This window comes from Bacillus sp. FJAT-29790 (assembly GCF_019039215.1).
GTDB lineage: Bacteria > Bacillota > Bacilli > Bacillales > Cytobacillaceae > Cytobacillus.
In genome coordinates this window covers 71,912-114,046 of record NZ_JAHNZZ010000006.1, presented here as the reverse complement: position 1 = coordinate 114,046, position 42,135 = coordinate 71,912, and the positions used below count along the sequence as shown (strand labels likewise).

34 protein-coding genes and 2 riboswitches are annotated in these 42,135 nt (G+C 38.3%); of the genes, 1 reads left to right on the top strand and 33 read right to left on the bottom strand.

What is annotated here, in order from left to right; all coding sequences use genetic code 11:
- Positions 1-359 precede the first annotated feature (359 nt).
- From ptsG to BGM26_RS20870, 8 genes are all read right to left on the bottom strand, one after another.
- Complete coding sequence (ptsG, locus tag BGM26_RS20905) at positions 360-2,423, bottom strand: glucose-specific PTS transporter subunit IIBC (protein WP_217042221.1); 2,064 nt, start codon at positions 2,421-2,423, stop codon at positions 360-362.
- 196 nt (positions 2,424-2,619) lie between these two features.
- Complete coding sequence (gene glcT / locus BGM26_RS20900) at positions 2,620-3,459, bottom strand: glucose PTS transporter transcription antiterminator GlcT (RefSeq protein ID WP_217042220.1); 840 nt, start codon at positions 3,457-3,459, stop codon at positions 2,620-2,622.
- 332 nt (positions 3,460-3,791) lie between these two features.
- A complete protein-coding gene (locus tag BGM26_RS20895; protein ID WP_217042219.1) occupies positions 3,792-5,120 on the bottom strand; it encodes an NCS2 family permease in 1,329 nt (442 codons plus the stop codon).
- A gap of 152 nt (positions 5,121-5,272) precedes the next feature.
- A riboswitch (purine riboswitch) is annotated at positions 5,273-5,374 on the bottom strand.
- 236 nt (positions 5,375-5,610) lie between these two features.
- Positions 5,611-7,131, bottom strand: a complete 1,521-nt coding sequence (gene guaA / locus BGM26_RS20890) for a glutamine-hydrolyzing GMP synthase (RefSeq protein ID WP_217042226.1) — start codon at positions 7,129-7,131, stop codon at positions 5,611-5,613.
- Between the two features lie 503 nt (positions 7,132-7,634).
- Positions 7,635-7,736: riboswitch (purine riboswitch) on the bottom strand.
- A 106-nt stretch (positions 7,737-7,842) separates the two neighbouring features.
- Positions 7,843-10,050 carry a DUF4129 domain-containing transglutaminase family protein gene (locus BGM26_RS20885; RefSeq protein ID WP_217042218.1) on the bottom strand — a complete coding sequence of 736 codons (2,208 nt, stop codon included), beginning with the start codon at positions 10,048-10,050 and terminating at the stop codon, positions 7,843-7,845.
- Positions 10,047-11,264 carry a DUF58 domain-containing protein gene (locus tag BGM26_RS20880; RefSeq protein ID WP_217042217.1) on the bottom strand — a complete coding sequence of 406 codons (1,218 nt, stop codon included), beginning with the start codon at positions 11,262-11,264 and terminating at the stop codon, positions 10,047-10,049. Before BGM26_RS20880 ends, BGM26_RS20885 begins: the two co-directional genes overlap by 4 nt.
- Before the next feature lies 1 nt (position 11,265).
- Positions 11,266-12,222 carry an AAA family ATPase gene (locus BGM26_RS20875; protein ID WP_217042216.1) on the bottom strand — a complete coding sequence of 319 codons (957 nt, stop codon included), beginning with the start codon at positions 12,220-12,222 and terminating at the stop codon, positions 11,266-11,268.
- Between the two features lie 298 nt (positions 12,223-12,520).
- Positions 12,521-14,221, bottom strand: coding sequence for a transglutaminase domain-containing protein (locus BGM26_RS20870; protein WP_217042215.1), 1,701 nt, complete (start codon positions 14,219-14,221; stop codon positions 12,521-12,523).
- A gap of 369 nt (positions 14,222-14,590) precedes the next feature.
- Here BGM26_RS20870 and BGM26_RS20865 point away from each other — a divergent pair, with 369 nt between their 5' ends.
- A complete protein-coding gene (locus tag BGM26_RS20865; protein ID WP_217042214.1) occupies positions 14,591-16,534 on the top strand; it encodes a DUF2207 domain-containing protein in 1,944 nt (647 codons plus the stop codon).
- Positions 16,535-16,881: 347 nt separating this feature from the next.
- On the opposite strand, the gene BGM26_RS21785 is transcribed toward BGM26_RS20865, so the two are convergent.
- From BGM26_RS21785 to BGM26_RS20750, 25 genes are all read right to left on the bottom strand, one after another.
- The gene (locus BGM26_RS21785) at positions 16,882-17,010 is read right to left on the bottom strand and encodes a hypothetical protein (protein WP_302053280.1); all 129 of its coding nucleotides are present in this window, start codon (positions 17,008-17,010) and stop codon (positions 16,882-16,884) included.
- Positions 16,994-17,128 carry a hypothetical protein gene (locus BGM26_RS21780; RefSeq protein WP_302053279.1) on the bottom strand — a complete coding sequence of 45 codons (135 nt, stop codon included), beginning with the start codon at positions 17,126-17,128 and terminating at the stop codon, positions 16,994-16,996. Before BGM26_RS21780 ends, BGM26_RS21785 begins: the two co-directional genes overlap by 17 nt.
- A 365-nt stretch (positions 17,129-17,493) precedes the next feature.
- Entirely contained in the window at positions 17,494-18,855 is a 1,362-nt protein-coding gene (locus tag BGM26_RS20860) for a vWA domain-containing protein (protein WP_217042213.1), read from the bottom strand.
- Between the two features lie 147 nt (positions 18,856-19,002).
- Complete coding sequence (locus BGM26_RS20855; RefSeq protein WP_217042212.1) at positions 19,003-19,569, bottom strand: hypothetical protein; 567 nt, start codon at positions 19,567-19,569, stop codon at positions 19,003-19,005.
- 506 nt (positions 19,570-20,075) lie between these two features.
- Positions 20,076-20,276 (bottom strand): hypothetical protein, encoded by a 201-nt coding sequence (locus BGM26_RS20850; protein WP_217042211.1) that lies wholly within the window; start codon positions 20,274-20,276, stop codon positions 20,076-20,078.
- A gap of 215 nt (positions 20,277-20,491) precedes the next feature.
- Complete coding sequence (locus BGM26_RS20845; protein ID WP_217042210.1) at positions 20,492-20,869, bottom strand: hypothetical protein; 378 nt, start codon at positions 20,867-20,869, stop codon at positions 20,492-20,494.
- 254 nt (positions 20,870-21,123) lie between these two features.
- Positions 21,124-21,681 (bottom strand): SUKH-4 family immunity protein, encoded by a 558-nt coding sequence (locus BGM26_RS20840; protein ID WP_217042209.1) that lies wholly within the window; start codon positions 21,679-21,681, stop codon positions 21,124-21,126.
- A gap of 288 nt (positions 21,682-21,969) precedes the next feature.
- A complete protein-coding gene (locus BGM26_RS20835; protein ID WP_254119837.1) occupies positions 21,970-23,712 on the bottom strand; it encodes a hypothetical protein in 1,743 nt (580 codons plus the stop codon).
- A 148-nt stretch (positions 23,713-23,860) separates the two neighbouring features.
- Positions 23,861-24,574, bottom strand: coding sequence for a pilus assembly protein TadG-related protein (locus BGM26_RS20830; protein ID WP_217042208.1), 714 nt, complete (start codon positions 24,572-24,574; stop codon positions 23,861-23,863).
- A complete protein-coding gene (locus BGM26_RS20825; protein ID WP_217042207.1) occupies positions 24,558-24,947 on the bottom strand; it encodes a TadE/TadG family type IV pilus assembly protein in 390 nt (129 codons plus the stop codon). Before BGM26_RS20825 ends, BGM26_RS20830 begins: the two co-directional genes overlap by 17 nt.
- A 32-nt stretch (positions 24,948-24,979) precedes the next feature.
- The gene (locus BGM26_RS20820; RefSeq protein ID WP_217042206.1) at positions 24,980-25,198 is read right to left on the bottom strand and encodes a hypothetical protein; all 219 of its coding nucleotides are present in this window, start codon (positions 25,196-25,198) and stop codon (positions 24,980-24,982) included.
- 33 nt (positions 25,199-25,231) lie between these two features.
- Positions 25,232-26,173 (bottom strand): type II secretion system F family protein, encoded by a 942-nt coding sequence (locus tag BGM26_RS20815; protein ID WP_217042205.1) that lies wholly within the window; start codon positions 26,171-26,173, stop codon positions 25,232-25,234.
- Between the two features lie 5 nt (positions 26,174-26,178).
- Positions 26,179-27,009, bottom strand: a complete 831-nt coding sequence (locus BGM26_RS20810; RefSeq protein ID WP_217042204.1) for a type II secretion system F family protein — start codon at positions 27,007-27,009, stop codon at positions 26,179-26,181.
- Positions 27,010-27,107: 98 nt separating this feature from the next.
- Positions 27,108-28,448: a TadA family conjugal transfer-associated ATPase gene (locus tag BGM26_RS20805; RefSeq protein ID WP_217042203.1), complete on the bottom strand. Its 1,341-nt coding sequence runs from the start codon at positions 28,446-28,448 to the stop codon at positions 27,108-27,110.
- 16 nt (positions 28,449-28,464) lie between these two features.
- Positions 28,465-29,583: a CpaE/TadZ family protein gene (locus BGM26_RS20800; protein ID WP_217042202.1), complete on the bottom strand. Its 1,119-nt coding sequence runs from the start codon at positions 29,581-29,583 to the stop codon at positions 28,465-28,467.
- Positions 29,584-29,628: 45 nt separating this feature from the next.
- Entirely contained in the window at positions 29,629-30,405 is a 777-nt protein-coding gene (locus BGM26_RS20795; protein WP_217042201.1) for an SAF domain-containing protein, read from the bottom strand.
- 27 nt (positions 30,406-30,432) lie between these two features.
- Positions 30,433-31,056, bottom strand: coding sequence for a hypothetical protein (locus tag BGM26_RS20790; RefSeq protein WP_217042200.1), 624 nt, complete (start codon positions 31,054-31,056; stop codon positions 30,433-30,435).
- 115 nt (positions 31,057-31,171) lie between these two features.
- Positions 31,172-32,506, bottom strand: coding sequence for a VWA domain-containing protein (locus tag BGM26_RS20785; protein ID WP_217042199.1), 1,335 nt, complete (start codon positions 32,504-32,506; stop codon positions 31,172-31,174).
- 652 nt (positions 32,507-33,158) lie between these two features.
- Positions 33,159-34,193, bottom strand: coding sequence for an ABC transporter substrate-binding protein (locus BGM26_RS20780; RefSeq protein ID WP_217042198.1), 1,035 nt, complete (start codon positions 34,191-34,193; stop codon positions 33,159-33,161).
- A 211-nt stretch (positions 34,194-34,404) separates the two neighbouring features.
- Positions 34,405-36,093 carry a HAMP domain-containing methyl-accepting chemotaxis protein gene (locus BGM26_RS20775; protein WP_217042197.1) on the bottom strand — a complete coding sequence of 563 codons (1,689 nt, stop codon included), beginning with the start codon at positions 36,091-36,093 and terminating at the stop codon, positions 34,405-34,407.
- 393 nt (positions 36,094-36,486) lie between these two features.
- On the bottom strand, positions 36,487-36,882 hold the full coding sequence (locus tag BGM26_RS20770) for a VOC family protein (protein ID WP_217042196.1): 396 nt from the start codon (positions 36,880-36,882) through the stop codon (positions 36,487-36,489).
- Between the two features lie 57 nt (positions 36,883-36,939).
- The gene (locus BGM26_RS20765) at positions 36,940-37,881 is read right to left on the bottom strand and encodes a ketopantoate reductase family protein (RefSeq protein WP_217042195.1); all 942 of its coding nucleotides are present in this window, start codon (positions 37,879-37,881) and stop codon (positions 36,940-36,942) included.
- 132 nt (positions 37,882-38,013) lie between these two features.
- On the bottom strand, positions 38,014-38,448 hold the full coding sequence (locus BGM26_RS20760) for a MaoC family dehydratase (RefSeq protein ID WP_217042194.1): 435 nt from the start codon (positions 38,446-38,448) through the stop codon (positions 38,014-38,016).
- Between the two features lie 568 nt (positions 38,449-39,016).
- Positions 39,017-40,618, bottom strand: coding sequence for an acyl CoA:acetate/3-ketoacid CoA transferase (locus BGM26_RS20755; RefSeq protein ID WP_254119835.1), 1,602 nt, complete (start codon positions 40,616-40,618; stop codon positions 39,017-39,019).
- 429 nt (positions 40,619-41,047) lie between these two features.
- On the bottom strand, positions 41,048-42,135 hold a 1,088-nt coding region (locus tag BGM26_RS20750), incomplete at its 5' end, for a LysR family transcriptional regulator (protein WP_217042192.1).

Here is a 42,135-nt window from a genome sequence, read left to right as displayed (position 1 = left end):
AGCTCGAAAATAAAAATTTAAACGTTGACGTTTTTGTTCGTTCAGTTTTCAAAGAGCAAGACTAATGATTTTAATTTTATGATGATATCTATCATCACTTTCGCTTCTTAGAAAAGCACTCTTTCAATCTCTTTTCTCAGAAGCAACTTTATTAATATATCATTTATCAATCACGATGTCAACATTTTTTATTAATCTTTTAAAAACTTGTTAACTCGTTAATGACTGTTTTTATATAATAACACCGTATCTATAGCTCGTCAACAACTTTTAATAACTTTTTCTAGTTATTCGGATAAAAGAAGAAACCAGCTTCTAATTAAAGTAGCTGGTTTCCGTGTTTCTTCCTATTAATATATTTAAATTTTAGATATTGAGATAATATCTTTTTCTATTAATTCAACGCTCCCCGGTTTATTAATAACTATCATTTCACCTTGCTGAAGATTCGTAAATACAATTGGCGTTATTACAGAAGGCGCATTGCCTCTAATGAAATCCAAATCCACCTTCAATAATGGATCACCCGCTTTTACATGTTCATTTTCAACAACAAGCGCTTCAAAACCCTGCCCTTTTAAATTAACCGTGTCAATTCCAACATGAATCAGAATTTCACGACCTGAATCAGATAAAATTCCAATTGCATGTTTTGTTGGGAATAGATTTACGATTTTCCCATCTACAGGAGAGACTATTGTTCCTTCTGATGGAAGGATAGCAAATCCATCGCCCATCATTTTTCCAGAGAAAACAGCATCAGGAACTTCAGTAATCGGTAAAACCTCACCTTTAATAGGAGATACGAAAATATCATCTTTCAATTCATTCTGAAGGAATTCAGGAAGCACTTCTTCTATTTGTTTCGTTACTCCTCCCTTAGGATCTTTTTCGACTGACGATGGCTTTTTCCCACTCATAATATCTTTCATTTGACTTTTAATCGTTTCTGATCGCGGGCCAAAGATCGCTTGAATATTGTTACCGACCTCCAGTACACCCGCTGCACCAAGCTTTTTCAATTCATCCTTGTCAACTTCTTTAATGTCGTTTACAGATACACGAAGTCGGGTAATACAGGCGTCTAAATTAGAAATGTTGCTTTGCCCTCCCATTGCATTAAGGATATTGTATGCAAGGTCGCCCGCCTTTCTCTGTGAATTCCCTTGCTCTTTCACTCCATTTTCTTTTTCACGGCCAGGTGTCGGTAAATTAAATTTAGTAATCGCAAAGCGGAATACGAAATAATAAATGACCGCAAATACAAGTCCTAGTAGAATCGCAATCCACCATGGCTCTCTGCCTGGTAAGATACCAAAAAGAAGGAAATCAATTGCTCCGCCAGAAAAGGTGTAACCAATGTGAACATTAAGAAATGTCATTAATACAAACGATAGACCATCAAGCACTGCATGGACAACGAACAGTGCAGGAGCAATAAATAAAAATAAAAACTCTAATGGTTCAGTAATACCTGTCAAGAAAGATGTTAGCGCTGCTGAACCCAACAAACCAGCTACAAGCTTTTTCTTTTCAGGTCGCGCTGTATGATACATAGCTAACGCTGCTGCCGGTAAACCAAACATCATGATCGGAAATTCTCCCCCCATAAAGTTACCAGCCGTAATCTCTACTCCATCTTTCAATTGCGCAAAGAAAATTGTCATATCTCCACGTACTAATTGCCCAGCCGTTGTTGTATAAGAGCCGAACTCATACCAGAACGGAGCGTGGTAAATATGGTGTAAACCGAAAGGAATTAATAATCGTTTGATGAAGCCAAAGAAAAATACCGCAAAATAGGTTCCTTCTTCAATTAACCATAGTGATGCGCTATTCATTGCATCTTGAACCGGTGGCCAAACCACTAATAGCAAAAGGCCAGCTACTAAAGAAGTTGCCGCTGTAATAATCGGCACAAAGCGTTTTCCAGCAAAGAAACCAAGAAATGAAGGCATTTCAATATCATGGAAACGTTTGTAACAAAAAGCAGCAATCAGACCAACGATAATACCTCCAAACACCCCTGTTTGTAACGTAGGAATCCCTAAAACGCTTGCAAAGCCTGGATTTTCGGCAAGCATCTCCGGAGTAACTCCAATCCATGAACCCATTACTTGATTCAAAACTAAATAGCCTACTAATGCAGCAAGCGCCGCCGCACCATCACCCGCTAAACCAATTGCAACACCAACAGCGAAAATTAGTGCCAAGTTACCAAAAATAATACCACCAGCATCTTCCATCACACTCGCCATAAGCTGAATCCAATTTGCATTTAGAAAAGGAAGGTACTGCAGCATCGTTTCTTGTTGTGCAGCATTTCCAATTCCGAGCAACAAACCTGCCGCTGGCAAGAGAGCTACTGGAAGCATTAATGCTTTCCCAACTTGTTGTAAAACACCAAAAGCCTTCTTAAACATTAGTAATCCCCCTATAAGATTTTTTCGACCCATAAAGCGTTTTCATCTATCACAAACATTAAAAAGAAAAATAAAAAAGGCATGAGGAAAAAGGATTGAAAAGAAGTTAAACGGGGATAGTCTCCCTAAAACTTCGAATCAACAACCTTCTTCACTCATGCCTGATCGTATCAGTAACACGTAAAGATAATCGCGATTAAATTTTCTTCTGAAGCCTTTGCAAATGCATTGTCAAATAGACAGCTTCAGCATTAAAAACTTGCTTTTTTAATGTTTGTTGCATCACTTTTATGAGCTTCCAAGATAAACTATAACACACTGGGTATTCCTCTTTCAAGAGGGAGGTAATTGTTTCTGGTTCTTCGACCTTTTCCCCTTTATTTATGCGTTCAATTGTAAAACGAATATGACGAACAAGCCGCATATAATCAATACTATCTTTATCGATTTTTATTTTCAGCTGGTCTTCAATCATATCGATTAAAAGGGTAACAAGCTGTGAATGCTGATTCACTTCCGAAAGATTCCTATTCATAACCGCACTATGAATATGGATAGCAATAAACCCAACTTCCCCATCAGGTAAATAAATACCCGTTTTTTCACCGATTAAATCGACTACTTCTTTTGCAATTTCGAATTCAAGTGGATATAAAGCCCTTGTCTCGATCAGAAAGGGGTTTTTCATTTCCATTCTTTTTGACATCCTTGTAACAGCAAACATTAAGTGATCAGTTAACGCTACATGGATGTGCTCATTCAAGGCAGACCGGGTTCGTTTTTTAATTAATTCGATTGAGGAAATGATAACTTCATGTAAATCGTTTTCAACGAATGGTAAAAGTTTAATATAATTTTCCTGTTCTTTTTCATTTTTTAAAATAAAAAGCTTTTCTATCGATTCGGCTGCAATGTAATTGCCTTGTTTTTGGTTAAAGCCGATTCCCTTTCCGATTAAAACAACTTCCCCAAATGAATGGTGGCTGCCAAACAATACATTATTATTTAATACTTTTTCAACTTGAAAGTCCCCCATACCCTTCTCCCCACTTCGACATCATTCGACTAGTGCCATCATGCCCATATTATAAGACACTGAAAATGAAGTCAACGGAAATAGAAAAACGGAGATCCGTATGACTGCGAATCTCCGTTCTTTATTATTTTTGCTTTGTTAAACAATATTGTGGTCTAGTCGCGGGTTCGATTTACCTTCCAAGAGGCGGATTTTGCTATCGCAAAAAAGGCTCTCTCCGACGCACAGGACGTGCTAGTGTCGACAATGCCACAGGACGTGGCGTTTTTGTCGACCAGGCAAAATCGACCCCGCTAATATACATTTATCAACATTGTTCATTAACAAAGCCATTATTTTAAGAAAATGAAGTAAAGAACAAAAATCCCAAAGAAAATATACATAATTGGGTGGATTTCTTTAATACGGCCTTTTACGATCATTGTAATTGGATAAAAAATAAATCCAATCGCAATTCCTGTCGCAATACTATATGAGAGAGGCATCGCGATCATCGTTAAAAAGGCAGGTACTGCAACTTCGAATTTAGTCCAATCAATTTTTCCGAGCGATGAAACCATCAACACTCCGACAATAATTAATGCGGGCGCTGTGACCGCTGGTGTGACAATTGCTAATAACGGGAAGAAAAAGATAGAAATAATAAAGAATCCTGCCGTTACTAGTGAAGCAAATCCCGTTCTTGCTCCAGCTGCGACCCCTGCCGATGATTCAATAAAAGAAGTAACTGTTGATGTTCCAAATATAGAACCAGAAATGGAAGCGATTGAATCCGAAATTAACGCTCTTCCCGCACGTGGAAGCTTATTGTCCTTCACAAATCCAGCTTGATTCGCAACAGCAACTAATGTTCCAGCATTATCAAAGAAATCTACGAATAAAAAGGTTAAAATAATACCCAACATCGTTGTTGTATAAAAAGAACTATCTCCAAACGAACTAAATAACGCACCAAATGTCGGCGCAAGGCTTGGCGCTTTATCCACAATTTTTTCAGGTATTTCAATTAATTGAAAGATCATTCCTACAATAACGGTAATAATCATTCCATAAAATACGCCGCCTTTAACTCCGCGTGACATTAATATAACCGTAACAAGAAGTCCGAAAACCGCAAGAAGGGTATTCCCGTTTGTTAAATCCCCTAACCCTACAAGTGTTGCATCATTATTTACAATAATTCCAGAGTTTTGAAAGCCAATAAATGTAATAAATAATCCGATTCCCGCTCCAACAGCATGCTTCAACTCAATCGGGATCGCGTTAATAAGTTTTTCACGAAGTCCAGTGAGTGTTAAAAGTAAAAAGAATACACCTGAAATAAAAACTGCAGCAAGTGCGTGCTGCCATGGACTCCCGTTAACTAATACGACTGTATAAGCAAAAAAGGCGTTTAATCCAAGGCCTGGTGCAAGAGCAAGTGGATACTTTCCAATTAACCCCATGATGATCGAACCAATTGCCGCAGAAAGTGCAGTTGCAACAAATACAGCTCCATAATCCATACGTAAAGCATCAGGTAGGTCCGGCACGTCAGCAAGGGTTAAAATTGCAGGGTTAACTACTAGAATATAGGCCATTGCTAAAAACGTAGTCATACCGCCCATAAATTCCCTGCGATAGTTTGTTCCAAGCTCCTCAAACTGGAAATACTTTTTCATTTTTCTTCCTCCTAATGGGTTACCTAGCTTTTAGTATTCAACCGAATGCCATAAAAATACGCTCCTAGTAAATACCGGAGCGTTGACAACAGGATTAGCGCAAGTAGGCTGGACAGAAAAAATGAAAATAAAAAGACCGATAATAGGTGTCCTCTAATTTGCACTTACCTCGTAGTCAAGCTATTTACGGTAGCTCGGTAGAAACTTCTGGGCCTTATCCCCATGATTATACGACGTAATACGACAATATTTAATTCCTTTTTATTCTATCAGCAGAATTCTCGTTAGTCAATAAAAAAACGAACATTTACATGTCCGTTTTTAAAAAATGTTCGTATTATGACTTATCGCAGATTAACGGGCAGTAAATCCTTTTTCTTAATTTAGATTAATCGATGGTACTTATGGTAAGGATAACTGCCCGTAAAAGCCCGATTAGTTCAACTAACCTTCAGTAGGGATAAACCACCCTACTGAAGGAAGTTGCACTCTATTCCCACTCAATTGTAGCTGGTGGCTTGCTTGTAATATCATAAACAACGCGGTTTACATGCCCCACTTCATTTACAATCCGAGTCGAAATTTTCTCCAATACATCCCATGGAATTCTTGCCCAATCAGATGTCATTCCATCAATTGAAGTAACAGCTCGAATTCCGATCGTATGATCATAAGTCCGGGCATCGCCCATTACACCTACACTTCGGATATTAGGCAACACAGTGAAATACTGCCATATATCGCGATCTAATCCCGCCTTTTGAATCTCATCGCGTAAAATCGCATCCGATTCACGGACGATTTCTAGCTTGTCCTCTGTAATTTCGCCAAGAACCCGAATTCCAAGGCCAGGTCCAGGGAATGGCTGTCTCCACACAATTTCATCAGGTATTCCAAGCTCAGTGCCTAAAGCACGCACCTCATCTTTAAATAATGTGCTTAATGGTTCAATTAGCTTGAATTGCATATCTTCAGGCAAACCGCCTACGTTGTGATGAGACTTGATCGTTTGAGCAGTGGCCGTTCCACTTTCAATGATATCTGTATAAAGAGTACCTTGCGCTAAAAACTCAATGCCTTCAAGCTTTGTTGCCTCATCATCAAATACATAGATGAATTCGTTTCCGATAATTTTGCGCTTTTGTTCCGGATCGCTTACACCTTTAAGCTTGTTTAAAAAACGATCTTGCGCATCTACTTTTATTACATTCATATGAAAACCTTCTGAGAAAGTTTTCATTACACCTTCTGCCTCGCCTTTACGCAATAAACCATGATCAACAAAAATACATGTCAGCTGGTCACCGATTGCTTTATGAATAAGAACAGCAACGACAGATGAGTCTACCCCACCACTTAAAGCACAAAGAACTTTTTTATCGCCAACGGTCTGGCGGATTTTTTCCATTTCCACTTCAATAAAGTTCCCCATTGACCAATCACCCTTACATCCACAAACACCGAATACAAAGTTTTTCAAGATATCGTTCCCATAGACAGAATGAAGAACTTCTGGATGGAATTGTACAGCATATAATCCGCGTTCTTCGTTACTCATGGCTGCAATTGGGCATGACGGGTTCGTTCCATCAACCGTAAATCCTTGCGGCGCTTCTACAACAAGATCACCGTGGCTCATCCAAACCGTCTGTTCGGCAGGAAGTTCAGCAAATAATCTTGATTGGTTCTCAACTGTTAAAACCGCTTTTCCATACTCACGATTCTTTGCGCCCTCTACTTTTCCGCCAAAATGCATCGTCATTAACTGCATTCCATAGCAAATTCCAAAAATAGGCAGTCCAAGTTCAAAAATTTCTTCGTCACAACGAAAAGCATTTTCCCCGTAAACACTGTTAGGGCCGCCAGAAAAAATAATCCCTTTTGGGTTCATCTGCTTAATTTCCTCAGCCGTAATCGTATGTGGATGCAATTCGCTATACACACCAAATTCACGAATTCTACGTGTAATCAATTGGTTATACTGGCTGCCAAAATCCAGTACAACGATCATTTCTTGTTTTTGCTGTTCGGTCTTCCCCGTCACACTGTTCACCTCATTAAGTTATTAGAAATACATTCACTTTTTCTTAGTGTTCTCTTCCGTTTGAAAATTATCTCATAAAATCATACATGCATGTGGTTTAATTAGGCTGTTTTCGCATATATTGTTGCTTTAGCCTACAAATTTTGCCCGTTGATTTCCGCTGCGGGCACTTGCTTCCGCGGGGAGGGGACGGGAGCCTCCTCGGCGTTATCGCCTGCGGGGTCTCCCGCTTCCCTCTATTCCCGCAGGATATTGAATTTACATCCTTGAATCTGCCCACGCACGAAGGAAAAGCGATAGCATTTTCGAGGAGTCAAGTGCCCTCCGCTCCAATCAACTCAGATTATTAAATAAAAATCACATTATAAAAGCAACAAACTTTACGAAAATAGCCTTTAATTAAGAAAAAACCAGACTACTCCTCCACAAAATGGTGAAGGCAGAATTCTGGTCTTGAGGAAAAATTGCATATAGAATTATTCTGCCTTCATAGTCAAATCATTTACGGTGATTTGGTAGAAACTTTCGACCCATATTATCGAGGATATATGAAGAATGCATTAAGTTATTTATTAGCCAACTCGAAAGTCTCTGGAATTGACTAAATCATGCTGATACATATTAATTTAATTACTTTTACTATAACGAACCTATTGTATCAACAGGATAAATTTCTGGTCAAGCGATTGTTTTTATAATTAAATTTTCCCACAATTCCTTTGCTTCTTCCCAGCTGCCTTCTTTAAGATCCCCACGATAAATGAACTGCTCATAAAGTAAGGTTAAACTGCTCATTTCCTTTGATGAGAAGAACTGATCGACATAATTGGCATAATCCCTTAGGGTTTGTCCTTCCTTGCGTTTTAAGCCATATCGGTCCAATTCTCTTAATAAAATCAAATACGTCTTCGGAAAATTTTCGTCTTTTTTCGTCCGTCTGAATCTCCAGGCTAAATAATACGGAAGCCATCGGCCGCGTTTATGATAAACGGCTATAATAAGAACCGCTATAATGAAAGTGGCTAACGATATCCATTTCCAGTTTTTCATTACAGAAGTCTTTATCGTATTCATGATTTTTTTAAAAGAAAAAGAAGAAGAAGCTTGCTTTGGCTTTTCTTTAGATACTTCCGGTTCGATCCGATCTTCTTTTTTCGGTTCCTCGATTTCAGTCTGATTATTATTTCGCGTGTAAACATCATAATTAAATTGAACATTATTCGTAAATCCCTGGGTCGGCTCGAATGGCACCCAGCCAGTATTCGGAAAATATATCTCAACCCATGAATGGGCGTTATTATTTGTTACCTCAAAAATACGCCGGCTTGATTCACCAAGCTTTTTATATTCCCCTTCTGTATACCCCTTGACCCATCTTGCTGGAATACCAATTGATCTCGCCATAATCGCCATCGAGGTCGAAAAATTATCACAATAGCCCCGTTTTGTATCAAATAAAAATTGATCGACATAATCGTCAGCAGCGCCAGGGATAGCCACATTTTCCTGGTCATATACATATCCGTTTTTTCGGAAATAGGCTTCAAGTTCCCTAGCCTTTTCAAACCATGAGTTCTTCCCTTCCGTAATCTGGATGGCTAACTCCCGGACCCTTGAAGGCAATTCTTCAGGAATCTGTGTGTATCTTCTCATAAATTCATTATCTGGCGCTAAATTCACATTAGACTCTGCCGACCTAAGCGCAGTCACACTATACTTCGGAATCTCATAAACAAGGGAATATTCCGCGACAGCTGCAGGTTTATTTCCTTCGAAGGAAATGATTTTTTCAGTTTCTTTCTCCAATTCGTACGTATAAAGAGGTGATGCCTCTATATCTTTAATTCCTAAAGGATACACAATATGAGGATAATTCATATAAGAAAATACCTTACTTGATTCCTCTACCATTTCCACGCCATTCCCATCAATAAATGATGAAATTGGAACACTTTTTGTAAAGAATATCGGTACGTCCTCACCCATTAATTCGGAAGCAATCCAGCCTTTGCCGGTATAGTAATCTTTTGCTTCAACTTTCCAATAATGCCGCGATTCAACCTCTGCTCTAAAAACAAGCTGATTATCACTAATGAATGGTCCGCCAAGTCGAGTATCATCCGTACCATACCCAATTTTCTGGATCCCGCCTCCTTCAGCCCCACCGCCCTTTCCATATGCTTTTAAATACGGCACCGGGTCCGGCCATATCGGTTCAGCTTTCGGAGCTGCAAGTCCAACACACACACTTAGAGCGATCATGCCAGCTAATGGAGCCATCCATTTACGGGATGAGGAGGGCTCTTTTCTAACAGCTTCTTGATCAAGATGGCGATAAAAAGTCAGCATGCCCATAATTGTAAGCCCTAAGATGACTGTCCTGACAATGGCAACGTCAGCTTCATACGGTGTAAACGTATCAAGTACGGTAATATATATGATTGTCATGAAAAAAAAGATAAATATCTGTCTGCGGATAATCAGCCAATATTGAATTAAGTAAGTCATGATCCAGAGAAGAACAAAAAATAAAAAACTCCTGAACAAATTACTTAAGCTCGGCCAATCCCTTTCAGACAAAGGCCCGATATTCTCTTGAAAATCCGATATAAACTGCGTGACCCACGATAGTTGAAAAAAGGCTCCTTCATAAAATAAATAATGCAGGGCATATAAAATAAAAGCACATTTAATCAACCCGCTTAAAATAATGGAAATTCCCAGGTAAGCCGATAAGAGTGAGATACTGATAAACACTAGAAAAACCCAAATATTCGCTGTATCAGTCAGCTCTTCCAAGGGCCTGATCCATTCCCATAGGAGCATAAACCCGAAGGCGTATAATAAAAAATTCGATAGATCTTTTGGTGCTTTTCGGGATGTCATCTACTTGCCACCTCCGAGAATACACTTGCGAAATTGCCGTCATGAACAAATACCACCCGTAAACCTCTCGCCTTAGCTTCTGCCTTAAGCGCAAGATCATCAGGAGAGGGCAATTCCTGTTCATTTTTTAACAGGAAAATCGTAACAGTTCCTTTTCGTGTAGCAAAAAAGCCAACTTTATCAATTAACGCTTTCGTTATCTGTGCTGTTATTAACATGAGATTAACATTCTGTTGCACCAAGAAATTCTCCGCTTCCAGCACCCGGTCAATCGGAACTAAACTGTTATCCCTTACCTTTGCAAGATGGTAGAATAGCTGTTGCTGCTGACTTTCTCCGCTCCTAACCGGAAAAGCAACCCTCTCGGATGCAACGGAAAGAAAGCCGACCTGAGCTCCTTTTAGGAGAATTGCTCTAATAATGGATGCTGTGAATGAAACAACGGCTTCGAAGCGGCTATCAGGCGTACAGTCCATCATTATATAGACATCATGTGACTTCCGCTGTTCGAACTCCTTTGTCATCATCTCATTACGCTTCGCTGTCGCTTTCCAATTAATCCAAGAAAAGCGGTCTCCAGGCTGATACTCCCTAATCCCGATTGCCACAGAGGTATCCCTTTGGACCCGCTCCTTTGAAGCAGCCATCCCCTTGTCAAAATGATTTTCCATCGGCCTGTAGATCAGTTCTTCATAGACCGGGTAGACAATGAATTTATCTTCTAAATGGATTTGTTTTTCTTTTTCAATTAAACCAAGCGAATCTCCAGTTTTCATTCGAATAGCGCGAAGAAAATGCTCTCCCCTCGGCAAATCATCAATCTGATAATCCCAAGTAATTTCCTTTCGAAACCCCGGAAATAGCAGCCTTTTTGCCTTTATTCTTTGCATCGAAAACACTAGCTCCTCACTAGAGCATTCTTCAACTACTAGATACAATAATGGAAAGGCGGATTTCCGCTTTAAAATGATTGTAACTTTCAATGATTCTCCCGCATTAAATTCGTTCTTTTGAAAACTACGCTCAGCCTCCATTTGATTAAGAGGGTAAAAGAATAGGAAAATTGCATAAATTCCAAATGGAAGAAAGCTATAAAAAAGGAACCAGCTAACGAACCCTCCCTGGAACATGGCGTAAGAAAAAGTAATAAGAATGAGCAGGAATAAGAAGAGTAGCTTCCATACTCCTTTTAATATATTAAAAGATTGCTTCATGTTACTTCACTAACCTTTGAACAGGAACTGGAACTCTAGCGAAAACGCGGTCCACCACTTCCTCTGCTGTAATCCCCTCAAATTTCGCCTCTGATTTCAAAATAATCCGATGAGCGAAAACAGCTGGAGCCAAATGCTGAATATCATCTGGGAGGACATAATCCCTTCCAAACATAAATGCATAAGCTTGCGCAGCCTTCATTAGGGCAATTGAACCCCTTGGACTAACTCCAAGATAAACACTAGCATGCGTTCTCGTCTGGCTGGCAAGATCAACGATATACCGTTTAATCGTATCGTCGACATAAACATCTTTTATCTGCTCCTGCAAATCACGCAATTCCGCTAGGCCAATTACAGGCTTCAGTTCGTCAATTGGCTTACCCTTTTGTGCCCGGTTCAGTACTTCCATTTCTTCAGCCATTTCCGGATAGCCCATTTTCATCTTTAATAAGAAACGGTCTAGCTGGGCCTCTGGCAAAGGATATGTTCCTTCATATTCAATCGGGTTTTGCGTCGCCATAACGAAAAACGGTTTTTCAAGGTGATGCGTAATCCCGTCAATTGTGACACTGCTTTCTTCCATTCCCTCAAGTAAGGCAGACTGGGTTTTGGGAGAAGTTCGGTTGATTTCATCAGCCAAAATAATATTTCCCATAATCGGGCCCGGCATGAATTGGAATTCCATTTCCTTTGGGTTATATATGGAGACGCCTGTTACATCAGATGGCAGTAAATCCGGTGTAAATTGAATACGCCTAAAATTAGCGCCAACCGATTTAGCGAGCGCACGTACCATCATCGTTTTTCCAACACCTGGGACATCTTCTAAAAGCACATGCCCTTCAGCCAGAAGAGCAATGATACTTAACTCAGCCACATTGCGCTTGCCGATCATCACTTTTTCAATATTTCTTAGTACTCTCTCAATCGTAGGATGCATATGATCACGTGTCATGATTTCCCTCCTGGTATCTGCAGATCCTGCTAGACTTATATTACGATCATTTATTTCGTTTTTTGTAATCAATAAAGATATTCGATAAACCCCTTGAAATTCCTGTAATATTTCAATAAACGTTATTCTTTATAATTTTAACACACTCTTTTTAGATTGAAATGAACTAGAATGATAAGGAAAAAGGAAGACCGGCTTCGTTTGAAGAGCCAGCCTTCCTTTCTGCTACGTTTGTCTATAGGAGAGATTCAATCAAACGTTTGATTAAGAACTATGTTCGTATTTATTTTTTGAACCATTAATAAGAAACACCTGTACGTGTATGCGTTTTGTTAAATTCATCCATATTCGGATCAAAATAGTCTTCATTGAATTTTGCTACAAACTGATTATCATTCACATATCCGGATCCCCATGTTGGATCCATTGTTAGCCAGCGTCCATCAATTTTCGCTTCAACCCAAGCATGTCTTCCAGGAAACCATCCTCTCCCGGCTCTGCCTTCTACATATTTTGCTTCAATGTCACTAGCCCTAAGGAGTGCAATGGTTAAAAAAGCATAATCCTGACAAACACCGGATTTTAGCTCGAGTGTTTTTAATGCACTGTCATCCCATTCAAATTCATTATTCTCAAATTTTCCAACATCATAGGCAATATTTTGAGCTACATAATCATAGATTGCCTTCGCTTTTTCCAAATCAGCATTCTTACCGCTAGTCAGGTCTTTTGCCAGTCCTTTTATTTTGGGGGCGTCTGATTGAACACCACGAGAAGGAAGAATATCCCGTTGATCCTTGTCTGCGATTGATTCAACTTCAAACTTCGCAAAGCTAAAATAACTGAAGTGATCACTGTTTTCATCTGTAATTTCAGGCACACTGACGATTACCTCGTACGTACCAGGACCAAATCTCAGATAAAAAGAGTCATTAAATATAAAATCTTTAACTGGGATCACATCAAGGGCTTCGTCTTCCCCTTTTTTTGTTGTGATATAGATATGTGTCGTCTCAGAAGCAAACTCTGCCTTCGGATCAATCGTACCTTTAATGTTAAAAGTGCCATTTGAATCTTCACCGCCAAAAATAGGGTACTCTAATGTGACGCCGCGTTCTATATATGCGTTTGTGTACTCAATCGGCAGCATTTTACGATTAGATTCGTTCTCTATTAAAATCGTTGTGGCCGTCTGGTAATATTTTTCCCGCTCCTCATCCGGCACTAATACTTCTAGCTTATGCAGTCCTTTACCGAAAAATAAAGGGATATCATATTCGAATTTTCCATTCTTGATAGGAATAAGGTTACTCCATGTTTCCCCATCCTTATTGAGTTTTATCATAATGGTATCATCGTCTGTTAGATTTCCCACTTTCCCTTTTAACGGAAAAATTCCATCCTTTTTCATGTAGCTTGATTTCATTTTTAAGGATAGGTCAGCACTTTTTCCAAATGTAGTATAGGTGACGTCTCGCTGATACTCAGGATTAACATTCACAACTTCAAAATCAACTATGTCATAATAATAATTTTCCCGATCAGTACTTGGAAGGCGAACCTTGACAGAATACTCCCCCTCTCCATTAAAAAAGTGGATAACCTGCCTAAACTTCCCATCGTTAATCGGTGTATAATATTCAAGTTGATCACCTGCAGGACCTTCCTCATTAGCATGTACCTTTATCCACGCATAATCAGATTTTAACTGTGAATATTCTCCAATTTCTCCTTCCACAATGACTTCCCCATTAACCGCAAACTTCTTATGTTCAGGTTCCTTAAGGATTACACCAATTTTCTCGCTATAAGAAGTCAGTTCAATCGGTTCAAGTTCTAATTCTTTATTTAATTCTTTCACTTGTTTTTCATATTTGTCTTCTTTTATAGATGTTGTAGTCTTTGAATTACCCGAACTAGCATTACTGCATGCGGAAAGGAAAAGAATACTGCTGTATAAACATATTAATATCGTAAACAATGGACTTTTTCGATTCATATTTTCCCCCTAAAAAGATAAATTTCCTTTACCTATTCAATAATTTGGATTTTTTTCATATTTTTACTATTTATGTTCTATCATGTGTTCACATTTCAGTCAAACTTAAGAAGGAAATGATCGAATTTCACCAGTGACTTTATTCCTAACAAACATTTGAATTGGAATATTATTTCGTGACAAAAGAAGGGATAAAAGAACGAGCAGAAACGAATATTCTTTCAATTATCGATATGAATATTACAATAATATTACAATTATGTATTTTTATAGTTATATAGGACTGTTTTTTGTAGAACTTCATACTTATCAACAGATCTCCGCGATATAATAGGTCATATAAAAATGGAAATTGGAGGGAATCATTAGTTGAGAAAGTTGTTCACCTATTGGATTTTTGGCTCATTGATTTTTTTATTTATGTTTCAGCCAATAACAGCCAAAGCGAAATCCTTCTCCATTGAACAAGTCGATATCCATGCCATGATTTTAGACAATGGTGATTTATATGTAGAAGAGCTATTTACTTATCAGTTTGAAGGCCAATTTAATGGAACAACCCGAACGATTGGAGATGATGATCATCGGGGAGTTAAGTTTTTTGAAGGTTATCTTACACCGCCAAATACCACTCTATTAAATTATAATTCAAGTTCATTTAAACCTTTGAAGGTGGAGAGGGAAGACTTAACATTTAAGATTCACACGGCCTCCAAGGATGAGACGAAAAGGTTTTTTTACCGTTATTTAATAGAAGGGGCCGTAACAAAATACGAAGATACTGGACAATTTTACTGGCGCTTTTTTGATGAAATAAATGAAGCAGATTTACATAACGTTACGATTAGACTTTCTCTTTATAACGACTTATCTTCCTCATTAAGAGGCTATGCTTTCTTGCATGACTTAACTGGCGGAACGCTCGAAAAGTCAGCAAAATACGGCTATATCTATGGAAACGAACTTTTACCAGCTGGGAAAACGGCGGAAATTCGTTATTTATTTCCTCAAGACTTCTTAAAAAATGCAAGCATGACAGAAAATACCCTTAAGCTCGAAACCTTTTTAAAGGAAGAAGAGGATTATGAAAAATGGTTTGAAATGAGAAGCAGATTAAATCCATTTGCGGAGGGGATTGGTTATGTATTATTTATAATCGCTCTTCTCTTATTATTAATAACCGTATTTTATCCAAGAAGACTCATTCGCTTATTCCATAAAGGGGGAAGTGTAACAGTGCTTAAGAAGTTCGACTCCTTTATCCTTATAAACCTTTATCGCAAAGGCCACATAGAGCATAGCGATATTATGAGCGCTCTCTTTCGCATGTATCAAAAGGGCGTTATTTCGATGCAGCATGCTCCTGCAAGAGCTGCTTATTTGGAGGATGAGGAGGCGCCAGATCATACTTATTACTTCACACTCCTTAAGGACGAACAGAACTTGGCTCAATATGAGAAGGAGCTCATTAACTGGCTCTTTGTGACAAATGCTTCGGATCAAAAGGTCTTTTCCTTGGATCAGCTCCCCTTCCCAACACAGACGGAAAAACAGAAAAATTGGCGATTGGAAAAAGAGTATAAAAAGGCGGAGAAACAATTCCATCAAACTTTTAAAAAATGGAAAAAAATAGTTTTGGCTGATCCAGAAATAAATACATTTGTTACATTAAATCCAATTAGAAAATGGCTTTTAAAATTAGGCGTACCGTTTTGGATGCTATACTCCCTTTTAAGTGCGTGGATGGGCCGGACAGATGTACTCATAATCATAATCATATTAATGCTTCTATTAGGAAGTGGTGCTGTTATGTATATTAAAAGGAACAAACGCTTTGCTCCCTTCCTTTATTTTCTTATCGGTTCTATTATTACGAGTTTATCAACTTATGAAATTTCGGGTACATATATATTCGTGGCAGGAGCCTTCATTTTGATTGCCTTATTTGTTCCAGTAGTTGATGTTACGTCGAAAGGTACACCTTATTATAAAAGGTTAAAAAAGTTTAGAAAGGCGGTTATGAATGGAGAGTTTACATTTGATGGCATCGAAATGGAAAAATGGTATCAGCATGCACTTTCTTTAGACCTATTTTTATGGCTAAAATACAGGTATGCACACCAATTTTCTGAGAGTGTAGAAGGATTTTCTCCGATTTTAAAAAACCCTACGGAAGATTCAGAAATATTCTATTATCCGTATCAGTATTATCACAATAGATATCATTCTGATAACTCCCATAGTTCCGATGGTTCTTCAGGTAGCGGATCAAGTGGAGGATCTGGAGGCGGAGGGGGTGCCGGGGCTTTTTAACATGGCTACAGCTAATAAGAAAAACCAGACTAAATTTAGTTCAATCGATTGGACAGGATAATGAACCAATTAACTGTGGATCTCGCATAGATTTGTCCGATTGAACGGGCAGCAGACTGCAAGAGCAGGCATCTTTCAGGAAAAAATCGAAAACATACAAAAGCAAGTGGAGAAAAACGAATCGATTTTCTCCACTTGCTTATTTTAGGGAATTATCGGACAGCCCCAAATAATTCAATCGGCTGCATTTTCCTATTAGACTTTTTATAAGCGCTGACTAATCTATAATTCTTGTTAACTTAAATACGGATTAAATAGAATTGAATTATAAGGGAATATTTACCATTTTACCTGTTTTCTTCCCGTAGCCGTTCCATCCGGTCAGCCCAATCATTAATCTTCTTATCAATCCGGTTAACCTCTTCGTCAATTTCTTGATACTTTTTTTCTTTCAGTTGTTCAATTAGCTGTTTCATTGTTAACTGATGCTTCTCGAGTTTCTTCCTTAATTTCTTTCCCCTGATCTTCTGTGATCATTCCTTCTGACTTCATCAACTCAATCGCATCTATCAATCTTCCTTCTTCAACATTCATGGCGTAGCTCATTTTTCTATACGTTCTATCAACTTCCCTCTCTTGCCCAAGGATGGCAAATGTCCCTTTTGGTGATGACCACCGCTTTCCAATTATGTCAATAATCCCAGGCGGTATCCACTTTTTTATTACGGTGTTCTTTAATTCTTCCGTATTTTTTGCCGAAAAATACTCCCCTTTGCCCCTCTTGATCCCGACTTATTTCCATTTTTATATTAATTTCCACTGAAAAACGGAAGCTTTTACACTTTTCTTTCCTCTTTTTTGCGAAGTATTTAAAAAAAGGAAACTAATCAGCATAACTAGTTTATATTTTTCGGGTGGAACAAAGGACCTATCCCACTGTTCCCCATCTAAGGTGAAGATCACTCTTCACTTCGTAATTTCTCTCGTTCCTCTTGTCCTTTACTCCTTACTTTTTCACGATTTTCATATCCATCTTTCCTCAAGGTTTCTCGAAAGTTGTAGGCAGTGTCTCTCGCATACTCTCTGAGACTGAAGCCTCGATCCCTCGCAGCTTCTCTTATAGCAAAACTATCAATTCCAGTCTTTTCTTTAAAGTAGTGAGCCAATTCTAATAAGCGTTCTTGTTCTTTATACGCTTGATTAACCATCTCATTTTGTACATCATATAATTCGTTTACTCGTGTATTCTGTGAATCATAATATTTGTTTACATTTTTATTTTGCCAATCATACCATTCATTAATGAGTCTTTGCTTTTCTTTCCGGAAGAAGTCTTCCATGCTTTTTTGTGATGTCGCAGCTGAATACTTTCCTTTTCCAGCTTCTGCAATTTTCTTTAAAGCTGCCTGACCCTCATTATCTACATCAAATCCGATAATATTTACCACTGCTTTAACATTCGATTCATTCAGCTTTTTCGCTTCCTCTACCGGATTGCCGCCACATGTTTCAACCCCATCACTAACAATATAAATAATATTTTCTGTTTCCTCTCCCGTCTCTTCCTTCAAATCAAAATTTGCAGCAGCAATTGAAGCAGCAAGGGGCGTCCAGCCAGCAGGCGAAAATTTATTTAATGAAGCGCTAAATTGTTCCTGATCGAACGCAGACAAAGGGTAAACAATCTCAGAGCTATTACAAGAAGCTGCCTTGTCTTGATTACTTCCTGTCCCTAGATGACCATAGACCCGAAGTGACACATTTACATTCGATGGCAATTCCGATACGAATGTTTGTATAGCACTCTTTGCATGCTCCATTTTTGATTTTCCACCAATTTGCGCCTTCATACTTCCACTTGAATCAAGTAATATTTCTACATTTACCCTCTTTGTTATTGCAGCACCCGTTTCCATCTCTCCAGGCTCTGCATTCGGATCTTCGTATGACGTATCCACTTGATTAAAAAAGTCATAATAGGAACGATAATCTTCTGCTGTTAATGCCAATAATCGTGTAAAATACTCTTCTTGTGACAGATCTTTGGGAAACTCGCCTATAGCTTGTTTAACTTTTTCTTCATCATAATTTTCTCCATAGTATTTCCCCGGACCCTGTCGCAGGATATCCTCTATTTCTCTTGATTCAAACACTGTAGTTTCCAATTCTTCAATTACAATCTCAATTTCATTTTGTTCATTCTTTATTTCTGTGGATGCAGGATCACTAGTTATCTTCTTTTCTATTTCTGTTTCTTTAGAACAGCCAGCAATAACTAACATACTCATAACAAACCAAAGAAATTTTCTTTTCACATACATAGTAAATCCCCCCAGATACATACTTCTTAAGATCAATTCTATTTAAGGAAAAGTGAAATATTGATACCTTTCAAGGGATCTCGTAAATTTTGGGCCCCTTAACAATATTTGGTCATGTATAATTTACATGCCCCTTAGGCTCACCAGCTATTCCTTATCAAAGGCCACCTGATGAAAGTTGGCATGTACCATAACAACTCCAATAAGGATAAGCATGAAGGATACCGGGGCAGCTATATGTGCACCAATCGTTTTTACCGACCAATAGCCAACTAAAGACCCTATTCCACTCCCGAAAAAGCCTAGAAACAAAATAAATTTTCCGATTCTAGTCTGTGGGGAATTCACTTCTGACAGAATAGGCTTAGCGTATTTATGACCCAAAATAATAGATATTGCTAAAAAAAGAATTAACATGATTGCAGGAGTTGCGTTATTGTACATTCGAGAGATGGTTAAGGCCAAGAACAATGCTGTACAATCCAAAAACAATGCCATTCCCCCTAGTCTTGCTCCTAGGTAATACTGCCATTTCTTGATTTTTATTATTACTGAAACTGCAACCATCATTACAATGAATATACTGCCTATGAAAATAGCAGTACCGTTTGAATCCGGATAAAATATAAAGCATAAAATTGAAATGATTGGAAGTATACATAAAGGAATCACATTGTTTGCCAATGGATCTTCCTTGTATGGACCTAAATTCATAAATAACACCTCGAATTGATACATGACTTCTATGTTTTACGAATTAATTTATTTCTTTCTATATTTTCAAACACCCTAATTTCTATTAAATAGAATTCGACTTTCATAAAATGCGGTTTTTTTTGTAAAATAAATTCGAAATAATACAAAAATAAAAGTAGTACGTATGTTATGAATGACTAGCCAATAAGCGGTACAAATATACTCGAATATCGGTATTCAGTATATTGGATTTCTAATAATGATTAAGGTAATGACGAATTAATTGCTACAAATGTGTGAATCCTTTATTGAAATTCATCTTCCTAATATCCTCCTTTTGGATTTTTATCCATTAATAGGAATAATAAAGATAAAGATACAACATAAAAGCACTAGGGTAAATGATTTTTTTTACCCATGCCTTTTATCACATTTACAAAACTCCCTAAACAGAATTAAGGTTGATCGTACCCTTAGCAGCAACATTCTGTTTACTGGTGGTTGTACTACCAAGAATCTTGCTGCTATTGGTTCCATTTTTCCGGTAAAGAGGTAATGCAGGGCCCATGCAGAAGAGTAAATCCTACGGCTCCCGCTCCACTTAGTCCGCCTAATACAACCCATCGAAGGAGACCTGAGGCCGGAATGAGCCGAAATGCCCCTAATAATCGCCATACCCCTAAACCGCTGAAGAAGGCAAGTGCGGAGGCGAGCCCGCCTGCCACCATCCCCCAAAAGCTTTTTTCTTCTGAGGCGGGTGTAAATACAATTCCATCAATGCTGATAGCTGCTAGAACTTTATTGTAAAAAAACGGAAAGCTAAGTAAAGTATTTACTCGGCTTTCCGTTTTTTCTTAATTTAGATCCCTACATTTACATTTTTATATGCTCTAACCTCATTTTGATAGCTGAGTTGAATTGAGTTGGTATTGCTCAAATCTTATTTTGTTAAGTCGTATTCTAATTTCTCCTGATTCCATACAAAAACGTGATCATCTACATTCACATACCATTCAGCATCTTCGATTACATTACGAATGTCAGCAAGCAAAGAAGTCCAATGATCAACGCCATCAAACATTGCATCTGCACTATTGTCTGGTAATTGAGTTGATCCTTCAAAAATTACATCAGCCTCTGTTGGCTTCTCTGTATCGTATACATCAAAGCTTGCCCAGTTATGCCCTTCACCTGTTTTTAAATATTCTTCAATTTCTTCATTCACGGAATACCTTTCAATCAATTTATTGATGATTTCTAGTTCAGCTTTTGAAAGGTTATATTTGCGTTTTGCGGTATAATAAATAGAAACGCCCATCTTGTAACCCCCTTCTACCCTAAAATTAGAAATAGTCATTTAAAAGAATAAATAGCAATTAATTCACGTTTAAAATCCTCATACATTTCAAAGGCAATCTCCATGATTTCTTTAAGTTCTTCATAGCTCCGAAAGAATATTACAGACACTCTTTCTGTATCATTTGATAATAATCTTACAAACAGATCCCATGGGTCTCTGGTAAAGAAGTAATGTTAAATATTTGGTAGGTCGAGGGGCTGTCCCCAAAGATGCTAATCCTCATTTAATAAATTTACTTCGTCAGACCAGAAGTTTCTTTCCTCTAATGCTTTTGAATCAATAGTTCCTATACTATTTTGAAACCAATAAATTAGTTCTTCGGGAATATCTCCTTCAAAAAAAGCATCTTCTCCATTTTTCTCATCAGTCTTTTCAATTAACTGTGAGTATAACAATAATGACTCCATGAATAATGGTATTGATGAATTAATAAATACTTGGCTATTATCATTTTCACGATCTAAATAAATTACTTCACCTGTAACCTCAATAATACATATTGGATCGCCAGTAGAAGTACTTCCAATAAAAATATAGTTTGATAATAATTTATTTGTAATTCCAAACACTTGTGTAATTTTTTCCATACCCCCTTTAGTTTTGGTATGGAAATTTAAAAATGGTGGGGCACTTTCCGGTAATCCAGCCTCAATAATAAATTTCTTTGAGTCAATTGGAATATTTAGATCTTTAATTTCATCCATTTCATATCTAATTAAACCAAATAATTCTTTATCCCAACTGTTTAAAAATTCATTAGGCGAAATCATTCAATAAACTCCTTTATACTACAAAATTAGGGTGTTTTTGTTTTTTGCAATAGAAAAGATGCAATTTTGTACAACAATCAATGTATAGCATTATAGTCTAACATTAAGCCTCTAATAGACTAATTACTTCAAAGAAACAACCAGTATCGAGTCTACTTTTACCAAATAAGTCAATTGTACTCCCCTCACCGTGTAGGGTTGAGCTATACCAATTCTATGCTATATTGAGAAGCTTTTTGTGAAAAAACAAATATTTTGAGATCCATTAATATTATTCATTTTTTTCGGTTAGTTTACTTCTGGGATTTCGTCAATAATTGTTTGTCCGATATCTGTAAGCGGGTCATTTCCTCTTACATTATTTATTTTCTCATGATTATGGATACCACCAAAGCCTTCATGTAAGGAAGCTGGCACAGCTGTTACTTGTCCACCACCTCCAATATGATGATGAATAAGTTTGTCCCCAATATAGTTTTTATATTGAGGAAATTTCTGAATAAAAGTTTCATCAACAATAGGGGCAACATTTCGCTTAATACGCTTGGTATTTTCTACACTCCAGAACTCTGGATTTTGTTTTAATATTTCCTTAAAATGTTTCCTTGCATTCCTTTCCCATCCGTCTGAATTTACCCCCTTGCTTCCTTTACCTTTAAAGTTCATTTCTGCTGTCAATCTAGGATCAGCCCTATACTCAATTGGTATTTTTTGCACATCGATTCCACGATAAGCTCTAATAATACTGTAATCTATACTTTCTAAAAAATAATTTTCGTTGGGTTTGTTCTGCCCTTGTTCAATTTTGGCTGACGAACCATTCCATTCGTTCCCCTGCTTCGAAACATTCGAAGCAATTCCATCCTCACAAGCGCATCCCATTGTAGTAAACTTCGGAATGGCTGCGGTGCTTAATGCAACGAATAGCGTAGTGACAAAGACAATGCCTGTTCGTTTAGCTGTACTCTTCCAGTCTACCTTGCCGTTTTCTTTCCATTGAATAAGGGTGTCAAGGACCGCGGTAACTCCAGCCGTGATCGCACTGTAAATGGTTGATCCTTTTACTACCTTCCAAGTCCGGTTTAAAAAGTTGGATACTTGGGAAACGGGGCGTTTCGTTATTCGGGAAAGGAGAGTTGCTAATACGTTCCCTTGCTTGCTGATGATTTGTTTAACTCCTAGATTTCCAAAAATTCTTGCTGCTATGGGCCCCATGACCGCTCCTAGCGTGAAGTTGAAGAAGAGGCTTTCAAAGGTAAAGGCCTGTTTCCAGAGGCTGCTGTCTCCGGTAAAGAGGTAATGCAGGGCACCGTGAAGGAGAGTAAATCCTACGGCTCCCGCTCCACTTAGTCCGCCTAATACAACCCATCGAAGGAGACCTGAGGCCGGAATGAGCCGAAATGCCCCTAATAATCGCCATACCCCTAAACCGCTGAAGAAGGCAAGTGCGGAGGCGAGCCCGCCTGCCACCATCCCCCAAAAGCTCGTTTCTCCTGAGAAAAATGTAAAAACGACTCCTGCAATCCCAAAGCCAATGGCAGCTAAAATCGTTCCAAAAGCAATGGCAATTCCGGCAGCTGCTAGAACCCAAACACCAAGTAAAATAACGCCTACTACGACTACTATGGCTCCAATGACTTTTAAAAGCGTTTGAACCCACTCTTGTGAGAAGAAATCCTTTACTCCCTCCCAAAAATCACCAAGCCAATCAGTAAACCGATCCCACTTCGGACTAACCCAATCTTTAAATTCCTTCCATCCATCCTTAATCCATGCTTCTGCATTCTTGAGCTTATCTATAAAAGCTTCTTTCATTTTTTTTAAGTTATCAAATAACTTATCATACCACGAGGCATCTCCCTTAATCGGATCGCTGTTTGTAGCATCATGCACTTCTGTCTTTCTGATTCCATTGCTTTCTGACTCTACCTTACCGACATCCGCTGCCGCTGGATGGATAAATGAAAACAAGAGCCCTATTAAGAAGATGAATGTCAGTACACTTCCCTTTGCCTTAAAAAAATGATTCATGCCTTCTCCCCTCACATGTTTTCTTCAAGAAAGAGTCCGTCACTTTTGAAAAAACATCATGCTGAAGATATGGACTTATGCCTATAACATTCTTAAGATTAAATAATTCTTCTTACGCCGCTGTAATACTAAGAGCCTTATAAAGAAACTAGTAACAAGAAATAGTAAAGGTTTTAGGTTCACCAATTTTAACTGATGCTTCAGATGTGATCGCGGGAATACTTTCATTAGATACGGTTGTAAACTTTGCTTTTAATTCTGTAACTACGTAAATACGAAAATCCTTTTCGATAAATCTTATGGTTTTTACATCATCGTTTTGATTTGCTTTTGCAAACCTCTCTGCCTCTTTTGATGCATTATCGAAGTTTTCTCTGACAAACTTACAGGCAAGTGTATTTACACCCTCATCCCCGAAAAAGAATCTCATTGCGGAATTCGCCTTAACTTCTATAGAATGATTTAGCAGCCAGCTGACGACATCGCCCGGCATCGTCCTTCCCGCATGTCTTGCCTCCTCCATTCTCACAAAATTAGCTAATATTACAGCAATAGGAGGCGGATCCTCGCCTTCTAATACGGATCGAAGATAATTTTCCCATCTGACTCCGAGTGCATCTAATTCAGATTGTGTTTCTTCTTTAAGCCTATCTGACATATACAAATTAGAACTTTTAGCTGCTGCTAATGCTGCCGCGTCAGCACCTGTTTGTGTCACTCTTTTATGAATAAATACATTTGAGAAGTCAAAGAACATCAACGCTATAAAAATAGCAGCCATGAGCATGCCAACCATTACGATTAACATGCCGCTGCCGCGTTCGTTATTTATGATCTCTTTCAAACTATTTATCTTTCTCATACGGATCTTCCTCCATTGGCATAACGGCGTCCGCAGTAAAGTCGAATTTCATATCGGCTATAAAAGGGAGAGCAATTACAGGGGCGTTAATATGAACCATAACTCTCGCTTCCTCCTTACCAGGTCCCCCCGTAACCGTTACATTAAAACCAGAAGCTGATCTTTTAGCGACTTTTTCCCAATTGGGATCATGGATGGCAGCTGCACGAGCACCATCACGCGCAGCTGATTCTGCAACTACAAGTGAAAAAGCGATTAAGGCAATTTGCCATATAATCAAGAATGCTAATATAACAAGGGGAAACATCGCAACAAACTCTATGGCCTGTGAGCCCTTCTCATTTTTTACATAACGTTTAAAAAGCTCTTTCAATTTATTCACTCCGGCTAAACAAGATTTTTTATTTACTCACCGCCACCGCCGATATTTTTAATTAAATCACTTAGCTTTTTCATAACTGCATTCCCTACGGTTTCATCATCCTTAATACCAGCAGCAATTGCCCCCATAACAGCTAATACAACAAGACCTAGAGCAACCCATTCAAGCGCTTGCGCTCCTCTTTCATTTTTCACATAACGAGAATAAATTCCATTAACCTTAATCCAAGTTTTCAATAACATTGTAATTCCTCCTTAAATTTTCTTATAATCCTTCTACTTAAAAAAGAAGGAGTCCAACCCAAAGGCAGCCGGATTGTACATAATGTTTAATACAAGCAGGCCAATAATAAGACCGAATACGGCTGGTGCCACAAAAAATGTAGTGACTAATGTAATTTGCGGGCTTGCCTTTGCGGCTTTCTCCTTTGCAACAAACCCTCTTGTTGCCCGCAGGTCATCAGCTTGAAGCTTAAAAGTTCTAGACACTGGAACTCCAAGAGTTGACCCTTGTATTAAGCCATTTACGAGCGAATGCAACTCCTTAGAAGAATTTCTGTCCATTAAGCTTTGATAGGCCGTAATTCTTGGAACACCTAAATCTATTTCTCTATTAAATCTATCTATTTCTTCGCTCAAAGGTCCTTCAAACTGTTGGGTAACCTGCTGTAAAGCATTATCTAAGCTTACCCCAGCTTGGAGAGTTACACTGACTGTATCTAAGAAGTCAGGCATCATGATTGTGATGAGCTCCTGCCTGTTTTTCGCTTTAAAATACAGCCACGCACTAGGTCCTAAGAATCCTCCTAAAATGGATAATAATAGAACCTGCAATCCCAAAGGCATGCCAAGGAAGCTGTATATACTTCCAAATCCCAATCCAATTAAGCCCAATACAAAGCGAAATCCATAAAAATCCTGCAAACTTAATTCAAGTGGATTTCCAGCCTCCTTTAGCAGTCTTTCATGTTTAGCTTTATCAGCAAAGAACGGATACCTGATTCCAACTGGCCCAGCCTTTTTCCCCCAGAGAACCAATGTGAGTATCATTCTTTCCTGTAAAGACTGCTTTTTCTTGTCCTTTCGATGCTGAAATCCTTGCTGTTTTAAGAGTTTTTCCTTCTTTGCAATATATAAATAGATGTATACAAAGCTGATAAAAAGCAGGATTAATATAAATATAAACATGACGAGTGAAAAAAAGCCTAAAAGTTCCATCTACCCTACACCCTTATACTCGAAAGTCTTTTTATGATGAAAAATGCAATGAAAACAACTGCAGAAAATCCTGCAAAAATTAATAAACCCATTGGAGTGAACAAAACATTTAAAAATCCTTTAATAAATAAATTCATCATTAAAACCATTAAAAAGGGCATGGCAACCAAAATATAAGCAATCGATCGACTTTCTGCTGTAACGGTTTGTATTTCTTTATGAACGCGGCTTCTTTCCTCTAGCGTTTCTGCCATAGAAGACAGGACCTCCGCTAAATTCCCACCCACTTTTTGCTGGATAAGAATAGTGCTAACAAAGATATTAATATCATTGCTTGCTACTCTCTCCCTGAACTGGTTCAAAACCATCTCTAAACTATCACCTAATTTGAATTGGTAATTCATTTTTCGAAACTCTGATTGGCTTGGATCCTTCATATCCCTGCCTACCATTTCAATAGCTTGTGGAATCGTTTGCCCTGCTTTGATTCCATTTGACATCATCCTGCATATTTCAGGAAGCTGCTTATTAAAGCTTTCTGTCCGTTTGTTTTTCCTGGAGTTTAAATATAATCTAGATCCAATGGAGATCACTAGATAGCCTACAAGGACAGCCATTAAAAGATATAGCCCGAATAGAAAATGATTCACAAAAGCCAATAAAGCTAATAAAAATATATAAATTCCCATATATTCGGAAGGCTTTAAAGATATATTTCCTTGTATAAGCTTTTTCTTTAGCTCTGATGCAAGTTCAGAAGAATCATATTTATCACCGATGAGCAGTACAAAGCTTTTTCGGTCCGATTCTTTCTCTATATCGAACCAGTTATCCATCCTCTTATATGAATCTCGCGTTTTCCGGCTCGATGAGAAGAAAAATATTCCGGCTAAAAAGCTAAATATACTTCCTGTTAACAATCCCCACGCCAAGTTCATTTGAGGGCACCAGCCTCTATCACAGATTTAGGAACTTCAATCCCATATGAGATAAAACGCTGATATATTTTAGGAACATAACTTGTGCCTTCAAATTCCCCAAGAATTGTTCCATCAGGGAGTGTTGCCCGTCTATTAAATCGGAATATATCTTTCGCAAATATTTCTCCATTTCCTTCAACAAGCTCAGCAATATTGACAATTCTTCTTCTACCATCAGAAAATCGAGATGTTTGCACAATTAGATCTAGTGCTCCGACAAAATATCCTCGAATAACCTCAACGGTTAATGGCAATCCAGACATAATTACCATGGATTCAAGTCGACCTAAAGCATCTTTTGGACTGTTTGCGTGAATCGTTGTCAATGACCCTTCATGACCGGTATTCATTGCCTGTAGCATATCGATTGCCTCTGAGCCTCGAACCTCACCGACAATAACACGATCTGGACGCATCCGTAGAGCATTCTTAACTAAATGCCTAATCGTCACTTCGCCTTTTCCCTCCATATTCGGAGGACGCCCTTCCAGTCTGACAATGTTATCGTACGTTAACCTCAATTCGGCCATATCTTCAATCGTCACGATTCTTTCCCCTTTTGGAATAGAATCTGAAAGGACATTAAGCAGTGTTGTTTTTCCACTTCCCGTACCACCGGAAACTAAAATATTTGCTTTCGCTTTGACCGCGGCTTTCAAGAATTGAGCCATTTCTTCTGAAAAACTGCCAAATTTCATCAGGTCCTCTAATGAATAAGGGTCTTTCTTAAACTTCCTGATTGAAATGGATGGACCATCAACGCTGATTGGCGGAATAACGGCATTTACACGGCTTCCATCCATTAAACGAGCATCCACCATTGGTGAGCTCTCATCAATTCTTCTTCCAAGTGGGGCGATAATACGATCGATAATATGTCTCACATGTTCATTATCTTTAAAACGTACATTGCTTTTTTCCAATTTCCCTTGTCGCTCTATAAATACTTCATAAGCACCATTCACCATGATCTCTGTAATGGATTCATCCCGCAGTAAGCTTTCAAGAGGACCGTAGCCCACTGATTCATTGATGATTTGTTGTATGATCTGATCCATTTGATCAGTTGTGATAATTACTTTTTCCTCGTCTATCATTTGTTTTACTAAGCGCTCAATCGTTCGCTTGCGATCTATCGGAGTTAATGTCGTAATGTTTTCCAGATTCGCTTCTTTAATTAAACGGGACTTGTAGTGTTTAACCAATTGGTCAACTTGTGATTCTGATATGCTCCAGTCATGCTGTAGCGATGATTGCTTCGTTCCTAATGCAGAAGCTTTTTCAACCCAGGACATTTTTTCACTCCTTACGTTAACGCTTTAGTATTTCATCAATGTATTTCTTCATATCCTTCGTAACTTTAGTCGTACCTTTATCCTTCTTTTTCTTAAAGAAGCTCTCCCCCATATTCAAGAAAGGCTGAATGGCAAAATAATCGCCACTTACTGTTCCTTGAACGTCTCTTCCGATAATCTTCACGATATCCTTAACCGTTAACTCAGATTTAGGGTGATTACGGTTGACAATCAAGGAGTATTGATCTCCTCTTCCTATTTGGTAACGTTCAAATAGGTCCTCTGCATATTTATATGCCCTCATTCCTAAACTATCTGGGGTCATAATGTAATGAATATGCTGAGCTAGGCTCAGACCTGTAAAGGTGAGATTATCAATATTCGTTGGCAAATCTAGAATAATATAATCATAATGATTGCTAGCAACGTTAATAATTTTGGTCATTAATTCATCAGGAATCGTCTGTGCAATCGCTGGATTCGCTGGACCTGTTAATATTGATACTTTCGTTTCTTCATGAACATTAGATACATTCTGGATATGTCTAATATCTAGTTCTTCCATTACCGGAATTAAATCATGGTACGATCTTATTGGCTGTAAACCAAAAAGGGAATCGACGGTTCCGAATTGGGCATCCATATCAATTAATAACACCTTTAAATTGTGATGAATGCTTAGAGACTGAGCTGCTATTGCTGATAAAAGCGTTTTTCCGCTTCCACCTTTTGCGCTGTAAAAAGCATGGACCTGACCTGTCCCGTATCCCAAGCTTGTTTCTGCCTGCAGTCGGAATTGATCTCTAGTGTATCTAACCAATTCAATTAGTCGTTCCTTTTCATCTGGAAATACAATGACATCCTTTGCTCCTGAGACAAGCCATGTTCTTGCGAGAAGAAAATCATGGTCTCTTGTAAGGGCAATCATGCTGCTTTTTGAATTATTTTTAAGCAATTCCGGATTTTCTATGGAATCCATATCAGCAAAAATATAATGATAACTTTGCTGCTCCTGGAAAGTTCTTTTCCATTCTGGCATGACCGTAATATCTATATTCTCATTTTCAAGTAGCTGTTGTATGAGTTCGCTCCATTCTAAATCTTTTGTAATTAGCAGCCCTTTATATGCACTCATTTCATGCACCCTTCCAAAACTTCTTTCTTCGTTTATTTTTTTGTCTCATTTTGGCTCACCAGGAGATTGTTCTTGTTGATTTTGTTCTGCTGGTTTTTCAGTTTCCGCATTATTATTTTCCATTGTTTCCGCTTCTAGTGGCTTTGTGTTTGCATTTTCTTGTTCATTTTTGGGTGCTTTCTGTTCATTTACTTCTTTTAGGTTTTTTTCACCTGAAGTAGCTTGATTTACTCGTAATACCCTTATTTGCACAGCAGAATTTTGATAATGAATAATTTTTTCGGCATTCTCAACGGTTAAAGAAATCTTTATTCTCGGGGGTCCTTCATTCTGCTCATCCACTTGAACAACGCTAGTATTTTGAAATTGTCTTTTCGTACTTAAACTTCCACTTACTTCCTCTGTAACGATAATATCTACAAGATCCCCTACAGCAACATCCTGGTCGATTAAAACAATTTTTGTTGCATTCAGCCAAACGACCCGATCATTAATAGGGATATCTAATTTTTTACGGACAAGTGCTTTTGTGAGAAGTTCTCCTTTTTTTACTGCCGCCACTGATATTGCGTCTTTAAAATCCTTTTCACTCGTAATTAAAGATGAATAGGCACTTGATTGTGGAAGCTGTATCCACTCTATGTCTGTTTCTTTAATTTCATGATAGGATTTAATGTCTTTGGCAGCAGCAGCTACCGCAATCGTTTTTCCTAATTTTTGCTGAGCTTGATTGATTTGAACAAGAATAACCCCAGCTGCAACAATTGCCAGTAAAAAAGAACTAGTTAAAAATATTATTGCTTTCCTTTTAGCATCGATCATCCATTGTCACTCCATTATTTTCTTTATCTATTGCTCTTCAGCCATGAAAATGTCAATATAATCAGAGCTAAGAGGCAAACTTATTTCTTCAAGCTGAAAAAATGATACAGATGCTAAATCCATGTCAAGCTTCTCTCTTGATGTCATAAAAATCGGACTTAATTGATTCATTTCTTGAACCTTTGTAATTAGCTCTTCTTTTGTTCCTGAATGAAGCACCTCTTTTGAAAAGCTATCCAAGAGATAGTATTTGTTATTCACCTTTCTCTTTTTATTTATCTTGAAGTAATTAGAAGGTGAAATATAATTCAAGTGATTTGTAATTGTGAATCGTTGTAAGGGAATAAACGAGGGGAGAATTCTCTCCCCTTCCTTAATTTTCTGAAGCAAATAAATAGCTGTAGATTTATTGGTCGCACCATCTAATGTGATAAGTTTATGGTGAGGAAAATACCAATTTTTTAATCTGTTAATATACTCTTTGTTAGTGATAAATGAATCATAAACATAAAAAACTTCTTTATACTCTTTTAACCATTGATCTATATCACTTAATTCGTCCTGTAGTGTCCGTTTGACAACTGGCAGCTTCCGACTGATTGTTTTTTTACTGCCGTTTAAGAAATCCTCTAAAGAAAAATCATTTTTCAATTTGGGACTCCTAATTAAAGCAGACGCTGCTACACACTTCGGTAATCCTAAAGATTCATCGATTATGATTATTTGCACATTGAATCCTCTCTTCCTTTTTCAAGCAATTTAACAATTAACTTTCATCAATAATCCTAAATAATTCTTCCCTCTTAAGATCGATCTTCTCTCTTCCTTGATCTCCGAGGCTTTCGGCATAATCGTGCAATGAGTCGTGTCGTTCCTTAAGCTTTTCTTTGATTTCATTCACAGCTGTGTTTTCAATTTTCTCGTCTTTTTCAAGCATCCATAAGGCCCCTTCAAAAAGTTTTTTTTCTAAATTGACAACTTTCTTAAATGCAGATTCTATTCCTCGTAAATGTTGGAATAAATCAGCTGTACGAAAATTTACATTTATGCCGTTTACCGCTCGCCGCTGGTTTTTGGCAATGCTACTTGCTGCTTCTTCCATTAGCTTCTTAAAAGCATTCTCTAATTCTATTTTTGTATTGACTGTATAATAATTTCCGTTGCTTGCAGCTGCCGCTTCTTTCAGCTGCTTTTGGCCAGCGTCATCCACATCAAAGCCAATAATATTAATCTTTACTTGTAAATCAGATTCTGCTAGCTTCTTAGCTTCCTCCACTGGGTTTCCATCACAGGTCTCCACCCCATCACTGATTATATATAGGATATTTTCTGTTTCTTCTCCCGCTTTAATCTTTAAATCATCGTAGGCGGATTGAATAGCGGCGGCTAATGGGGTCCATCCACTTGGCTTAAATTTATTTAACGCCTCATTAAACAAGGTTTCATCAAAAGTGTTTGTTTCGTACATCATTTCTGTGCTGGAGCAGGACATGGCTTTTTCTTCATTTTTCCCCGATCCCTTATGTCCGTATGCACGTAAAGAAATGAATGCATCCGCTGGCAAGCTTGAGCCAAAATTTCTTACCGATTCTTTTGCTAATTTCATTTTTTCTCCGCCAGGCACAGCTGCTGCCATGCTTCCGCTTGAGTCAATATGTATGGCAATATTTTTTGTTTTTTTCTTTTCTTTTGTCAAATCGAGCTCGCCAAAATCTGGCTCATATTTTGCAAGAGTCTCATAGGCAAGTGAATAGTCTACCCCAAACCAGTGCACGAGCCCATTGAAGATTTCCTCACTCCCAAGCCCCTCTGTTCCGAATCCAGCCATTAGATGCTCGAAATCTGGGTCAACATTATTTACATTCGTATCCGAATACACTCCTACCATTTTTATGCCAATTGGCTGGCGGACAATTTCTTCTGGTTCGGTTGCGGCCACGGGATATTCAATCTTTTCAACCGTTTTTTTCTCCTTTTCCTTCGGATTCTTTTCCTCTTCTTGATTTGAATTCTTTTCTTTATCAGTTGTTTCAGCGATTGAACATCCAGAAATGACAAAGAAAAGGCTCATAATAATGAGCGAAATATGTTTTAACTTCAAGCTTTATACCCCCTTTTACATTCGATTTGTCTTTTTTCTTTTTTGCTTAAAGGTCATAAATTGAATGACAGCACTAACGTATGTTTTTATTTCATTAAGGCTGTTCGCATATATGGTTGTTTTTAGCCTTTAAAGTTTACCCGTTGATTTCCATATAAAAAAACAACAAAGTTTACAAAAATAGCCTTCATTAAATCATTTCGGTTTTTAAAATATCCAATTTATTCTAAAAAATTTTTACCTATATATTTAGTACCATCTACTCACATTTCGGTCAAATACTTCCATATTTTTTGTCGAATTACGTCTGTTATATTTTTCCTGCAAATACCTTGAAATAAGGGTATTTTATAGGAGTAATGAACTATCAATATCCAGTCCGATTGTCACTTTTTATTCAAATCAGAAATAAATATGTAATTTTCCCTCTGAATAATGTGACAAAGATTACAATTAGCAGGGCTTTTTAATCATTTTCAGTTTTTTTGACTAAAACTACTATTTGTCGAATCTATTCGAATTGTCCATCCTTAAATGAAAGCGTTTTAACAAAAAAACTAGTAAAACCCTCCTATTTTTTAAAACTCCGAATAAAATAAAAAACTGCCATCAGCCCTGATGACAGTTTCATATAAACGATTAAACTTTTTCATTATTCTCCTACAATTTTAGCATCCTTTAACATCTCTTCAGTCAATGTAACCCCTTCTAGCTCAGCAGCCTTCTTATTAATGATGAGTTCTAAGCTTTCTGGGAAGCCGACTGGAATATCACTTGGCTTTTTACCTTCGAGAATTTCAACTGCCATCTTTCCAGTTGTGTATCCAAGGTCATGGTAATCAAAACCATACGAAGCGAATGTTCCTCGTTTAACTGAGTCTCCCTCCCCGACAAATGTCGGAATCTTTTTGTCATTTGCAACTGTTATAACAGATTCAAGAGCAGATACAACCGTATTATCCTTCGGTATGTAGAGAACGTCGACCCTTCCTACTAAAGATTCAGTAGCTTGCTTCACTTCTGCACTTGTTGAGACAGAAACTTCTACCGCCTCTAGCCCAATTTCCGCCATCACCTTTTTCGCATTTTCTACGTTGACAACAGAGTTAGGTTCTCCAGAGTTATAAACAATACCGACTTTTTTAGCATCTGGAATAAATTCTTTAATCGCATTGATAGTATTTTTTATGGCATCCGGATGCGTGTCAGAAGTACCTGTAACATTTCCGCCTGGCTGCTCAAAACTTTCGACTAGACCAGCACCAATTGGGTCAGTAATGGCAGTAAATAAGATCGGAATCTCCTTTGTTGATTGAACAACAGCTTGAACGCTTGCTGTAGCGATCCCCAAAATCAAATCATTTTGATCAGCCACAAGGTTTTGCGCGATCGTCATATTATTGTTCATATCTCCTTGCGCATTCTGGTAATCTAGCTTTAAGTTCTTGCCTTCTTCATAACCGGCATCTTTCAAGGCGGCAATAAAGCCTTCTCTAGCGGCGTCTAACGAAGGATGCTCAACAATTTGAGTGATCCCTATTTTCACCGTCTTCTTTTCTTCATTATTGTTGCCACTATCATTGTTACTATTACCATTATTATTGCTGCCGGTTTCTTTGCTACCTGAACCGCAGGCAGCGAGCATTAGCAACAACCCACAAAGTAATACTGGTAAAATCTTCTTCATTCCATTTTTCCTCCTTTTGCTTTACAAAAATAAAACGAAGCCAAATAATAACTTTCCTATGTTAAATAGCAAAAGTTCGACTTCTTTTGTCAATTTATAATATTCCGATAATATCACATCTAATGGACGATAGACAATAGCAAACTGAAATTAAAAAATCCGCCCTTAAAGATAAAGAGCGGATTATCCTATGTAATTATTTTGATCTATACTATAGCTTAAATTGGTGAACGAATCCATTTAGCTTTCCAGCTAATTTCGCAAGTTCATCAGAATTATTTGCTACTTCTTCCATTGAGCTGCTTATTTGTTGGGACGAAGCAGAGGTTTGTTCAACGCCTGCAGCTGATTCTTCGGAAATGGCAGCAATTTCCGAAATCGATCGATTCATTGTGTCGCTGTCGGAAGCTATGTTTGATAGGTTATCAGATACTATTTTAATACTATTGGCCATCTCTGATACGGCAGAGCTTATGTCAGCAAAGGTTTCTTGCGTAATTTCTATTTGAGCGGTCCCTTGCGTAACTTCTTTATATCCGTCTTGTAATGATTCCGTTACGATACTTGATTCCTCCTGAATACCAGCTACAATGTCGGTAATATCTGATACAGATGCGGACACTTGTTCAGCAAGCTTTCTGACTTCATCAGCTACAACGGCAAAACCTTTGCCATGTTCGCCCGCTCTTGCTGCTTCAATTGCCGCATTTAATGCCAGCAGGTTCGTTTGATTCGCAATCGCTTGAATAACTGAAACTAAATTCGATATTTCCTGCGACTTCACATCTAAACCTTGTACCTTTTTTACTGCATCTTGCACGATTTGATCAATTTTTACCATTTGCTTGTATGATGATTCCATTAATTGGCTGCCTTCGCCAGTCATTTGTAAAACTTCATTTGAAGCTTGTTCAATACGTTCTCCATTTTCATTCGCTTCCTGAACTACAATTGAAAATGATCCCATTATAGTGGCAAGATCACTGGCACTCGCCGCTTGAGATTCTGTACCAGTTGCCAATTCTTGCATAGTCGTAGCGATTTGTTGAGAACCTGCGTTCACTTCATCTGCTGATTGTGTTAACTCTTCGCTTTGACTTGTTATTGATCCAGAAACGATGTTAATTTCACTTAATAATTCGCGAATATTACTGCCCATTTCATTTGTAGCAGCAACAAGCTGACCTACTTCGTCATGAGATTTTGTTGTAAGCGGTTCGTTACTTAGATCACCATTTGCAATTAACTTCATTCGCTCCATTACCTGTACTAAAGGAGTTGTAATGACCTTGGAAGTAATCAGTGCTGAAGCTACGCTAAACACAATGATTAAAATGGTTATTACCGTTGCTACAAACAATGATTTTTCCCCATTTGCCGCAATCGTTTGCTCAATTTCATTAATTGAATTTTGACTTTTTACGGCTAGTCCATTATATCCATCCATGATTTCACGCATCTCAGGAGTAAGCTTCTCCAAATTTCGTGTCGCTAATTCTTTGTTTCCTTTTTCAACTTCATTGAATACTTGTTCAGTCACTTGTTTTCGCCATTCAACGGTCCTATCTACTAGTTTGCTAAATTCCTCGGAAGCACCTATTTTTCGAACCGTTTCCTCAATTTGCTTCCCCTCTTCGGTATGATTATTAAATCTCTCTTTATAATCTCCACCATACAATACATAACCGCGGGCCGTTGATGCACGGTTCGACATTGTGCGCGCCATTTCTTCATTAGCTATTAATAGTGGAAGCTCTTTCTCCACTATATTTCTAGCTTCCTCATTACTTTTCTTAATGACAAAATAATTATAAACACCAAATATAACCACCAATAATATAACTATTGAAAATCCAAATAACATTTTCGTTTTAATACTTTTAAAATTTAATCGTTTCATCACTACAGTCCCCACTTTCCTAAACTTACATACTTCTTTTTTCCTATCCAAACCCGCTTAAATAATATTTTTTATCACCTACCTGCACTTTCAATCTAAATTACTTTTAATACAAAAAAGTGATACCTCTCCAACTATTGCTGAAGAGGTAAGGATCAATTTAATCGTTATTGAAAAAGGACGCTTCTTTGTTTTATGAAAATAAAAGACTATTCTATAAGTAGGAGTATAAACCATTTTTCTCCATAATTCAACAAAGATCAACAAAGATCGACAACACTAAAATCACCTACATAAAAAGGCTATCCCATGAATCAGTTATTCACTGACTAATGGAACAGCCCTCACAATTGTTTTAGCTATTAGTAAGATCAGCCTAGTTCACCATATTGATTACACCTGTACGTAACTAACGTCAACCTCCATTAACTTTGCAACGGAATTAGCCTTTGCCTGTATCAACTCGAGAACGAGTCCATCGGGTAGCTCAACCCAGTTTCGACCCTTTGGAAGCTCTATAACGTCCCAAGCATATACTTCTTGGAGTGCAGATTGAAGATCATCTGTCATTATAGCAATATGGTCCATTCTCTCTTGAGATCTTTCCAATCCAGGATCCGAGATCAACTGCAAACCGCCCAATAGCCATACTTGATTGGGCGCTTCTTCCAAACCATCAACGGTGATGATTGTCATACCAAGCGCTTCCTTAAAGAAGCGAATGTACCAATGGATATCTTTTACTCGGAACGCCGTATGTTCAATATACGAATTTTTTTGATAAGCCAACTTTCCACCTGCTTTCTTTTCAAATCACACCGCCCCAAGTTGGGGAAGAGCAAGAAATTATACATTTATGCTGTTATTTTTGATCCAGTATTCAATTCCTTTAATATTGGCCACTAACGCCTTATTAACAGGCGTTGGTATATTGCTTCTTTCACCCCATCTGACGACCGCTCCATTAATGAAATCAATTTCAGTTACTGACCCTTTTTCTAAACTTTGCAGCATGGACGTTTTAAACTCATCGGGTAACCCCTCGGCTGCTTTCAACCATATTTCTTCGGGATTCTCGACAGATAGGGCTACACCGTTTGCCTTTGCAACGGCAATTCCCTCCGATATCGCCTCGAAAGCACAATCTCTGATTTCAGGAATTTTATATAAATCGCCATAAGTTAACTTTGTAATGCCAGACAATGCACCGGTAGCAACATTAATCAACAGTTTATCCCATATGATCCCGATAATATTTGAGCTCACAACTGTCAGCAAACCAGCCTTTGTAAACACTTCAGATACACGGCTGACCCTACCAGTAATACTCCCATCTAATTCCCCAATATAAGTATATTTGTTTTTTATACCGGCAAGCACATGTCCGGGACCTAGCATAACGCCACCTACATAGGTTTTCCCCCCTAGCAGGCGCTCCTTCCCAACCACTTCAGCAAGTATCTCCTCATTTCCAAGTCCGTTTTGCAAAGACATAATCATAGTTTGATCACCAATAAGTTCACTTGCATCTTCAATCGCTTGTTTTGTATGAAAAGATTTTACCAAAACAATTATCAAGTCTACCGGCCCAATTCCTTTGCAATCAGTTCGTGCCTGTACCTTTATCGTTCTATCTATTATTCCACTTCTTAAGATTAAACCTTTCGCGTTGATACTGTTGACATATTCCTTTCTCCGATTGATTAAATAAACTTCCGATCCCGCCTCTGCCAGTGCCCCACCAATCGCACTCCCCAATGCACCGGAACCCAATATACAAATTTTCATATTTTATCTCCTCTTCACAGTAGAGCCGATCATAATTTCTGTTTTTCCTTATTCCTTTTACCTACTCCAGCCACCATTTCTATTTCTACATATCTTTCAATCTTTCTTTTTTGATCACCACGGCTAGACTGGCTATCCTTCGACCGGAAAAAATTTCAAAATATGCTGAGCAACCGTACATAATTCGCCCTTTTGATTGTAAACCTCAACATTGGCATATGATTTTAAATTTTCTTCATCGATTTCATTGATTGTATAAGTAGCTGTAAGTGTATCACCAAAATAAACCGGGTTAGTAAAGCGAAGCCGATCATAGCCGTATGAAACGCTAGGCATTTCCGATCTAGCCTGAACTTGTATTAATGTGGATGCGGTAGAACCCAGTGCAAACGTAAGAACACCATGGGCTATGCGGGTCTTATATGGGGTCTTCTTCATAAATTCTTCATTCATATGCATTTGGCTAAAATCCCCCGTAATTCCGGCAAACAAATATACATCAGATTCACTGATCGTTTTCGTGTATGAAATCGTATCTCCAACTTTAAATGGAATTTGATGACTCATCATTTTTCCTCCTTAAATAGAAAGTGTAGACTCATTTGTTCGTTTTTTTGATTTAAACGATTCCCTCTTAAGAACTCTTGGTTCAAGGACTCATAGAGCAGTTCTATTGGACCGATACTGGGGAAATGCCCTGTTTAAGGGCTCATTGAACAGTTCTATTGAACCACTACTGAAGAAATACCATGGTTAAGGGCTCATAGAGCAGCTCTATTGGACTGATACTGAATAAATACCATGTTCAAGAGCTCATTGAGCAGTTCTATTGGACAGATACTGAATAAATACCATGGTTAAGGGCTCATAGAGCAGCTCTATTGGACCGATAATGAATAAATACTATGGTTAAGGGCTCATAGAGCAGTTCTATTGGACTGATACTGAATAAATACCATGGTTAAGGGCTCATTGAACAGTTCTATTGGACAGCTACTAGGGAAATGCCCTGTTTAAGGGCTCATAGAGCAGTTCTATTGGACAGCTACTGAATAAATACCATGTTCAAAAGCTCATAAAACAGTTCTAGTTTACCGCTACTGGGGAAATGCCATGAAAAGCCCGCTATAAAATTTTACTTTGCAGAATCGAGCTGTTTATTTAGCCATTCATTTCGAATCCCCATTGGTCTAGATAAAAACAGCCTGTGATCCATTTCTTTCAGCTCTTCGGAAACGAGCGGTCTAAATCCCATATGTGCAAAGATATCGCGCTCTATGTCCATACCAGGAGCCACTTCACATAATTCCAGCCCTTGAGGTGTAAGACGAAATACGGCACGCTCCGTAATATATATGACTTCTTTCCCTTGCTTGACCGCTTCTTTTCCATTAAAGGTAATCTCCTCTACTTGTGGCACAAACTTCTTAAAACGACCTTCCTGCTGGATTTGAACACTGCCATTTTCTATTTCTGTTTTTAGCCCTCCTGCTGTTAAGGTACCGCTAAAAATAACCTTCTTACTGTTAGATGTGATGTTAATGAAACCACCTGTTCCCACGATTTTGCCGTTGAAACGGGATACATTGACATTGCCTTCTAGGTCGACCTCAGCAAAACTTAGAAAACATATATCCAATCCACCACCATCATAGAAATCAAATTGCGATGGCATATCAATAACAGCCCGATTATTTACACTGGCTCCAAAAAAAATTCCTTGCGCTGTCACCCCACCGATGGGACCCGTCTCGACCGTCAGCGTAAATTCCTCGCCAATCCCTTCCTCTTGAGCAATTACTCCAATTCCATCTGATATACCTACACCCACATTTCCCACATCACCAGGCGTCACTTCAAAAAGAGCACGCCGCGCAATTACCTTTCGCTCATTAAGAGGAGGAATCGTAATTGCGCCCAACTCAGCAACAAAATCTCCGGACATAAAGCGATTGACTTCCCCCGAGTACAGCTGTGGCTGATCAGGGACGACTACAATCACATCCACAAGATAACCTGGTACTTTCACATCCTTTGGGTGAAGTGTACGTGCTTTAGCTAAACGTTGGACTTGTGCAATAACGATTCCACCATTATTTTTAACTGCCTGAGCCATAGGCAACACATCTAAGAAAGCAATCTCATCCTCCATCGTTATGTATCCCTCAGTATCTGCCGTAGTCCCACGAATAATGGCTACATCTGGTCGAATAGCCGGGTAAAATAACCATTCACGACCGCCAATTTCAATTAGCTGGACTAATTCTTCTGTCGTACGTTCATTTAATCTCCCCCCAGTTTGCCGAGGATCGATAAATGTGCCAATCCCAACATGCGTGAGAATGCCAGGCTGCCCGGCTGCGGCCGCGCGCAGTAATTGGCTCATGACACCCATTGGAAAATTGTATCCTTCAATCTCATTACGTGCTGCCATTTCAGCTAGACGCGGGGACTGATCCCAGTGTCCACCTATTGCTCTTTTGCACATCCCCGGTTGTGCAAGCGGAGATAATCCTCGTTCAGCTCGGTCACCTAGTCCAGTAGAATAATAAAGTGTTAAATCACGTGGCTCCTGTGTTTGCTTAAACCGCTTGGCCAATGCTTCAATAACCGTAGTCGGTTCAGATATTCCCCCACCGGCTCCAAGGAATGCGACGGTCGCTTCCGAAGGGATTAACTTGACGGCGTCTTCTGGAGTCAATATTTCAACAGTGTTTTTCCGTTTGGCAGTTTTCATCATATTCCTCCTAAAATCCAAATATGGGTCAAGCTTCTACATACAAAAATTTTTGAACATCAAGGTAAATCCTGCTATTATTGTCTAATTATTAGACCCTTGAAAGTGCATATATCATTGTTCAGACAATCCAGTACGATGATATAATGAATATTCAGAATCTATATATTTAGAGTATAACTTGGATTTTTACAGAAAAAAAATGAATATAATTACTAGAATCCATGAATAATAGGACTGACCTTCGTGCGGAAACACACACACTAGAAAAAAACTCATAGTAACTATGACCCATTTGACTTCAGAAATGCCGCGCTTTAAGCTTAAACGGACGGGACGACAAAAAAGTCTGGAGATTCCCCCAGACTTTTACTATTTATCAAACCGCCGCCCCTGTTCTATCAGATACTAAGCAGCAATGGGTTTTCCCTATTCTTTTGATTTTAAATCATCAGCCATAACTGATATTCCTTGAGGACAATCTATTAACAAGATGCTTTCAATGACAAAGTTCTTGAACCGTTCGACTGCTGGGGACATATAGCCATTCGTCCGCCATCCCATTTCTATCACTCTTCTACACTGTGGTTCCCGAACACGAAGCATCGAAACCTTGGTCAGATCAAGACCAGGGGTAGAAGGCATCAGTGCAACTCCACAGTTTGCAGCTACAAGTCCGCCAATGATTTCGTCCTCAGATCCTTCAATTGCTACTTTTGGGTGGAATCCGGATTTTTCACAAAACCCGTCAATTACCTGTCTAAGTGGCAAGTCTTGCTGATAATGGACAAATAGATCATTTTCCACTTCACATAAATCAACTTCCTTCATCTGGGCTAGCCGATGTTCTTTTGGAACAACTAAATATAGCTCTTCATTAATAATTGGAAATGTACTAATATTTTCAACTTCATCTTGTGGGGAGCAAAATACAAGATCGACTTCAGCAGATTCTAATTGATGAATTACCTTCCGGGTTGATCCTTGAGACAATTGAAACTTGACGCTCGGGGTCTCTTTTAAAAATAAGCGAATTAAATTGGGGACAAAACTTGGGCGTAATGAAGGAATGAATCCAAATGATATGACCCCATGCATGGGATCGATCATCTCGTTTATTTTCTTCTGTGCATCAGTCATTTCTTGTACAGCTCGATTTGCGTACTGCAAAAAGACGTTTCCATAAGCGTTCAAAATCACTCCACGGGGATTCCGCTCAAATAACGGAACCCCAACATCTTCTTCCAAACGGGCAATTGACTTACTTAATGCAGATTGTGTAAGAGATAGTTCTTTTGCAGCCTTGGTGATATTTTGAATCTTTGATAACACTCGGAAGTTATGTAGCTGTTGAAAATCCAACTGGAAATCCCCCCATACAACAATTGAAGATTGAAAATCAGTGTCCATGCTTTTTCTATAAGGCTCATTTCTAATAGATTGTTGCCTCATATCACCAAATGAGCTTTCGATCCTCATGACACCTTCATGAGGACTGTTTTTTCTCTTTTCGAGTG

What these genes read in the sequence shown, in the direction of transcription:
- BGM26_RS20800 (WP_217042202.1), bottom strand. Translation starts at nt 29,583, where the DNA reads ATGAGTGCATATAAAGGGCTGCTAATTACAAAAGATTTAGAATGGAGC.
- BGM26_RS20870 (WP_217042215.1), bottom strand. Translation starts at nt 14,221, where the DNA reads ATGAATCGAAAAAGTCCATTGTTTACGATATTAATATGTTTATACAGC.
- BGM26_RS20780 (WP_217042198.1), bottom strand. Translation starts at nt 34,193, where the DNA reads ATGAAGAAGATTTTACCAGTATTACTTTGTGGGTTGTTGCTAATGCTC.
- BGM26_RS21780 (WP_302053279.1), bottom strand. Translation starts at nt 17,128, where the DNA reads ATGAATGTTGAAGAAGGAAGATTGATAGATGCGATTGAGTTGATGAAG.
- BGM26_RS20835 (WP_254119837.1), bottom strand. Translation starts at nt 23,712, where the DNA reads ATGAATCATTTTTTTAAGGCAAAGGGAAGTGTACTGACATTCATCTTC.
- BGM26_RS20855 (WP_217042212.1), bottom strand. Translation starts at nt 19,569, where the DNA reads ATGAATTTAGGTCCATACAAGGAAGATCCATTGGCAAACAATGTGATT.
- glcT (WP_217042220.1), bottom strand. Translation starts at nt 3,459, where the DNA reads ATGGGGGACTTTCAAGTTGAAAAAGTATTAAATAATAATGTATTGTTT.
- BGM26_RS20810 (WP_217042204.1), bottom strand. Translation starts at nt 27,009, where the DNA reads ATGGATAACTGGTTCGATATAGAGAAAGAATCGGACCGAAAAAGCTTT.
- BGM26_RS20880 (WP_217042217.1), bottom strand. Translation starts at nt 11,264, where the DNA reads ATGAAGCAATCTTTTAATATATTAAAAGGAGTATGGAAGCTACTCTTC.
- guaA (WP_217042226.1), bottom strand. Translation starts at nt 7,131, where the DNA reads ATGATCGTTGTACTGGATTTTGGCAGCCAGTATAACCAATTGATTACA.
- BGM26_RS20820 (WP_217042206.1), bottom strand. Translation starts at nt 25,198, where the DNA reads ATGTTATTGAAAACTTGGATTAAGGTTAATGGAATTTATTCTCGTTAT.
- BGM26_RS20895 (WP_217042219.1), bottom strand. Translation starts at nt 5,120, where the DNA reads ATGAAAAAGTATTTCCAGTTTGAGGAGCTTGGAACAAACTATCGCAGG.
- BGM26_RS20765 (WP_217042195.1), bottom strand. Translation starts at nt 37,881, where the DNA reads ATGAAAATTTGTATATTGGGTTCCGGTGCATTGGGGAGTGCGATTGGT.
- BGM26_RS20760 (WP_217042194.1), bottom strand. Translation starts at nt 38,448, where the DNA reads ATGAGTCATCAAATTCCATTTAAAGTTGGAGATACGATTTCATACACG.
- BGM26_RS20830 (WP_217042208.1), bottom strand. Translation starts at nt 24,574, where the DNA reads ATGAGAAAGATAAATAGTTTGAAAGAGATCATAAATAACGAACGCGGC.
- BGM26_RS20875 (WP_217042216.1), bottom strand. Translation starts at nt 12,222, where the DNA reads ATGACACGTGATCATATGCATCCTACGATTGAGAGAGTACTAAGAAAT.
- BGM26_RS20885 (WP_217042218.1), bottom strand. Translation starts at nt 10,050, where the DNA reads ATGACATCCCGAAAAGCACCAAAAGATCTATCGAATTTTTTATTATAC.
- BGM26_RS20840 (WP_217042209.1), bottom strand. Translation starts at nt 21,681, where the DNA reads ATGATTTCGCCTAATGAATTTTTAAACAGTTGGGATAAAGAATTATTT.
- BGM26_RS20755 (WP_254119835.1), bottom strand. Translation starts at nt 40,618, where the DNA reads ATGAAAACTGCCAAACGGAAAAACACTGTTGAAATATTGACTCCAGAA.
- BGM26_RS20795 (WP_217042201.1), bottom strand. Translation starts at nt 30,405, where the DNA reads ATGATCGATGCTAAAAGGAAAGCAATAATATTTTTAACTAGTTCTTTT.
- BGM26_RS20815 (WP_217042205.1), bottom strand. Translation starts at nt 26,173, where the DNA reads ATGGAACTTTTAGGCTTTTTTTCACTCGTCATGTTTATATTTATATTA.
- BGM26_RS20775 (WP_217042197.1), bottom strand. Translation starts at nt 36,093, where the DNA reads ATGAAACGATTAAATTTTAAAAGTATTAAAACGAAAATGTTATTTGGA.
- ptsG (WP_217042221.1), bottom strand. Translation starts at nt 2,423, where the DNA reads ATGTTTAAGAAGGCTTTTGGTGTTTTACAACAAGTTGGGAAAGCATTA.
- BGM26_RS21785 (WP_302053280.1), bottom strand. Translation starts at nt 17,010, where the DNA reads ATGAAACAGCTAATTGAACAACTGAAAGAAAAAAAGTATCAAGAAATT.
- BGM26_RS20860 (WP_217042213.1), bottom strand. Translation starts at nt 18,855, where the DNA reads ATGTATGTGAAAAGAAAATTTCTTTGGTTTGTTATGAGTATGTTAGTT.
- BGM26_RS20805 (WP_217042203.1), bottom strand. Translation starts at nt 28,448, where the DNA reads ATGTCCTGGGTTGAAAAAGCTTCTGCATTAGGAACGAAGCAATCATCG.
- BGM26_RS20845 (WP_217042210.1), bottom strand. Translation starts at nt 20,869, where the DNA reads ATGGGCGTTTCTATTTATTATACCGCAAAACGCAAATATAACCTTTCA.